Raw genomic sequence first — 41,473 nt, 5'->3', positions numbered from 1 at the left:
GCACTTGACCTGCCCTTCGTCCACCTCATCCCCCCCCCCCCCCCCCCCCCCCCCCCCCCCCCCTCCCCTCCCCCCCTCCCCCCCCCCCCCCCCGGGGTCGTCAGGCCAGGAGCGGGCGCAGTTCTCCGACGATGATCTTTCCGTTCTCGTTCTTGGGCAGCTCCGCGACGCCCAAGACCCGTTCGGGGATGTACCACTCCGTCATGCCGCGCCGGGAGAGGAACGCGCGCAACTCCGCCAGGTCGGGGGTCCGGTCCGCGCGGGGGGCGAGAACCGCGCACGCGTGTTCCTGGCCGTCCTCGCCGCTGTATCCGATGATCACGGCCTCGCGCACGTCGGGATGGTGCAGGATCTCCCCCTCCACGTCCGCCACGGGGATCATGTACGGACCTCCGACCCGGCGGCTCGCCCGGCCCTCGAAGCGCACACCGCCCGCGCCGTCGTCGCGGACCAGGTCGCCGGTGTCCATCCACCCCTCGTCGTGTTCCCAGGTCGGCTGCGCGGCGCCGCCGTCCACACCGGGCGACCACACGGCCACGCAGACGGAGGGGCCGCGTACCCAGAGCCGGTGGACGCCGTCCTCCCCCGGGATGTCCCGCAGGGAGATCTCCAGGCCCGCGAGAGGGCGTCCGTCACTGCGGGCGGCGCCGGCCGGCGGTCCTCCTTCCGGAGTGCGGATGCCCATGCCGAGTTCGGTCATCCCCCAGCAGGTGCGCACCGGCACCGAGAAGGCATCGGTGACGTCGGCGACGAGCTTCGGCACCACGGGCGCGCCCCCGCACATCACGAAGCGCAGCGCCGGCACCTCGCGCGGGCCGGCCCGCTGCGCCTCGACCAGCTGCGCCGCGAAAGGCGGTGCGGCGAACACCTGGGTGACGTGCGCCTTCGCCATCAACTCCAGCTGCTGCCCCGCGTTCCAGGTGTCCAGGTACACCCCGGCGCCCTGCGCGAGGATCGGCCCCCAGAGGCAGTACAGGAGTCCGGCGAGCCCCGAGATGGGGTGGGGCGAGCAGAACACCTCACCCTTGTCCCAACCCCGTTCGGCGGAGCCGGCCGCCGCGGCGGTGCCCGCGTAGAGCGTGTTCTCGGTGTGCAGCACGGCCTTGCGCTCGCCCGTGGTGCCGGAGGTGAACATCACCAGGATCACGGCGTCGAGATCCCGCCCGGCGGGCACCTCGATCGGGTGCGGGAGCCGGTCCTCGTGCACGGTGTGCAGGAAGTACGTGGCGAAGTCGACGGTTCCCTCGGGTGCGCTGTCACCGTAGACGACCCGGTGGCGCAGCTCGGGGAGCCTCGGCGCGACCTCTTCGAGGGCCGCCGCGTAGTCGTGGCCGCCCCACGTGTCTGGGACGACGCAGAGGCTCGCCCCGGTCACCCGGAGCAGGCGCTCCACCTCACGGCTGCGCATCGTGGGCAGCAGCGGCACCGCGACGGCCCCCGTCCAGGCGCAGGCCAGGGTGAGCGCCGCGGCCTCCCACCAGCCGGGCAGCTGGAAGGCGACCCGGTCACCGCGGCGGATCCCCAGGGAGAGCAGGGCCGCGCCGAACCGTTCGGCGTGTCCCGCGAGTTCGGCGTAGCTGAGGGTGACCGGGTCGGCCGCGTCCGTGCGGGCGGCGACGACGGCCGGGGCGTTAGGGTGCTCGGCGGCCGTGTCCAGGAGGTCCTGGATGATGGACCGGTCACGCCACCAGCCACGCTCGCGCATGCGCGCGGCGACGTCCTCGGGCGGCCGGGTCCCGAACGGGATCTCCGTGGTACGGGGTGCGCGCCCCGCGGCGGTTAAGGGTGCGACGGAGTCAGTCACGCGTCGCCCCGTCCTGAGGCGCGGAGACGATCTCGGGCGCGGGGTCGACCAGGTCGCGGGGGAACTCCATTCCCCAGCGCACGAGTTCGATGTAGGAGAGGTGCAACGACCCCACGGCCACGACCTGTTCGGTGATGCGGCCGTCGCGGACGCGCACGGTGTGGGCCTCGATGCTCGTCCCGCGCTCACCGGTGGGCTCCTGCCCGAGGAACGGTCCTGTGTTGTGCCAGTGCATCGAGAAGCGGAACGCCACCCGGGTGCCGTCCGCGCTGGCGAACTCGTCGTGCAGGGCCACCCGCACGCCGGGGAAGCCCTGGTGCACGGCCTTGCAGAACTGGATGATGAACGGGACGCCCTTGACCCCCCACTTGAGGGGTGTGTAGAAGACCGCGTCCTCGTCGTAGAGCTCGGTGAGGGTGTCCCAGTCCTGCTCCCCGAGGGCCCTGATGTATCGCTGGATGAGCGTCTCGCCGTTCATTTTCCGCCCCTGCCTTCTCTCACGTCGTGGTGCCTGTATGGGTGTCGTCCGTGCCGATGCGGGCCTCGGCGCGGCCGGCCGGGGACGGGCCCCGTCGGCTCACGCGGACTTCGCTCTCACCCAGTACCGACGCAGCGGCGCCGCGAAGTGTGACAGGAGTGCCGACTCCACCCGTTCTCGAGTTCCGGGTCCCCACCCGTGTCACGGTTTCCGCTCCGGCTGCGTCGGTCCTGTTGAAGCACCTCACACGACTACGAGCGAGAGGCCACGGGATGGTCACGGAAGCACCACACACTCGGCAGCCAAACCCCTGGCTGGTGCTGACGGTGCTCTGCGCGAGCTCCTTCATGACGCTGCTGGACACCACGATCGTCACGATCGCCATTCCCGAGATGGCGGCGGGGCTCGGCGCATCACTGGACGACATCCTCTGGTTCGCCAACGCCTACATGCTGGTCTTCGCGGCGCTGCTGCTCCTCTCCGGACGGCTCGGCGACCGCTTCGGGGCCCAACGGGTCTTCGCCACCGGCCTCGCGGTCTTCACCCTGGCATCGGTGGTGTGCGGCGTCGTGGACACCCCGGGCCAGATGATCGCGGCCCGGGCGGTCCAGGGGCTGGGCGCCGCGGTGATGATGCCGCAGACCCTGGTGCTGATCAGCGCCGTCTTCCCGGCGGAGCGGCGCGGGGCGGCCTTCGGCGTGTGGTCGGCGGTCGCGGGCCTGGCCACGGTCGCCGGTCCCACCATCGGCGGCGCGCTGGTCTCCGGCCTCGACTGGCGCTGGATCTTCTTCATCAACCTCCCGATCGGCGTGGCGGCCCTGATCGGCGCGCTCGTGGTGGTGCCCGACATCCGCAGGGGGCAGCAGTCCTCGCTGGACCTGCCGGGCGCCGTCCTGTCCACGGCGGGCCTCAGCCTGATCGTGTACGGGCTGATCGAGGGCGAGCGTTACGACTGGGGCACCATCGAGTCCTTCCTCAGCATTCCGCTGGTCCTCGCCCTCGGCGTGGCGCTCCTCGGTGTGTTCGCACTGCACCAGCGCTCCCGTCAGGAGCAGCGTCCGCTGGTGCCGTTCGAGCTGTTCCGCAGCCGCGGGTTCACCGTCTCCGCCCTGCTCGGCGCGATGCTGCTGTTCGGTTCCATCGGTGTGCTGCTGCCGCTCACCCTCTACCTGCAGTCCGTGCTCGGGCTCTCCGCGGGTGAGGCCGGTCTCGCGCTCGTACCCGGCCCGCTCGTCTCGATGTTCGTGGCGCCCCTGGCCGGCAACGCGGTCGGCAAGCTCGGCGGGCGCAAGCTCCTGGTCCCCGGACTGCTGATCTTCGGAGCCGGTATCGCCCTCATCGCGGTCATGGCCGAGCCGGACTCCAGCGTGTGGGCCATCATCCCGGGCCAGGTGGTCTTCGGTGTCGGCATGGGTCTGGTCTTCGCGCCCACCAGCACGCTGGCGATGCAGGAGATCCCGCCGCGGCTGACCGGCGTCGCCTCCGGCATGTTCACCACGTTCCGCCAGATCGGCGCGGTCGTCGGAGGCGCCGCGGTCGGTGCCCTGCTCCAGAACCGGCTCGCCGCCGAAGGCGTTCCGGAAGAAGTGCGGCAGCAGGCCGGCCGATTGACGGACTCGATGTACGCCGACGGGCTCACCGACGCGGTGCGCTACGGCCTTTTCCTCACGGTCGCGGTGGCCGTCATCGCTTCCGCACTCGCCCTGCTTCTCCCGCCCGCCCCGCGCCCCGAGCCGGAATTGGCCGCGGAACCGCACGAGGAGGCCGACGTGGCCCGAGCAGAGAACTAGCGGAATTCCTTCCTCGGCGCCCGAACCGAATCCGAACTGTTTCCGGAGAAGAATTCCTCACGCGGAGTACGAGGAATATGAGGGATGCGGGACGCCCCCGCACCGCCGCGCGCCGAGCGCGACGAGAACGGCAAGATTCGGCACGAGTGACGGGAGGCCAGGATTGTAGACTCGGCAGGGCAGTTGGAGATCGAATGCGACGCGCCCTGAACCTGAGTGCACGTGGAACGGAGAGTCATGGCCGAGGCGACAGCCGTCTCCGAGCGATCCGGCACCTCGGATCCCTTCGAGCGGTACCGGCAGCTGCTGTTCGGCATCTCGTACCGCATGCTCGGTACCGTCGCCGACGCCGAGGACGTCGTCCAGGAGACCTGGCTGCGGTGGCAGCGCGTCGACCGGGACGTCGTGGCCGATCCACGCGGCTACCTGGTGCGGGCCGTCACCCGCACCTCCATCGACGAGATGCGCCGCAGCCGGGCCCGACGTGAGGAGTACGTGGGGCCCTGGCTGCCCGAACCGCTGCTGGTCTCGTCCGACGTCGCGGTGGAGTCCTCGCTGCTCGGCGAGTCGGTCAGCATGGCGGTCCTGGTGATGATGGAGACGCTGTCGCCGCTGGAGCGCGTGGTGTTCGTGCTGCACGAGGTGTTCGGATTCAGCTTTCCCGAGGTCGCCGAGGCCGTCGACCGCACCGAACAGGCCGTACGACAGCTGGGCAGCCGAGCCCGGCGCCATGTGCGGCTGCGGGACCGGCGGTTCGAGTCGGACCGTCAGCGGGTCCGCGAGATCACCGAGCGCTTCGTCGCCGCCTGCCTCGGCGGCGACGTGGAGGCGCTCATGACGGTGCTGGCCCCCGACGTGACCATGTGGGCGGACGGCAACGGCCACGCGGAGACGCCGCGCGTCCCGCTGCACGGAGCCACCACGGTCGCCGAGTACTTCGCATCCACCGCGGGCAGCTATCCGCCCGGGCTCGTGATCCGGATGGACGTGCAGCTCGACGGCACGCCCGCCGCCGTACTGGCCACGCCGGCAGGCGTGTTCGCCGTGGTCACCGCGGACGTCGAGCTGGTCGGCGACCGCCCCCGGATCACCGCGGTGCGCGCCATGCGCAACCCCGCGAAGCTCGGCCGGGTCCCGGCCCCGCGCTGAACCCCGCCCCCTCCCGAGTGGCCGGCCGCCGGCCGGTCACTCCGCCATGGTGTCCAGCGCGTCGTGGTGCTGTCGGCCCAGCACCCACTTCGCCACATGGAGGCGCGAGGGCACGTCGAGCCGGCGCATGACCTCGCGGACGTGGTTCACCACGGTCCACTCCGACAGCCGCAGCTTCTGTGATATCTGGCGGTTGGTCATCCCCTGGCTCACCAGCCTGGCCACCTCGTACTGGCGGGCCGTGAGCTGCGCCGGACGGGGCGCCGCGGACGCGGACCCGGCGGGCGGCGGGCCGAAGGCGAGCGCCTCGCCGGCGGCCGCGACGGCGGAGAGCACCCGCCCCTCCCGCCACGCGGACGCGTACTCGGAGCCGGACAGCAGGCGGCGCGCGTCGGGCAGGGCGGCTGATGTGCCATGGCCGACCAGCGGCGGATGCGCCCCGGTCGACTCCCGCAGGGCGGACGCGGCCGCCAGCAGCCGGGCCACCCGGTGCCCCTGGTGCGGCAGGCGGCGCCACAGGTGCACCGCATGCCCCTCCAGCACCGTGGGCAGCACCATGTGCTCCCCGATGGACCGCAGCCGGTACAGGCCCTCCCACAACAGCCGCTCCGACAGCGCCTGATCACCCCGGGAATCGGCCATCACGCCGCGCATGCCGAGGACCATCCCCTCGCCGCGAACGTCCCGCGCCCGCATGAACAGGGCGTTCGCCGTGTCCAGCAGGTCCGCGGTGAGCTTGGCGTCGGTGGGCAGGCTCCCGATCGCCAGCGGCAGGGCTGCGTTGGCCACCGCGACGGTCGCCCGCTCGTGGCCCGCCACGCGGATCAGCTGCACCGCGGCCCTGCGGATCGCCTCGGGCCCCGCGGGCTGGTGGGTGAAGGCGAGCCAGGCCAGCGCCGCCCGCTCGTGGGCGGTGTCGCCCTGCTCCCGGAAGACGCAGGCCGCGCGCCAGAAGCAGTCCGCCGCAAGGCGCACGCTGCCGCGCGCCAGGGCCACCTCGCCCCGCGCCAATTCGGACCGCGCGGCGAGCTCCGCGTGTCCGGCAGCGGCGCCGAACACCTCCGCCGCCTTGGCCAGCCACTGTTCGCCGAGGTCGAGATGGCCGCGCACCAGCCAGAAGCGGTGCAGGGCGAGGGTGGCGCGCGCCGCGTCCAACCGGCGCCCGCTCGCCTCCAGATGGGCCAGCGCGGCCAGGAGGTCCTCGTGCAGCGGGGTCAGCCGCTGGAGCCACTGCGCCTGCTGCGGCCCCGTCAGATAGGGCTCCGCCTCCAGGGCGAGCAGCAGGAAGTGCTCCGCGTGCCGTCGCTGGGCCTCCGGCAGCCCGCCCGTGGCCGACAGCCGCTCCAGGCAGAACTCGCGGACGGTGTTGAACATCGTGAACCGCGGCTCCCCGCCGCCCGGCGTCACCCGCAGCAGGTGGTGGCCGACCAGCGCTTCCACCGCCTGTTCCGTGCGGTGCGTGGGAAGGTCCCAGAACTCTTCGGCGGTGGGGAGGTTCGTTCCGGCCGTGAAGACGGAGAGCCGGGTGAGCAGCGCGCGCTGCTCCTCGTCGAGGAGCCGGAAGCTGTGCTCGGTGATCGAGCGGACGCTGCGGTGCAGCGGCGAGCGCGTGGCGTGGTAGCCGCCGAGCACCGGCCGGCCTTCCCGGAGCCGAGTCAGCAGACTGTCCACCCCGCAGAGCCGCAGCTTCTCGGCCACCAGCTCGATGGCCAGCGGAAGTCCGTCCATGCGGGTGCAGATCTCCGCCACCGCCCGGGCGTTCTGCGCGGTCAGCGCGAACGAAGGATCGATCTCCCGGGCACGGTCGACGAACAGCTCCACCGCCGCGTAGTCCTGGAGTTCGAGGACGTCCTGCCGGTACGGCGAGGGCGGGGTCGGCAGCGGCGGCACGGGGACGAAACGCTCCCCGTACAGGCGCAAGGGCCGGCGGCTGGTGGCGAGGACACGCAGTCCGGGCACATGGCTCAGCAGGGCGTCGACCGAGGCGGCCGTGGCGTCGGCGGCCTGCTCGCAACCGTCGAGCACCAACAGGCACGGCTCGTCGGGCAGCAGGGCGGCCAGCGTCTCGGCGAGGCCGTCGCGGCCGGTGCTGCCGTGCAGGTCCAGATAGGCGACCCGGGCGACCCGGGCGTCGGCCACGGCCGCGCAGGCCAGCCGGCTCTTTCCGACGCCGCCGGGGCCGGTCAGGGTGATGAGCCGGTGCGTCTCCTCGCCGAGCAGGGCGGAGAGGGTGAGGACCTCCAGGTCGCGTCCCACGAGCGTGTCGTGGTGGCCGGGGACGCGGGACGGCAGATCGATGATCAGCTGTGGGCACAGTTCGCCGGTGCCGAGCGCTCCGGCGGTCATGGGGATATCACGATCTTGAATGGTGCGAATTGTTTGTATTCAGGTAACTGAAGCCTTGCATTCCGCATAACACTACCCCCGTAGTCCACGATGCGTGGACCTCTGGAGAAAGCATACGGACCGCATATCCCCCGGGGAACCTTCTTTTCACATTCTTGGGCCTATTCTCGCCGCCGTTCCAGATCATGAGACGAGCGACCGATGTGGATATTTCTATTCCGCTCCTTTTTTCTCAGGACCACCTGACAGATCACCCCGAAGACCAGGCCCCAGAAAGCCGCCCCGAGTCCCCACAAGGTGAGACCGGAAGCGGTGGTGAGAAAGGCGACGAGCGCGGCGGTCCTGTGGTCCACCTCGGCGAACGCACCCGAGACGCTCCCGCCCAGGGCACCCAGCAGGGCGACGCCCGCGGCCGCCGCGATCAACTCCTTGGGCAGCGCGGCGAACAGCCCGGCGACGGTCGCCCCGCACAGGCCGACCGCGACGTAGAGCACCCCGCAGCTCAGTCCGGCCACATACCGGCGGGCCCGGTCCTCGTGGGCGTCCGGTCCCGCACAGATCGCCGCCGTGATCGCGCCGAGGTTGAGCGCGTGCGCCCCGAACGGCGCGAAGACGACCGACGCCACCCCCGTGTCCCGGACCAGCGGCCCCGAGCGCACCGCGTACCCGGCCTCCCTGAGCGCGCCCACCCCCGGCGCGTTCTGCGCCGACATGGTGACCAGGAACAGCGGCAGCGTCAGGCTCACCAGCGCCTCGCCGGGCCACGCGGGCGCGGTGAACACCGGTGTGGCGAGGGACAGTTGGGCGCCGCCGAGGGAAAGCGTGCCGGTGGCGCCCGCCACCGCGACGGCCGCGGCGAGCGGCGCCGCGATGGCATACCGGGGCGCCACCCGCTGACAGACGACGTACCCGGCGAGCATCACCCCGGCCACGGCGGGACCGCTCTCCAGCGCCCGGAAGGCGTCCAGACCGAACCGCAGCAGGATCCCGGCCAGTACGGCGGAGACGACGGCGGCCGGAATGCGCCGCATCAGCGCGTCGAACCAGCCCGTCACCCCCACCAGTACGGTGAGCGCGCCGGCCGCCAGATACGCCCCGATCGCCGTCGCGTACGGCACCTCGTCCAGCTGGGTGACCAGCAGCGCGGCGCCCGGTGTCGACCAGGCCGCCACGATCGGGACGCGGTGGCGCAGGCTCAGCACGAACCCGGTCACGCCACTGCCCACCGCGACCGCCCAGATCCACGACGAGAGTTGGGCCTCGTCCAGACCGCCTGCGTGCGCGGCCTGGACCACGATGGTCAGGGGCCCCGCGAAGGAGACCACGACCGCGACGGCCCCCGCGACGACCGCGGACACGGACACGTCCTGCCACATCCGCCGCGCGCGGCCGCCGAGGGCCTGTGCCATCAGAGGATCTCGACGTTGGCCGCGGGCCGCAGCCGCCGCTGGCAGTCCAGGACGTGCTGGGCGCCGCGCAGCACCACGTCGTAGTCGAAGTCGTCGTGGTCGGTGAGCAGGACCACCGCGTCCGCGGCGGCCACTTCCTCCTCGGTGAGCTCCACCCTGCGCACCCGGGCGTCCAGCGGCACGGACTCCCGTACGTGCGGGTCCACCGCGTGCACCTGTGCGCCGGTGCGCAGCAGCAGTTCGGCGACCTTCACGGCCGGCGACTCGCGGGCGTCACCGGTGTTGCGCTTGTAGGCGAGGCCCAGCAGCAGCACGCGGGAGCCGTTGGCCGGACGCTGGAGCTGGTTGAGCGCTTCGACGAGGCGCTGCACCACGTAGTGCGGCATCTGGCTGTTGACGTCGTTGGCCAGGTCGACGAAGCGGAAGCGGCGGCCCAGCTCACGCTCCACCCGCCAGGAGAGATAGCGGGGGTCGACCGGCAGGCAGTGGCCGCCCACCCCGGGGCCCGGGGTGAACGGCATGAAGCCGAACGGCTTGGAGGAGGCCGCGTCGATCGCCTCCCAGACGTCCACCCCGAGTTCGCGCGCGATCACCGCCATCTCGTTGACCAGCGCGATGTTGACGTGCCGATAGGTGTTCTCCAGGAGTTTGGTCAGCTCGGCGGTCTTCGTGTCGCGCACCGGCACGGTCCGCTCGACCACCGTGTCGTAGAACTCCGCGGTGCGGCGCAGGGACTCCGCGTCCACGCCCGACACGATCTTGGGGGTGGTCTCCAGGGTCCAGCGGCGGTTTCCGGGGTCGATGCGCTCGGGGCTGTAGCCGAGGTGGAAGTCGGTGCCGGGGCACAGGCCGCTCTCCTTCTGCAGCAACGCCCCGAAGACGTCCTCGGTGGTGCCCGGATAGGTGGTGGACTCCAGCACGACCAGCGCGCCCGGCCGCAGATGCTTGCCCAGTGTCAGCGCGGCCTCCTCGATGCAGGTCAGATCGGGTACGTCGTCCAGGAGGGGCGTGGGCACGGTGACCACGGCCACCTCGAAGTCGTCGAGCGCCCCGACGTCGGTCGTGGGTCGGTAGGCCCCGGACTCCAGCGCCTTGGCGAGCCGCCGCTCGTCCACGTCCTCCACGTAGGAGTCGCCCGACCGCAGCCGCTCGATCCGGCCGCCGTCCACGTCGTAGCCCACGACCGTGTGGCCCGCCTCCACCGCCCGTACGGCCAGCGGCAGGCCCACATACCCTTGGCCGACCACCACCACACGACGGCCCGCGCTCCGCGGGACGGCGTCGTTCTTCGTTGGGGACATCGTGTGCCCTTTCAGCCGTTGTGCACGAGCGCCAGGTTCGCCGCGACCAGCAGGACGACGCCCCAGCGGTGGATGGTGACGCCTTGTTTGCGGGCCGAGAGCACCTCACCCGCGACGAGCCCGGCGTGTGCCTGCCGCGCGCGCAGCGCCACCACGGGCAGCAGGAACGCGCAGAACCACCACGGCACCGCGCCGACCGCCGCGGTGACGGCGATCGCGCCGGTCTCGGCGAGCGAGAGCCCGGCGATGAAGCCCCGGTAGACGCCCGGGGGCACGCTCGTGGCCAGGTTGCGGCGGCCGGCCACCCGGTCGCCGTCCACGTCGTTGATGTTGGAGTAGACCGAGACCATGAGGCTCCACAGCCCGAACAGGAAGCACGCGAGCCAGGCCGCACCCGTCATCTCCCCGTTCAGCAGGGCGAAGGGAATCAGCACGCACAGGCCGGTGCTCAGCCAGATGACCGCCTCCTGGCCGCCCCGGTAGCTGAGCTTGAGGCCGTAGGAGTACTGCACGCTGATGACCGCGGAGAAGGCCGCCGCGGCCAGGGCCCACCAGGGCCGGTGCGGTGCGACCAGCACGGTGAGCGTCCACAGGACGCTGCCCCCGACGGCGCAGCCCCAGCCGAAGCGCAGCGCCTGGCGCAGGGTGAGCAGGCCGTCCAGCAGCGGCTTGCGGTCCCGGGCCCGCAGCGACTCCCGCGGGTCGTAGTTGCGGGCGTCGCTGCCGTCGCGCACTCCGGTGACGTCGTCCAGTGCGACGGTGGCCGCCACGATCCCCACCCAGCCGACGTCGAACAGCACCAGGACCCACCAGGTGCGCGGTTCGTCCCACGCGGCGGTGGGCAGCAGCGCCAGGACCACGAACACGCACAGGTAGTAGTCAAAGAACGAGAGCTTCGCCAACTTCGCGTAGGCACCGGCCCGTTCCCGCACGCCGGGGCGCGGTGGCGCGGTGGTCGTCGCCGTCATCGTCCCGGCTCCGCCCCGCCCTTGCGGCCGACCGTGCTGATCAGCACCTGGCTCAGCCAGTGGTGGGCCGGGTCGGCCATCTCGGCCAGGGCCGCGTCGATCCGGGCGTCGTCCAGGAGTCCGGCGCCCACGATGCGTGGTCGCATGAACTCCAGCCACAGCATGTAGTGCCTGGCCTGGTCGGAGCCGCCGCGCACCATCACGACGCGGCCCTCCGCCGTCGCCTCCAGGCCCGCTGACAGGGCCAGTTGGAGATCGACGTGGCCGCCGCGCGGATCATGGCCCGACTCGCGCATCAGGCCGTACCCGGCGGCCCGGACGTCCTGGAGGAAGTCCTCCGAGGGGGAGGTGCGGAACAGCGTGGAGGAGTCGGTGTCCTCGAGGAACAGCACCCCGCCGGGCCGCAGCGCGCGCACCATGCGGTCCACGGCGGCGGCCCGGTCGGGCAGATGCTGGAGCACCATGCGGGAGTGCACGAGGTCGAACGCCGCCTCGGGCAGGTCCTCCTCCCGCAGATCGTGCCGTACGGCATCCACCTGCGGCAGCGACGCGAGCGAGGCGAGCCGGTCGGTCTGGAGGTCGGTGGCGAGGACCCGCCCTTCGGGGCCCACGCGGTCGGCGAGCCAGCGCGCCACGGAACCGGAGCCGGCGCCGATCTCCAGGCAGTGCCAGCCGGGACCCACGCCCAGCGCGGCGAGCCGCTCCAGGGTGCCGGGATCCCAGATCGCCTCGTTGGTCCGCAGCCGCTCGGTCTCCTTCTCCCAGACCGGGTCGAAGACGTACTCCTGCTGTGCCGGTGGGCTCGTCATGTAAGTCTCCATGGGCTGCTCCCGCGTGCTCATGCGTAGAACTCGCAGACCGTGTCGGCGATGAATTCGACCTCGGCGTCGCTCAGATGGGGCCAGATCGGGATGGCCAGGTTGCGCGCGGAGGCCAGTTCGGCGTTGGGCCAGGAGCCGTCCGGTGCGGCCCACGGCGCGAAGGCGGGCTGCCGGGGAAGCGGCACCGGGTAGTAGATGTGGCTGCCTATCTGGCGTTCCGTCAGATAGGACCGCAGGTCCTCCCTGCGGTCGACGAGCAGCGAGTAGACGTAGTAGCAGCGGCCGTTGCGGCCCGCCGGCGGCGCCTGCACGCCACGGTCGCGCAGCGGCTCGAAGCGTTCGGTGTAGTAGTCGGCGATCCGCGCGCGGCGCTCCAGGCGGTCCGCGAAGCCGGGCAGCCGGTGCAGCTGGAAGGCGGCGAGCACCTCGTCGAAGCGGTTGTTCTGGCCGATCCTGTGGTGCAGGAAGCGGTGCACGCCGTCCTGCCCGTGGTTGCGCAACATCCTCACGTTCCGGGCGAGTTCGTCGTCGTCGGTGAGGACCACGCCACCCTCGCCCGCCGTACCGAACGCCTTGACCTGGAAGAACGAGAACACCCCGAGGTCGCCCCACCGTCCGGCGGGCCGTCCGTCGAGGACGGCGCCCTGGGCGACCGCCGCGTCCTCGATCAGTGCGACACCGTGCTCGCGGGCGATCGCCCCCAGCTGCTCCATGTCCGCCATGATCGAGAAGACATGGGCCGGCATCAGCGCCTTCGTGCGCTCGGTGATCAGCGACTTGGTGGCGTCGGGGTCCAGGACCATCGTCCACGGGTCGACGTCGGCGAAGACCGGGGTGGCCCCCGTGTTCGCCACCGAACTGGCCACCGGCTGACAGCAGAAGGCCGGCACGATCACTTCGTCGCCCGGACCGATGTCCAGCGCCCGCACGGACAGTTCGAGGCCTCCGGTGCCGCTGGAGCAGGCGATGACGTGCTCGGCTCCGGTCATCTCGCGCAGCGCTTCCTCCAGTTCGGCGGTGCGCTCGCCGAGGATGAACCGCTGGCCGGGGCCCGTGCCCAGCTCGTGCACGGCCGAAAGGAGGGCCTCCCGGTCCTCCTCGAAGAGATCGGGGGGAAAGAAGGGCAGAGTCTTCATGATGCGGCCCCCGTGTAGAAGTGGCGGACGGCCTCGCAGACCCGGTGCACGTCGTCGAGGGCGAGGTCGGGGTGGAAGGGAAGCGCGACCGTGCGCTCGCAGGCCGCCTCCGCGTTCGGGAAGTCGCCCCGGCGGTGGCCGAGTTCGGCGAAGCAGGGCTGGAGGTGGAGCGGGATCGGGTAGAAGACCTCGGTGCCGATGCCCTCCCGGGTGAGGTGCTCGACCAGGGCGTCGCGCCGCTCCACCTCGATCACGTACACGTAGAAGACCGGGTCGGCCGATACGCCCCGGTCGACCACCGTGGGCACCCGCAGGACGCCGGGCATGTCGCGCAGCTGCTCGGTGTACGCGGCCGCCAGCTCCTTGCGGCGCTCGATCGCCGCGTCGAGCCGGGGCAACTTGCCGAGCAGCACGGATGCCTGGATGTCGTCCATCTTGCTGTTGGTGCCCGAGGCGCCGGACAGGTTGGAGATGCCGGCGATGTGGTCCACGGTGCGGCCCATCCGGCCGTGGTGGCGCAGGATCGCCACCTGCTCCGCGATCTCCGGGTCGTCCGTCAGGACGGCTCCCGCGTCGCCCAGCGCGCCCAGGGTCTTGGTGGGGAAGAACGACAGCACTCCCGCGTCGCCCAGCAGTCCGGCGTGGACGCCGTCGCGGCGCATGCCGATCGCTTCCGCGCTGTCCTCCACCACCTTCACGCCGTGACGCTGCGCCAGGGCACCGAGCGCGCCCATGTCGGCGAGCTGCCAGAACAGGTGCACCGGCATGATCGCCTTGGTGCCCGGGGTGATGACCGCCTCGACGGAGCGCGGATCCAGCGAGTAGCTCTCCGGTTCGATGTCGGCGAACACCGGCTTGGCGCGGGCCAGAGCCACCGAGGTGGCCGTGGCGGCGAAGCTGAAGGCCGGCACGACGACCTCGTCACCGGGGACGACTCCGCAGGCGCGCAGCAGCAGGACGAGGGCGTCCGTCCCGCTGTTCACGGCCACCACGTGCCGCGCTCCCGTGTATGCGGCGAGCGCCTTTTCCAATTCTGCGACCTGTCGGCCGTGGGAGTACTTTCCCCGGTCGAACATCTCGTTGAGGTGGCGATTTATGTCCGGCCAACAGTCGTTGAAGGTGTCGGCCTGGGTGAAGAACGGAACCGGCTTTCCGATTTCTCGTTCCGTGATTCGATCGGTGCTCCTGGCAGGGGAGATCACACAGTCCTCCGTGTAGCAGGACGGAGATATGGATGAGCGAAGCTAAGCGGGTCGATTTCTGTGCGGCAATGACAAACCCTTGCCGGGACCGGGGGCGAGGGACCGGCAAGTATCAGTCATGCCGGGTCGGCGAAGGTATCGAACTCCCAGCTCAGGGAGGGTCGATCAAGGTCGACAACCGGCCCTGACAACGGGCCTCGGGGGGCCGTCGCTTGACAGGGAACCCCGCCTCACAGCAGCTTTTCCGGAGTACCGCCGCGTTGCCGCATCACACGTGCCGGAGTCCGATGAGCGGGTGACAGAGGATGTGCTCTCTTTGAAATTTCTTGGTGATTCCACAGGACCAAAGAAGTCGGCGGTGCCTCATGTGAAGACTGTGGTTCCTGCCGGGCACGGAGAAATCGTGGGCGCCCGCACCGAAGACATCGCGGGCGGTCCGCCCGCCCGAACGAAAGGCACCGCATGAGCGACGACGGCGTCCTGACCCGGTCGCTCGAAGCCGTCCAGGAGCGCATCGACACCGTCCTCACGCAGGAGAGCGCGCGCTGGACCGCGGTGGATCCGCGCTGCGCCGCGTTCGTCGACAGCGTCACCGCCATCACCGCCGCCAAAGGCAAGCTGCTGCGCCCCCGCTTCTGTCTCATCGGCCACCTCGCCGCAGGCGGCGCACCGGGGCACGACAAGGCCGTCGACGCGGCCGCCGCCCTCGAACTCCTGCACACCTTCGCCCTGTTGCGCGACGACGTCCTGGACGACTCGTCGCTGCGCAGGGGCGCCGTCACCGCACACGAACGGCACGCCAAGGAGCACCGGGCGCGGCTGCTGCGCGGCGAGCCCCGCCGCTACGGGGAGGGCATCGCCAACCTCGCCGCCGACCTCGCGCACGTCTACGCCGACCGGCTCGCCCACGCCCTGCCCGCGGCGGCCCGGGCCGTGTGGGACGAGACCCGGGTCGAGGTCACCGTCGGCCAGTACCTCGACATCGCCGTCGCCGCCGAGGGCGTGGCCGACCCGGAGCTCTCCCGCTGGATCGCGGTCTGCAAGTCCGGCCGGTACACCATCCAGCGTCCCCTCCAACTCGGCGCCGCCCTCGCGGGCCGCCCCGATCTCGCCGCCGTCTTCGAGCGGTACGGCCTGCCGCTCGGCGAGGCGTTCCAGCTCCGGGACGACCTCATCGACGCCTTCGGCGACGCCGAGGACACCGGCAAGCCCGCCGGCCTCGACCTCGACCGATTCAAGATGAGCTACCTCCTCAGCCTCGCCGTACGCCGGGACGACCGGATCCGCGAACTCGCCGCCACCCCCGCCGGCCCCGACGGCGCCGCCAGAATGCGCGAGCTGCTCGTCTCGACCGGAGTCGCCGACGAGGTCGAACAGCGCATCGCACACCTCGTCGACCAGGCACGCGAGGCGGTGGCCGACGCGCCCCTGGTGCCCCGCTGGCGCACCGAACTCCTGGAGCTCACCGCCCGTGTGGCGTACCGGAACCACTGAGGCCGGAAGCCAGTGAGGGCGGAAGCCAGTAAAGGCCGGAACCACTGAGGCACACAGGAACGACCCACCCACACCGCATCCACCGAGCCGAACCGGAACCACCGAAAGGAACCGCACCGGCATGGACCGAACACTGATCATCGGGCTCGGACGGGCGGGTCTCGGGCTGCACTGGGCGGTCCTGCGCAAGCTGCGCGCCGCCGGGCGGCACACGGACCTCTTCGACCCCGCCCCCGTCGTGACGCTCGACCCGCTCGCCCCCGTGGTATCCGCGCGGGCCGAGGGACTGCGCCCCGTCGCCTCGCTCGCCGAGGCCCGCGTCCTGCTGGACCCCGAACACACCGTCGTGCACCTGTGCACCCCGCCGGTAGCCCGCCTCGGCCTGCTCCAGGAACTGGCCGCCGCGGGCTTCCGCCGGATCATCGTGGAGAAGCCCCTGGCGGTCGACCGTCAGTCCGTCCACGAGATCCTCGCCCTCGCCCGCGCCGAGGGGCTGCGCCTGGCGATCGTCGCCCCCTGGCTGGCCAGCTCGCTGACCGCACGGCTGGAGCGCGTCGTCGCTGAGGGCGCTCTCGGAGCGCTGCGCTCCATCGACATACGGCAGAGCAAGCCGCGCATGAGCCGCACGCTGGCCGACGGCGGTCACCCCACCGCGTTCGACGTGGAACCCCCGCACTCGCTCGGGGTCTGCCTGCGGCTCGCAGGCGATGCCGTGCTGGCCGCCGCCGAGCTGTCCGACATGCGCATCGGCGACACCACGATCCCCGGCATGGGCCGCGCCGAACTGGTCTTCCGGCACCAGGAGGCGACCAGCCGGATCGTCTCCGACCTCACCGCCCCGGTCCGCGAGCGCCGCGTCCAGCTGGAGTTCACCGACGGCCGGGCGGTCGCGCACTACCCCAACGCCGAGGACGACCACTACGCCCAGCTGCGGTTCAGCCGCACCGGCCGCCCCGAGACCTGGGAGGTGTTCCCCGACGACGCACTGTCCGCCTACTTCGTCGACACCTACCGCGCCCTGCGTGACGGTGCCGACCTGGAGCCCCAACTGCACCTCGCGTCCCGGGTGGTGGAGCTGCTCTCCGACGCCAAGAGCTCGATCCGGCGGCCCGGCACCACGGACGCCCCCTCCCCCACCGGGCCCGACGGACGGCAGGTGAGCCATGCGGGATGACACAGGGCCCCGGCCCTCCGCCGACGATCCCCGGCCGCTCGCGCCGCCGCCCGGCATTCGTTACGCGGGCATCGGCGACGAGGCCGCCCCCGACCTCGCCGGCCAGATCCGCGCCCACCAGCTCCTCGGCTGGTCGGCGCTGGAGCTGCGCGACATCGGCGGCACCGCCCTCGCCGACCTCGACGACGCCGCGTTCGACCGGGTCGTCACGGCCCTGCGCGACGCGCGCCTGGACGTGGTGTGCGTGAACTCCCGCATCGCCAACTGGGCCCGTCCCATCACCGGCGACTTCGAGCTGGACCGCGGCGAGCTGGCACGCCTCGCCCCGAGGTGCGCCGCGCTCGGCACCCGTCACATCCGCGTGATGTCCTACCCGAACGACCCCGGCACGCCGCTCGACGAGCCCGAGTGGGCCCGCCGGACGATCGACCGGATGACGCGTCTGGCCCGCCAGGCCGAGGACGCCGGGCTCATCCTGCTGCACGAGAACTGCGCGGGCTGGGCCGGCGCCGACCCGGCCCGCGCGCTGCGGCTCCTGGCGGAGGTCGACAGTCCGGCACTGCGGCTGCTGTTCGACACCGGCAACGGCGTGGCGTACGGCTACGAGGCGTACGACCTGCTCACCGAGCTCGTCCCGTGGGTCGACCACGTGCAGATCAAGGACGCGCGGTCCGAGGCGGGCGAGGCGGTCTACACCCTGCCGGGCGAGGGGAGTTGCCGGGTCGCGGACTGTCTGCGGCTCCTGCTCGACCACGGCTACACCGGCACCTGGGCCATCGAACCCCACCGCGCGGTCCGGCCCCACGAGGGCCGTACCGACGCGGGCAGGGACGGCGTCGCCGAGTTCGTGCGGTACGGCCGCGCCCTGGAGTCCCTGGCAGGACGGCTGCCCGCACCCGCCGCCCGCGACCGGGAGGCCGTCCGATGACGAGACTGACCCGAGCCGAGCACGACCTGCTGCTGCACCTCCTCGAACTCCCCACCGTGGGGCCGCTGGAGGGCGGGAGCGGGCCCCGCCTGCGGGACGCCCAGCGGGCCTACGCGGACGCCGCGCGCCCCCTGGGCTTCGAGGTCGTCCACCACGCCGCCGCCGAGGCGGCCGAGCTGACGGACGACCAGGTGCCGCTCGGCGTGCGCCGGGCCGTCGAGGACGACCCGGGCTTCCTGGCCGTACAGCCCTCCCTGGTCCTCGCGCTCGGCCCCGAACTGCCGCAGGCGGACACGGTGATGTTCAACGTGCACCTCGACACCGTCGCGGGTGCCGAACCCGTCGGGTTCGACGGGACGCGGTTCACCGGGCGCGGCGCGATCGATGCCAAGGGCCCCGCCGTGGCCCTGCTGGCCGGGGTGCGCGCGGCGCTCGAAGCCGCCCCCGACCGGCTCGCGGGCACCCGCGTTCTGATCCAGGCGGTGTCCGGCGAAGAGGGTGGCGCCATGGGCGTGTTCGGCACCCGCCCGCTGCTGCGGCGCGGCTGGTACGGCCGGCTCAACGTGTTCTGCGAGCCCACCGGGATGCGGCTCCTCGCGCGTTCCACGGCCGCGATGACCGCCTGCGTCCGGGTCGACGGCGACGATGCCATCGACGACCGCCCCGCCGCCGGGCACAACGCCACCGTCCTGCTCGGCCACCTCGCACAGCGCCTCGCCACCCGGCTCCCGGAGCACGCGGACGGCGGCCAGGTCTGCGTCGCGGGCCTGCACACCGGACACCACCACAACCGGGTGTACGGGAGCGGCCGGTTGCTGCTCAACTGCTCCTATCCCGACTCCGCCACGGGTCAGGCTCTCGCCGACCGGCTGGAACGTGAAGTGGCGGACGGCATCGTGGAGTTCGCCGAGACCTATCGGACCCACCGGGACCTGGCCCGCACCGCCGCGGACGCCGCCGCCATCACCCGCGTCGAATGGCACAAGCGCGGTCTGCCGGCGCTCCCGCCCGTGGACGACCCCTGGGCCCTCGACCTGCTGGCGCGGGACGGCGACCTTTCCCCGTGGCCCGCCGACGAACCCGCGTTCACCTGCGACGCGATCTGGGCGGCGGGCCTCCCCGGCGCGTACACCGCCGTCCTCGGCCCCGGCGACCTCGACCGCAACCACGCGCACGCGGCCGGGGAGTACGCCGACCTGTCCGATCTCGAAGCCTTCGCCGGGGCGGTGAGCGGCATCCTCGTCCGCTTCGCCGCCCGGCAGCACGCCACCACAGGAGGAATGCGACAGTGAGCCAGTCGACCGATGCCCCGCCGCACGACGGGGCGACCGTCCCGCGCGACGGGGTGACCGTCCCGTACGACGCCCTCGTGGCCTTCACCGCCGAGGTGTTCACCGGCCGCGGCGTACCGCGGGGCCGGGCCCGCACCGCCGCCGAGGCCCTCGTCCACGGCGATCTCACCGGACTCACCTCGCACGGCCTCGCCAACCTCACCCGGCTCTACCTGCCCGCCCTCGACTCGGGCCGCATCGACGCCACCGCGGAACCGGAGAAGATCACCGACACCGGAGCCGCCGTCCTCCTCGACGGACGCCGCTCCCTCGGCCTGTGGGCGGCGACGGAGGCGCTGGAACTGGCCGCCGACCGCGCGGCACAGACCGGGATCGCCCTGGTGACCATGCGCGACGCCACCCACTTCGGCTGCGCAGGACACCACACGGCCAAGATCGCCCGGCGCGGCATGGTGGGCTTCCTGGCCTCCAACTGCGGGCGCCAGCGCATCGCCCGCCCGCCGGGCGGCCGTGCGGCGATGCTCGGCACCAACCCGTTCAGCATCGCGGCGCCCGCCGGCGACCGGCCCCCGTACGTCCTCGACATGAGCACCACCGTGGTGCCGACCGGCAAGGTACGGGCCGCCGCCCGCGCCGGGGAGCCGATACCGGAGGGCTGGCTGGAGGACGCCGAGGGCCGCCCGGTGACCGATCCCCATGCCCTGGACGCCGGCGAGGGCTTTCTGCGCTGGCTCGGCGGTGACCCCGCCACCGGTGCCTTCAAGGGGTACGGGCTCGGTCTGATGGTCGAGGTGCTTGCCGCGCTGGTGCCCGGCGCCGGTCTCGGCCCCGCCCCCGAGGCCCTGACCGGCGACGGCCGGCCCTCCGGACGCGACGACGACATCGGCCTGACCGCCCTCGTCCTGGCGCCCGGCGCGCTGCGCCCCGGGCCGGACTTCGACTCCGAGGCCGACGGCCTCTTCGGAGCGCTCCTCGACTGCCCGCCCCTCGACCCCGCCCGGCCGGTCGGCTACCCCGGACGGCCCGAGGAGCTGACCGCGGCGCACCACAGGGAACACGGCGTCCCGCTGACCGGCGGGTGTCACGCCGAACTGACCGCGCTCGCCGCCGAACAGGGCCTCGCCTTCCCCGAGCCGGTCGCGGCGCCGGACGTCCTGCCCTCGGCGGGTGTCCGATGACGCGCCGCCCGGCGGCGCGGACCCGCGTCGGCCTCATCGGCCTGGGCGTCATCTCCAAGTTCTACGTCGCCGCCTTCGACCGGCTGCCCGGCCTCGATCTCGCCGCCGTGTGCGATCTGCGGCCCGCCGCCCTTGAGCCGTTCCACGACGTCGCCAAGTGCTACACCGGCCACGCCGAACTCCTCGCCGACGCCGGCGTGGACGCGGTCGTCGTGAACGTCCCCAACGACGCGCACGCCACGGTGTGCGCGGACGCCATCGCCGCGGGTGTCGCGGTCTGTGTGGAGAAGCCGCTCGCCATCCGGGTCGAGGACGGCCGCTCGCTCGCCGCACTGGCCCGGGAGAAGGACGTCACCCTCTTCACCTCCTTCCACCGTCGCTACAACTCCCCCGTCCTGCGCCTGCTCGACGAGGTCGCGGCGGCCGGCTCCCCCGTGCATTCACTCACCGTCCGCTACCTCGAACGCATCGAGGAGCACGCGGGCAGCGACCGCTGGTACCTCGACGCCGAGCGCTGCGGCGGTGGCTGTGTGGCCGACAACGGCCCCAACGCCTTCGACCTGGTACGGCTGTTCCTCGGCGACGTCGAACTGGCCGGCTCCGATGTCGTCCGCGACGAGCTGGGCACCGACCGCCGGGCCTCGGTCGACCTGCGCTCGACGGCCGGGGTCACCGCCCGGGTCGAACTCGACTGGGCCTACGACGGCGAGGTCAAGGACGTCACCGTCGAACTCCGCGACGGTACGCGGCTGTTCGCCGACATGCTCGAGGGGCACCCCGAGTTCAAGGGCTCGCTCTGGCACGAGTACGTCGGCGTGCTCACGGACTTCGACACCCGTCTGCGTGGCGGGCAGGACGCCTCCCGCGACGGCCTCGCCGCCCTGGAACTGGTCGACGCCGTCTACCGCGCGGAAGGAGCCGCCCGGTGAACCCGCACGAGGACGGCGGCAAACGCACCGTGGACGCGACGGTCGTGAAGGTGCTGACCCACCGCCGTGACGACCGGGGCATGCGCCTGGAGGAGTTCACCAGCCGCTGCGTGCGCGCCGGCGAGGTCCACGAGCTGGTCACCACCGACCAGCGCGACAGCCCGCCGGAATCCCGCATCGACCGGGTCGGCTTCCTCGGCTTCGCCGAGATGCGCAGCGCCGGGGTGATCGACCGGGGCGACGAAGTGTGGATCGAAGGACGGCTCGCGGGCACCGTGCTCGGCTTCGACTCCTGCCACTTCCCCAACCACTACAACGTGCTGATCGCCGTCGACGACCTGGTGACGGGCCCCGACCTGGGCCTGCGGCCGGAGGCATCGCTGTCCTTCCGTCAAGTCCCGGCGGCGGTCCGCACGTTCGGGACCGCGGCAGCGAGGAGCTGACCTTGCGACCGCTGAACCACCTCAAGAATCCGGACAGCAGAAGGGTGCATTTCGCATGAGCTCCGTCACCTTCGACGTGACCCCTCCGCACGCCCCCGGCACCACCTGGCGGCTCGAAGCGGAACTGTTCCTGCCGCCCGGCGAGGCGCCCGACACCGTACAGCTGCTCCTGCCGGGGCTCACCTACGACCGCCGCTACTGGACCGCGCCGGGCGCCCTCGACTACACCAAGCACGCGATCGGCGAGGGCTACGCCGTCCTCGCCCTCGACCGCCCCGGCACCGGCGCCAGCGAGCACCCGCCGGCCGAACAGGTCACGGTGGAGAGCAACGTCGAGGCCGTGCACCAGATCGTGACCGCCCTGCGCCGGGGCACCCACGGACTGCCCGCCTTCCGCCACGTGGTCGCCGTCGGACACTCGTTGGGCTCGGGCATCGCCCTGATCGAGTCGGCCCGCCACCGCGATCTGGACGCGCTGGTGATCACCGGCCTGCTGCACGCCGTCGGCCCGCTCTACCCCGAGGCGATGCCGGCCCTGTACCCGGCCGCCGCCGACCCGTTGCTCGCCCCGACGAACCCGCCGGAGAACTACCTGACCACCCAGCCCGGCCGACGGGCCGCCCTCTACGAGCACCCGGCCGGCGTGGAACCCGATGTGTCCGCCTGGCACGAGGACACCAAGTCGACGGTGACCGCCGGGGAGGGCTTCACCCTGGACGCCATCTACCAGCCCGAGGTGGCCGCCGAGGTGCGGGCGCCCGTCCTGCTCGTCGTCGGCCAGCAGGACCGCCTCTTCGGCGGCGGGGACGCCTCCACCGAGGACGCCGCGGCCGTCGTCGCGTACGAGGGGAAGTTCTACACCGGTGTCGGTGACCTGGAGGCGTTCGTCGTCCCCGAGGCCGCGCACTCCCTCAACGTCCACCGCACCGCACCGAGTTGGTACGCCGCCGCCCATAAGTGGCTCGACCGCCGGCGCCCCGCACGTGAGCGCTGATCCGAGAGGACCGAGCAGGAGACCGAGGGGAACCGAGGGGAACCGAGGGGAACCGAGGGGAACCAAGGAGAACCGAGGAGAACCGAGGAGAAGGGACAGGACATGACCGACAGCAGCACCCCACCACGGGCCGGCCGCCACGCCGTGGTCCTCGGCGGCAGCCTCGCCGGGCTCTGCGCGGCGGCCGCGCTGGCGCCGCACGTGGACCGGGTCACGCTCGTGGAGCGCGACCGCTACCCGGACGAACCGCGCTGGCGCCGCGGCGTGCCCCAGGCCCGCCACACCCACAACCTGCTCGGCGCGGGCCAGCGCTCCCTCGAACTGCTCTTTCCCGGTCTCCTCGGCGAACTGCGCGACCTGGGCATGGTCGAGGTCCGCATGCCGCAGGACATGCTGCTCATGGTGCCGGGCGGCTGGGTGGACCGCTTCGAGGGCCCGCACCTGGTCCTGTCCGGCTCGCGCGACCTCCTCGACTGGGCCGTCCGCCGCCGGCTGCGGCAATTGCCCGCCGTGGAGATCCTGGAGGAGACGGAGGCCGTCGGCCTGGTCGCCGGAGCGGGCGACACGGTCCGCGGCGTGCTGCTCCGCGACCGGGGCCCCGCGGCGCGCACCGACGGGGGCCAACCCTACGAACAGGCGGCCGACCTGGTCGTGGACACCACGGGCCGCGGCTCCCGGGCCCCTGCCTGGCTGCGGGAGCTCGGCTACGGCACCCCGGAGGAGAGCGTCGTCGACGCGGGCTGCGCCTACTCCACCTGCATCCTGGAACCCGCCCCCGGGCACACCGCCGACTGGAAGTGCATCCTGCTCCAGTCGACACCGGAGGAGCCCCGCTCGGGCATCCTCAACCCCATCGAGAACGGCCGCTGGATGGTCTCCGTGGCCGGTCTCGGCGGCGAGCGCCCGCCGCTCGACCACGCGGGCTTCGTCGACTTCGCCAAAGGCCTGCGCAGCACCGCCCTGTACGACGCGATCCGCGACGCCAAGCCCCTCGGTGACGTGTACGGCTCCGGTCGTACGGAGAACCGCTGGCGCCACTACGAACGGCTGACGCGCTGGCCCGACCGCTTCCTCGTGCTCGGCGACGCCGTCGGCGCCTTCAACCCGGCCTACGGGCAGGGCATCTCCGTCGCCGGCATGAGCGCGCTCGTGCTGCGCCGGGCCCTGGAGGAGGCCGTCGGCACCGGCGCAGGCCGGATCCCGGCCGGTCTGACCGCCCCGCTGCGGGGGCCGATCGCCGACTGCGTGGAGTCCGCGTGGATGCTGTCGGGCAACGCCGACCTGGCGTACCCGGGAGCCTGCGACGGTCCGCTGCCGCTCGCCGCACGGCTCGGCAAGCGCTACACCGACCGGCTCCTGAAGGTGGCGACCACCGACAGGACCGCGGCCATGGCGCTGCTCGACATGACCCACCTGCTGGCCCCGCCCCAGGCCGTGTTCAGGCCGCGGGTGCTGGCCTCGGTGCTGCGCGGCCCGCGGCACACGACGTCCCCGACCGCTTCGCCCCCCGGCCCCCTCGGGGCCGGCCCACCTACCCGAGGAGCGCCCATGACCACCGAGTCCGAACGCATGGTGAACGTCTACCGCAAACGGGCCAAGCGCTACGACCTCACCTCCAACCGCCTCTACCTCATCGGCCAGCGCACGATGGCCTACAAGCACCTGGCGCTGGAGCAGCTCGCCCTGCGTCCCGGGGACACGGTGGTCGACGCGGGCTGCGGCACCGGCCACAACCTGCCCCTGCTCGCCGAGGCCGTGGGCCCGACCGGGCGGGTGATCGGCGTGGACCTCACGGACGCCATGCTGGAGCAGGCGGAGGACCGGGTGCGGCGCGCGGGGCTCTCCCAAGTCTCCCTGGTCCAGGCCGACCTGACGACCTATGAGTATCCGGAGAACGTACGCGGGATCAGTGCCTGCTTCTCGCTGACCCTCATCAGCGAGTACGCGAAGGTGATCGAGCGCGGCTACGAGGCGCTCGCGCCCGGCGGCCGCTGGGTGGTCCTCGACTACCGGCTGCCGCGCTGGTGGCCGCAGCGGCTCATCCCCGCGCTGGGCCCGATGATCGCTCCGTTCGGCGGCGACACCAGCATGGTCCTGCGCCACCCGTGGGAGCCGATCCAGGAGGGCGCCGCCCGCCACCGCGTGCTGACCCGGTACGGCGGCTGGGTGTACGTCGCGGTCGGGGAGGCCGGGAAGGCGGCAGAGCGGTAGGGCGAACCTGTCCGGGGGCGGCGGCACGGTGGCTGGGGCGCGGCGGTCGGCCTTCAGCACGGCGGCGAGGCCGGTGCCGATGACGCCCGCCCGACCGGCGGCGTCGGGGCTCGCGCCGAGGGGCGCGCGGACCGCTCCGGCCGTTGCCGGGCGCCCGGCCTCTTGCGGGCTGGGATCGTCCACGGCCTCCCTGCCCGGTCAGCCGGCCGCCGGATCCAGGCGGCCGGGCGCACGCCCCGCAGCCATGCCGTGCGGGGCGTGCGCCCGGCATGGTTGGCGGTACCGGGGCCACGGACGCCCTCTCCGGACAGCCTCTTCAGTCGGCCTCTTCAGTCGGCTGTCGACGCCCTGCCCGCGGCCTTGCCGTAGCGCCCGGGAGGGACGCCCACGACCCGTTTGAAGTGCCGGGACAGGTGAGCCTGGTCGTAGAAGCCGACCGCCGACGCCACCTCGCTCGGCGGCCTGCCGTCGAGGAGCAGGCGACGGGCGCGGTCGACCCTTCGGGCCATCAGGTACTGGTGCGGGGCGATGCCGAAGGCGGCGCTGAACGCCCGCACGAGGTGGGTGGGATGGGCGTGCACCAGGTGCCCGGCCTCCCCCAGCGTCACGCCGGTGAGCAGCCGTTCGTCGAGGAGCTCCCGCAGGCTGTGCGCCACGCCCCGGCCCGGGTCCCGGCGGCCCGGGGCGAGCCGGGGCCGCAGGTGGCCGCGGAGCCGTTCGCCGACCAGGGCGAGCCGGCTCTCCGCCTCCAGCTCGTCGCCGCGCCGTGCGAGGGCCGCGTGCAGCTGCCCGATGCGCAGGCGCAGCAGCGGGTCGGTGATGTCGGGGTCGTCCACCGCCGGGCCGATCAGGCTGTCGTCGAGCTGCGGGCCGTCCAGGTACAGCACCCGTTTGCGGAATCCGTGCGCGGTGGCGGGCGAGCCGTTGTGCGGCACCTGCGGCGGCAGCAGCGAGACCGTGTCGCTCGGGGTGCCGCGCTCGCGGCGGTCCAGGTCGTAGCGGACGGCGCCGTCGTCGACGATCAGCAGCGTCCACACGTCATGGACGTGCATCGGGTACGCGTGCTCGGTGAAGTGCGCGTGGAAGACCTCGACGACACCCGGGACCTGCGGGCGCCATGCGGAAACCTCCTGCTGGGACGGCATGCAAAGAACGTACAAGACCGTGGGGCACCGCGGTCGGCAGCCTGGGCGCATGACGAACGACACGCCCCCCGCCACCCCCGCCGTCTCCGCCACCCCTGCCGCTCCCGCCCCGCCCGCCCCGCCCGTCCGCTTCGACACCAAGATCGCCGTCGTCCTCCGGGAGGACCTGGCGTCCTGGCAGCGGCTCAACGTGACCGCGTTCCTGGTCAGCGGCATCGGGCCGCAGATCCCCGAGGTGATGGGCGAGCCCTACGCCGACGCCGACGGAACCCCGTACCTGCCGATGTTCCGCCAGCCGGTCCTGGTCTTCGAGGGCACCAAGGAGACGGTCACCGCGGCGCACGGCCGGGCCCTCTCCCGCGGCCTGCCCCGCTCGGTGTTCACCTCCGACCTCTTCGCCACCGGCAACGACCGGGACAACCGCGCGGCGGTACGGGCCGTGCCGGCCGCCGACCTTGATCTGGTCGGGATCGCCGTGTACGGGCCGCGCAACGCGGTCGACAAGGTACTCAAGGGCTCGCGGATGCACCCCTGACCCGACGGGTCGCCGCTCGCGTGCCCGGCGCGTCACCGGGCGCCGGTGAACGCCCGCCGGTAGGAGCGGGGCGGCACGCCCCGGCGCCGCACGAACTGCTCGCGCAGCACGGCCGCGCTCCCGTAGCCGACCCGGCCCGCGATCTCCTCCACCGGCAGGTCCGTGGTCTCCAGGAGCTCCTCGGCCCTCGTCAGCCGCAGACCGCGCAGCCAGGCGTGCGGGGTGGTGCCGGTCGCCGCGGTGAAGCGGCGGGCGAAGGAGCGCCTGCTCATCATGGCGCGCCGGGCCAGTTCGGTGACGGGCAGCGGCTCGTGGAGGTGCTCGCGGGCCCACTCGAGGACCTCGGCGAGGCGCTCGTCCCCGCCGTCCCGCGGCACCGGCGCGGCCAGGTACTGGGCCTGGCCGCCCTCGCGGTGGGCGGGCAGCACCATGTCCCGGGCGACGCCGTTGGCCCGCGCGGCGCCGTGCTCGCGCCGCAGCAGATGGAGGCAGAGGTCGAAGCCCGCGGCCGCTCCCGCGCCGGTGACGACGGTCCCTTCGTCGACGTAGAGCGCCGCGGGATCCACGGTGGTCCGCGGGTGCCGCTCGGCGAGGAGGTCGGCGAACCGCCAGTGGGTGGTCGCCCGGCGGCCCTCCAGCAGCCCGGCGCAGGCGAGGGCGAACGTGCCGACGCAGTGCGCCGCGACGACGGCCCCCCGCTCGTGCGCGGCCTTCAGCGCGGCCAGCACGGCGGGGGCGGGCGGCGTGCGGAACTCGGTGCCGGGCAGGGCGATGACCAGGTCCGCCGCGGCGAGCCGGTCCACCCCGTGCGCGACGGTCAGGGGCACCCCGAAGTCCGTGGGCACGGGGCCGGGCCGCTCCGCGCACAGGGCGAAGTCGAAGCCGGGCAGCGCCGGTCCGTGCGGGCCGAACACCTCGGTGACGATGCCGACGGCGAGCATGCCGACGCCGGCGGGGACGTACGCGGCGACTGTCTGGAAGGGCGGCACCGTCGGAGTGTGCCACACCCGTTGGCACGAATCCTGCGATCGTAGGCAGGAGTGCCACTCGTGAACTGCCGCCCTGGTCACAAAGGATGGGGGCCATGACAGACGCACCGCTCGGCCGCAGCGCGGCATTCAAGGTCCTGACCACCGGCTATGTGGGTTCCACCGGCCCCGGGGTGGCCGCGACCGTCTCCTACGTCTCCGACGCGGGACGGCACGTGATCTTCGATCCCGGCATGGTCGCGACCCCCGACCACATCCTCGCCCCGCTCGCGGAACTGGGCCTGGGCCCCGAGGACATCACCGATGTGGTCCTCAGCCACCACCACCCGGACAACACCATGAACGTGGGCCTGTTCGGCTCCGCCCGGATACACGACCACAAGGTGGAGTACCGGGGCGACCAGTGGACGAACCGGGACGCGGAGGGCCACGAACTCACCCCGTCCCTGCGGCTGATCCGCACGCCGGGCCACAGCACCGAGGACATCACGCTGCTGGCCGGCACCGACGCGGGTGTCGTGGCCTTCGCGGGCGACCTGTGGTGGCACGCGAACGGCCCCGCGGACGATCCGGTGGCGCCGGACCGCGAGGTGCTGCGCGCCTCCCGGCTGCGGGTGCTGGCCGTGGCCGACCTGATCGTGCCCGGCCACGGCAGCCCGTTCCGCGGGGACGACGGCACCCCGCGCTAGGTTCCTGATCCGCAGGTCGGGTCAGGGGCCTGGCGCGGGAGCCCTCAGCGGTCGTTTTCTCCGGGGTCGGACACGGTCGAGCGGGTGGGCGCGGGCCGGTCGGGGACGGGCTCGGCCTTGCTGTCGTGGCCGCTGACGAGCCACGCGCCGATCAGCAGACCCACCACGAGCAGGACCAGGTGGCGGTTCTGCTTCCACCAGGTCGGCGAGTGGGGCTTGGCGATGACGTATTCCACGCGTACGGGCTTCGGCACGGGGTCCTCCTCTCCGGTCTCCCGGTCTTGCTCTCTGATCTCTCGCTCCGGTCGTGCGCCCCGCCGGGAGCGCCGCGGGATGCACGGGTGCGCCGCGCTTTCGGGGGCGGGAGGTTCTCTCCAGTGTGGGACAACCGGCCGCCGCGAATCCACCGGATATCCGCGCCAAGAGCCTTGCGTCCGGGGCCTATTGGGCCACTGCGCCCGGGAGGGCCGCCGCCATCCTGCGGACGCCCTCGGTCAGGATCTCGGGGGAGGTCGCCACGTTCATGCGGACGAACCCGGCCCCTCCGGAGCCGAAGTTCAGCCCTGCGCTCAGGGCGACGCGGCCTGCTCCACGGAGAGCCGGCGCAGCGGGTTGGCGACACGGGACTCAGCGGGGTGGTTCGACGAGTGATCCATGGTGCGAGCGTGGGCAGGATCGCGGGGGTGGAGGCAGGGTCACGCGGGCGTGGGCGGGGCCCGTCGATGATCACCAGCGATCCGGCAAGGCCGGGCAGGGTCGCGCGGGCGGGGCTGCGGCGCTCAGCCGGAGCTCCGCTTCTCCCCCGTCCAGGCCAGCAGGTCCCCCACCGTCCACGTCGTCACCACGCGCTCGGGCGGCACCCCGCACTCCTCGGCCCGCGCGCATCCGATGAGCTGCCAGTCGAGCTGGCCTGGCGCGTGCGCGTCGGTGTCCACCGCGAAGAGCACCCCGGCGTCCACGGCCTTGCGCAGCAGGCGGCGGGGCGGGTCGAGGCGCTCGGGACGGCTGTTGATCTCCACCGCCGTGCCCGCGTCCGCGCAGGCGGCGAACACCTCGTCCGCGTCGAACTGCGACTCCGGCCTGCCGCGCCCGGCGACGAGCCGCCCGGTGCAGTGTCCGAGCACGTCGGCCCGCGGGTCGCGCACGGCGGTGACCAGGCGCCGCGTCATGGCGGCTGCGTCCATGCGGAGTCTGGAGTGCACCGAGACGACCACGACGTCGAGCCGGTCGAGCAGGTCCGGCTCCTGGTCGAGGGTGCCGTCGTCGAGGATGTCGCACTCGATGCCGGTGAGCAGCCGGAAGGGCGCCCACCGCTCGTTGAGGGCGGCCACCACGTCCAGTTGCTCGCGCAGCCGCTCCGGCGACAGGCCGCGCGCCACGGTGAGCCGGGGCGAGTGGTCGGTGAGCACGGCCCACTCGTGGCCGATCTCCCTGGCCGCGCGGCCCATCGCCTCGATCGGGCTGCCGCCGTCGGACCAGTCGGAGTGCAGGTGGCAGTCGCCGCGCAGCAGTGCGCGGAGCTCGGTGCCGCCTTCGGCGAGCGGGGCCGCCGCCTCGACTTCGAGCCGGTCCAGGTATCCCGGCACGGTCCCGGCGAGCGCCTCGCGGACCACACCGGCGGTCTTGGGGCCGATGCCCTTGAGCGACTCCAGGGAGCCGTCACCGGCCCGGCGCACGGTCTCGCCGTCGGCAAGGCCGTCGATCACCTCGGCGGCGGTGCGGAAGGCCCGGACCCGGTAGGTCGGGGCCTGGCTCCGCTCCAGCAGGAAGGCGATCCGTTCCAGCGCGTCCACGGGCTCCATCGGCACCTCCGTCCGCCGTGGGCCGTGCCGTACGCGTGCGGATGCGGGTGCGGTCCGGCGGCGGCCGTCTTCCAGCCTCGCGCAGGCGGCGCACCGCGGCACGTCGAGCCCGCGGATGCCCGGCGTGGAGCGGCCCGGAGCGGGGCGGAGCGGCCCGGAGCGGGGCGGGGCGGGGCGGAGCGGGGCGGGGCGGGGCGGAGCGGCCCGGAGCGGGGCGGGGCGGAGCGGCCCGGAGCGGGGCGGAGCGGGGCGGGGCGGGGCGGGGCTGCTCAGAGCGGCTTGCGGCCCCACGCGGAGATCATCGGGGACGTCGCCAGGTCGAGGCAGCCCGCCGCGATGTTCGCGAGGTGGGTGTCGATCTCGGCATCCGTGGCGTGGCCCCGGGCGACCAGCTGCTCGCGGACCTGGCGCACCGTGGCCGTCTCCAGCGCGTCGCAGGCGGGTCCCGTGACCGGGAAGTAGGCGTCGGCCTCGAGGTCGGTCAGGCCCGCCTCGCGCAGCAGGCGCGGGAGGCGGCGCCCGTAGGAGAGGTCCGCGCCGCGTTCGGCGAGGAGCTTGCGGAAGCCGTGGCGGAGCTTGTTGGCGAGGCGCTGCTCGGGTCCGTGCTCGTCGGGGCAGATGAGGGGCTGGAGGGCCGGGTCGGCGTCCTCGACGAGGAGCCGGCCGCCGGGGCGCAGGGCGTCCGTCATGGCGCGCAGGGCGTGCTCGCGGTCGGCGACGTGGACGAGGACGAGGCGGGCGTGGACCAGGTCGAAGGGTCCCGCGGGCGGCTCGTCGGCGGCGACGTCGTGGCGCAGGACCTCGACCTGCGGCGCGGCTGCCGACGCGGTCCAGGACGTGTCGATGTCGGTGGCGAGGACGTGGCCGGTGGGGCCGACGCGCTCGGCGAGGCCCCGGACGACCGAGGGGCCACCGGCGCCGACCTCCCAGCAGCGCCAGCCTTCCGCGATGCCCAGGGCGTCGAAGTGACGGAAGGTGGAGGCGTCGAAGAGGGAGCCGAGGGCGTCGAAGCGCTCGCCCGCCTCGGACTGCCGGTTGTCCAGGAGATAGCCGTCCTCGCTGTGCTGAGTCATGCGGACGATCATCTCTCGCCGCCGCACGGGAGCGGCGCGGCGGCGACACAGGGACGGCACAGGGGGTGCGACACCCGGCACGCGCGGCAAAGAGATTCCATGGGCCCGTGCCTGGGCGGCAGCGCCCCGCGCCAGAGGCGGGAAGAACACGCCCCGCTCACCCACCGGGTGCACGCGCTGCTCGGCACGGCGCTGTTCGCCCGACGGCCGTTCAGCCGTCCCGTGCACGCGTTCACCGCACCGCTCGGCCATCTGACCCGCCCCTGCGTCGCCCACCGCTCCCGCGGCGCCCCGGCGGCCCTGCGGCAGGGGTGGACCGGCTCCTGGGGCGCGCAGGCCCTAGGGTGCCCGTGTGCCCACATTCAGCATCGGTCAGGCGGCGCGGCTGCTCGGCGTGAGTCCGGAGAGCGTCCGGCGGTGGGGCGACGCGGGTCGCCTCCGGATGGAGCGGGACGGCTCCGGGAACCGACTGGTCGACGGGGTGAGTCTGGCCGGGTTCGCCGAGGAGCGCGCCCGCGGGGCGCACACCGTGCCGGACGAGGTGCTGACGTCGGTGCGCAACTCCTTCGCGGGGATCGTGACCGCGGTGCGGGGCGACGACGTGCTCGTGCAGGTGGAGATCCAGTCGGGCCCGCACCGGGTGGTGTCCGTGGTGAGCCGCGAGGCCGTCGACGAGCTGGGGATCGAGGTGGGGTCCACCGTCACCGCGCGGGTCAAGTCGACGAACGTGCACGTCGACAGGCCCCCGCCCCGCGGCTGACGGCGCTCATCGGCACCGCAGGGCCGCGTACAGGTCGAGCTTGTGGTCGAGGCGGGACAGGTCGCGGCCGGTGAGGGACTCGATGCGCTGGACGCGGTAGTGGACGGTGTTCACGTGCAGGTGCAGGGCCTTGGCGGTGCGGGCCCAGGAGCCGTTGTGCGCGAGGAAGGTCTCCAGGGTGTGCAGGAGCGTGCGCTGCGAGGCGTCGTCCTCGTCGGCCAGCGGGCCGAGGGTCCGGGCGGTGAACGCGGCGCGTACGGCCTCGGGGACACCGGCGAGCAGCGTGCTGAGCGTGGTCATGTCGTCGGTGCGGGTCAGGCGGCTGTGCCGGGGTGCTTCGGCGCGGGCGGCGGTGAGGGCGTAGCGGGCCTGGGTGAGGCCGCGGGCCAGGTCTTCCGCCGCGGGTGCCGGGGCGCCGAGGCCGCCGTGCAGGAGAGTACGCGGCGTGCGGGCGGTCAACAGGGGCCAGATGTCGAGGAGTTGCCCGCCCCGCGGGTCGTCGGCGGGTGCGGTGGCCGAGGTGTGCTGGGTGGCCGAGGTGTGCTGGGTGGCCGAGGTGTGCTGGGTGGCCGAGGTGTGCTGGGCGGGTGCGGAGTGTCGGGCGGGTGCGGTGTCCTGGCCGGGGGCGGTGTGCTGGGCGGGTGCGGTGTCCTGGCCGGGGGCGCCCACGTGGAGCACGGCCGCCACCGTGCCGTCCGGGAGGACCCCCGCGGCGAAGGCCGGCCGCCCCGGCAGGTGGCGCAGGGCCTCCGTCAGGGCGGCGATACCCGGTGCGCGGTGGGTGCCCACGCCTGCGGCGAGCACGTGGAACGGGCCGTCCTCGGGCAGGCCCGAGGCCCGCAACGCGCCGCGCAGGGCGGGGCCGTCGGGCCGGGGTGCGGCCAGGAGCGCGAGGAGGTCCGCGGCCCGCCGCCGGGCGCCCTCCTCCTCGCGCAGCCGCCGCTCCTGGTGCTGGGCGAGGACGTCGGCTATCTCGTGCAGGAGGCGCGGCGGGGCCTCCTCGGGGTGGTGCAGGTACAGGTGCCAGCTGTCGTACGCGGTCGCCTCCGTCTCGATGCGCAGGCTGATGCCGGTGGGCCGGGTCAACTGCCGGACGGCCTGGGCGGGCGTGAGGGGCGGGGCGGAAGGCGTGCGGGCGACGGTGCGTCCGGTGGCCGTCAGGAGGTGGCAGGCCGGGGTGCCGAGGTGGGCGAGTGCGCGGTCGAGCAGGGTGGCCGCGCCCTCGCCCGCCTCCAGCAGGCGGCTCAGTTCGATGCGGACGTTCTCGGGCAGGGCGTGGTGGCCGGAGGGGCGCCGGCTCAGATCGCCCCACTGCCGGAGGTAGACCGCGTCGATGATGGCGCGGAAGTTGGTGTGCGGCGGCACCGCGACCAGCGCGATCCCGTGGGAGCGGCAGGCGTCCACGAGCGCGTCGGGGACCGAGCCGTGGGTCTCCTCACCGGCGAGGAGGGCGACGGCGCCGGCCGTGGCCAGGGCCGCGACGAACCGGTCGACCTTGGCCTGCCCCTGTTCGGGGCTCCACCACACGAGTCCGCTGAGCACGACCTCCCCGGCCCGCAGAAAGCGCGTCGGGTCCTCCAGGTCGGTGGCGGTGATGCCGCTGATCTCCCGGGTCAGCACAGGGCCTTCGCCCCACAGCAGGTTCAGGTCGAGGGCGGTGAGCCGGAGGAGGTCTTCGACGTGCATGGGCGGTGGCTCCTTGGTGCGGGTGTGCCGACCGGGCTGCGGACCCGGCATCTCACATTCACCAGGTGAATGTGGTTGCGAGCATCGTAATTGCGAGGGGAAGTGGCTGGTATCCCTCTTGGTTGATCCTCCAGCGACGGGCCCGGGCCCGTCGGGTTTTCCGTGCCCGCCACCAGTCGTGCGGGCCGGTGCCGCGTTGCTTCACTTGCGGCCTCACCACTGGACACCTCATCACTCGACATCGGCCGGGAACGGCCTGTCCGGTCGTCTCCGCGACCGGCCGCCGGAGGAGGCGCACACCATGGATCTCCACACGGTCACCGCCGTACGGGACGCCCGCGAACGCGTCCCCTGGCGCCCCGGCGACCGCTGGCTGGGCGGCGGCACCTATCTCTTCTCCGAGCCGCAGCCGCAGGTGCGGCGCCTGGTCGACCTGAGCCGGATGGGCTGGGCGCCGGTCACCGAGCTGCCGGACGGCTCCCTGGAAATCGCCGCCACCTGCACCGTCGCCCAGCTCTCGCGCCGCATGCGGCACACGGACCTCCCGGCGGCGCCGCTGTTCGAGCAGTGCTGCCGGGCCTTCCTCGCCTCGTTCAAGATCTGGAACATGGCGACCGTCGGCGGCAACCTCTGCAACGCGCTGCCCGCCGGCCCGATGATCTCGCTGACGGCCGCCCTGGACGGCGTCTGCCTGCTGCTGGCGCAGGACGGTTCGACGCGCCGCGTGCACGTCGCCGACTTCGTGACCGGCGCGGGCCAAAAGGACCTGGGCGAGGGCGAGTTGCTGCGCTCGGTCACGCTGCCCGCACGCGCGCTGGCCCTGCGCACGGCCTTCCGCCAGGCGTCCCTGTACGGCCTCGGCCGCTCCGGCGTCCTGGTCATCGGGGCCGTCGACCCGGGCGACGGCTCCTTCACGCTGACGGTCACGGCGGCGACCGTGCGGCCGTTCCGGCTGTGGTTCCCGCTGCCGCCGCGCGCCGCGGAGCTGCGGACGGCGCTCGCGGGCGCGGTGCCGGACGACGCCTGGTTCGACGACATCCACGGCCTGCCGGCCTGGCGGCGGCACATGGCGTTCCGGCTCGCCGAAGAAGTACGCCGCGAACTCGACGAGGACGAGGAGGCCCCCCGGTGACGTACGGGATCGAGGTCAACCGACAGCACCACGACACCGAGCCGCGCCCCGGGCAGTGCCTGCGGACGTATCTGCGCGAGCGCGGCTGGTTCGGCGTGAAGAAGGGCTGTGACGCCGGGGACTGCGGGGCGTGCACGGTCCATGTGGACGGCGAGCCGGTGCACAGCTGCCTGTATCCGGCGGTACGCGCCGAGGGACGCAGCGTCACGACCGTCGAGGGGCTCGCCTCGCCAAAGGGCGAACTCCACCCGGTGCAGCGGACGTTCCTCGAGGCGCAGGGCTTCCAGTGCGGATTCTGCACCGCCGGGTTCCTGATGACCACGGCGGCCCTGCAGGCCGAGCGCGGCACCGCGCACGACGACGGCAAGCTGGACGACCTGCCCCGCGCCTTCAAGGGAAACCTCTGCCGCTGCACCGGCTACCGCGCCGTCGAGGACGCCGTGCGCGGCACCCGGCACACCGAACTCCCCGGCGCGGGCGAGGCGGTGGGGTCGAGTCCGGGCGCCCCAGCCGGGCCGCAGGTGGTGACCGGCACCGCCCGCTACACCTTCGACATCGACGTCCCCGGGCTGCTGCACATGAAGCTGCTGCGCTCCCCGCACCCGCACGCCCGCATCGAGGACATCGACACCACCGAGGCCCTGCACGTCCCCGGCGTGCACGCCGTGTTCACGCACCGGGACGCACCCGACGTGCTGTACTCATCGGCCCGGCACGAGCGTCCCGCCGAGGATCCCGACGACACCCGCGTCCTGGACAGCGTCGTGCGCCACGTCGGCCAACGCGTCGCCGCCGTGGTCGCCGACAGCGAGCAGGCCGCCGAGGAGGGCTGCCGTCGCATCGCGGTGACCTACGCACAACTCCCGCACGTCCTCGACCCGGAGGCGGCGATGGCGCCGGGCGCGCCCGTCCTGCACGGCGACAAGGGCGCGGAGTCGCGCATCGCGCGCGCCGGGAACAACGTGGCCGGTGAGGTGCACGGCGAGCTCGGTGACGTGGAGGCGGGGTTCGCCGAGGCGGACGTCGTGTACGAGGAGACCTTCCGCACGCAGCGCGTCCAGCACGCGAGTCTGGAGACGCACGGCTGCGTCGCGTACTTCGAGGACAAGGAGGACGGCTCGGGCGAACGTCTCACGGTCCGCTCGTCGACCCAGACCCCGTTCCTGACCCGGCGGGCGCTGTGCGCGCTGTTCGGTCTGCCCGAGGACGAGGTCCGGGTGGTCGCGGGCCGGGTGGGCGGCGGTTTCGGCGGCAAGCAGGAGATGCTGACCGAGGACATCGTGACGCTCGCGGCGCTGCGGCTGCGACGCCCGGTGAAGCTGGAGTACACCCGGGCCGAGCAGTTCTACGGAGCCACCACCCGCCACCCGTTCACGATCACCCTCAAGGCCGGTGCGCGGACCGACGGCACCCTGACGGCCCTGCGGATGCGGGTGGTGTCCAACACGGGCGCGTACGGCAACCACGGTCCCGCGGTGATGTTCCACAGCGTCGGCGAGTCCTTCGCCGTCTACCGCGCCCCGCACAAGAAGGTCGACGCCTACGCGGTCTACACCAACTGCGTCCCGGCGGGCGCCTTCCGCGGCTACGGCCTCGGGCAGGTCACCTTCGCCGTCGAGTCGGCCATGGACGAGCTGGCCCGGCGCCTCGGCCTCGACCCGCTCGTCCTCCGCGAGCGCAACATCATCCGTGCGGGCGAGCCGATGCTGGGACCCACCGGCGAGGAGGAGGACCTGCACATCGCCTCGTACGGGCTCGACCAGTGCCTGTCCGTGGTCCGCAGGGCCGCCGCGGAGGACGCCGACGACGTTCCGGTGCCGGACGGCTGGCTCGTCGGGCAGGGCACGGCCCTCGCGATGATCGCGACAGGACCGCCCGGCGGCCACTACGCCGACGCGACCGTCAGCCTCCTGCCGGACGGTACGTACGACATCGCCGTCGGCACCGCCGAGTTCGGCAACGGCACCACGACCGTGCACCAGCAGATCACCGCGGGCGCCCTGAACACGACGGCGGACCGGCTCGTCGTGCGGCAGTCCGACACCGACGTCGTGCGGCACGACACGGGTGCCTTCGGCTCGGCGGGGACGGTCGTGGCCGGGAAGGCCGTGCTGCTCGCCGCGACCTCGCTGGCCGAGCGCCTCACGACGTTCGTGGCCCGCCACACCGGGGTGGCACGGCACCAATGCGTCCTCGGCGCCGAGGAGTTCGACTGCGCGGGCCGCGTCGTGCCGCTCAAGGAGCTGTACGAGGCCGCGCACGCGGCGGGCGCGGCGGACGAGCTCACCGCGGCAGGGCACTGGGGCGGCACCCCGCGCTCGGTGGCCTTCAACGCCCAGTGGTTCAAGGTCGCCGTCGACCCCGGCACCGGCGAGATGCGCATCCTGCGCAGCGTGCACGCGGCCGACGCGGGCAAGGTCATGAATCCGATGCAGTGCAGGGGCCAGGTCGAGGGCGGGGTGGCGCAGGCGCTCGGCGCCACGCTCTTCGAGACCGTGCGCGTCGACGACCGCGGCGAGGTCACCACGGCGGCCTTCCGCCACTACCGGCTGCCGCAGTACGCCGACGTGCCGCGCACGGAAGTCCACTTCATGGAGACGCGGGACGCGATCGGCCCACTGGGCGCCAAGTCGATGAGCGAGAGCCCCTTCAACCCGGTGGCGCCGGCCTTCGCCAACGCCCTGCGGGACGCGACGGGCCACCGCTTCACGGAGCTGCCGCTGACCCGGGACCGGGTGTGGCTGGCCTTGAGCGACGACTCCCACGGCGGCAACGGGAGCGGCGACAGCAACGGCACCTGCTAGACGGAGTCCCGCACTTGTCCCACATCTGCCATGTTCCACGGCCTGTTCAGTGGGCATCCTCGAAGTCGGAGGAATCGACGGGGAGGGGGCGGGGATGGGGACGAGCCGGCTCGTGGTGGTGGGCGCGGTCGACCGGCCGGTACGGCTGAGCGTCGCCGATCTGCGCCGCCGCTGGACCGCGCGGGAGGCCGTCGTGACCTTCGAGTGCGCGACCAGCGGCGCCCGGCGCCACACCTTCCGGGGCCCGCTGCTGCGCGAGGTGGTCGGCACGGCGGGGCCGGGCTTCGACGCGGCCCGCCGCAAGGACCGCTCCCGTTTCCTTCTGGAGGTCACGGGACAGGACGGGCACGCCACCGTCCTGTCCTGGGCGGAGATCGACGAGGACTTCGGGAACGCGCCCGTACTCCTCGCCACCGAGCTCGACGGACTCGAACTGGACGATCGGGGCAGCCAGTTGGTCGTACCGACCGATTTCTGCGGGGCCCGCTACATCAGCGGGATCACCCGGATAAGGCTCGGCACAGCCGCCTGAGCCCGCCTCCGTCCGCCGGCGTGGGGGCCCGGGCGGGCGCGTGGGATCAGGCCGGTCCGAGGAGTCCCAGGTCCGGTGTGACGCCCGCCAGTTCGCAGCTGGCCGTCCACAGGAGGCCCGCCACGGCGGAGTCGGCCATGTGCGGTCGTACGGCTTCGAGTCGGGGCTCACCGCGCAGCCCGAAGACCCTCGGCCCCCACAACTGCCCTCCCTCGACCCGCTCGTCCAGGACGGCCCGGACGATGGGCCACGCCCCCTGATGCTTGCCCTGGACGAGGAGCCCGGCGGGGAGACCGCGCAGCCGCTCGGCGGCCGTCGTCGCATGCACCATCGGGCGGGCCGGGGTGAGGGAGTCGAGGGCGCCGCCGGGGTGGGCGACCACGCTGAGCACGGTGCTGCCCGCGGTGCGCAGCCGTCGGTCGAGCTCGAAGGCGAAGGTCATCTGCGCCAGCTTCGACCGGCCGTAGGTGCGCCCCGGCCGGTAGTCCCGCACCGACTGCGGATCGTCGAGGTCCAGGCGCTCCGAGCGGGCCGCGAAGCTGCCGACGGTCACGACGCGGGCGGCGGGCGCCGCGGTCAGCACCGGAGCCAGCCACCGGATCAGCGCGAGGTGGCCGAGATGGTTGGTCGCGAACATCAGCTCGTGCCCGTCGCCGGTCTCCTGCCGCGGCGGGTCGTCGAGCGCGATCCCGGCGTTGCAGACCACCGCGTCGAGGCGATCGCACTCGACGCGCTCCGCGGCCGCCTTCAGGGAGGCCCGGTCGGCGAGGTCCAGCCGCACATGCCGCACCCGTGCCCCCGGCACCCGCGAACGGATCGAGGCCAGGGCCGCCTCGGCCCGCTCCGCGCTGCGGCTGCCGATGACGACGTCCGCGCCGGTCGTGGCGAGCTGCTCGGCGACGAAGTACCCGATCCCGGCGTTGCCGCCGGTGACCAGGAAGGTCTTGCCCGCGCGCGGGGGCAGCCGATGGACGTCCCACGACGGGTTCTGGGGTACGGAGGACATGGCTGGGGCTCCCTGCGTTCGGGGACGGCACGCCGTTGCGCGCCGTCGAGACCGTCAGCCTCACAGGCACGACCGACAGCTCACCGACAGATCGCCGTCACCAGGGACGGGCCCGGTGACGGCGATCTGACGCCCAAGGCCTACCTACCCGGCAGGATGACCGCCCGGCCGTTGACGCGGCCCTCGTACAGGTGCTCGTACGCCGTGGGGGCGTCGTCCAGCGCGTACGTCTCCACGTGCACGTCGATCACGCCGGACCGTGCGAGGTCCAGGACCTCGATCAGCTCGGCCCTGCTGCCCCAGTACGGGGAGCGGACCGCGACGTCGTAGGCCGTGGTGCCGAAGCCGACCGACGCCGCTCCCCCGCCGATGCCGACGATGCTGACGTCCCCCTCCACGGCGGCGCACGCGGTCGCCGTCGCGACGGTGGGCGGCGCGCCGACGAAGTCGAACACCGCCTGGGCTCCCAGGCCGCCGGTGAGCTCGCGGACCTTGACGGCCGCCGACGCGTCCGAAAGGACGGCCTCGTGGGCGCCGACCTCGCGGGCGAGCCGCAGCTTCTCCTCGGTGACGTCGAGCGCGACCACGCGGGCCGGGGTCAGCGCGCGCAGCAGCTGGATGGCGACGTGGCCGAGGCCGCCGGTGCCGATGACCACGGCGGTGCTGCCGGGCGTCAGCTTCGGCAGCGAGGTCTTGATCGCGTGGTACGGGGTGAGCCCCGCGTCGGTGAGCGGCACGGCGGTGACCGGGTCGAGGCCGCCCAGCGGGACGAGGTGGCGCGGGTCGTCGACGATCATGTACTCGGCGATGGCGCCGGGTGCGCCGAGCCCGGGCGGGCGGATGCCCAGCTCGGCGGCGCGCGTGCAGTAGTTCTCCTTGCCCTGCGCGCACATCGGACAGGTGCCGCAGCCCCACGGCCCGTAGACGGCCACGGAGTCGCCGAGCGCGAGTCCTGTGACGCCCTCACCCAGTGCGGCGACGGTCCCGGCGCCCTCGTGGCCGAGGGTGAGCGGCAGCGGGAAGCCGAGCGCCTCGGCGGGCCGGCTCATCACGGCGATGTCGGAGTGGCAGACCCCGGCGGCGGTGACCTTCAGGAGCACCTGGCCGGGTCCCGGCTCGGGACGCGGGACGGTGACCACCTCGGGGGCGGCACCGACGGCGCGGTACTGGACGGCCTTCATCTCGGCCGGCAGCGGGGCGGACGCGTGCCGCGCGCCGGAGAGTTCTTGTCCTGACATCTGGGATGCCTCTTCTCTTGCTGCTGCTCTTGCTACTTCTCTTACTGCTGCTTGCTGCTGCTCTTGCTGCTTCTTCTCGCCGGGCCGCGTGGTCTCTCAGCGGGCCGCGTAGCCGCCGTCGACGAGGTGGTAGCTGCCGTTGACGAACGAGGCGCGGTCCGAGAGCAGGAAGAGCGTGAGCTCCGCGACCTCCTCGGCGGTGCCCAGGCGGCCCTGCGGGTGCAGCGCGATCAGCCGGCTGCGCTGGGCCTCGTCGCCCTTGAGGAGCGGGGTGTCGATGAAGCCGGGCGCGACGGCGTTCACGCGGATGCCGCGGGCCGCGTACTCCACGGCGGCGGTCTTGGTCAGGCCGACGACCGCGTGCTTGGCGGCGGAGTAGGCGGCGGAGCCCGCGAAGCCGTTGGTGCCGAGGATGGAGGACATGTTGACGACGGCGCCGCCGCCCGCGGCCAGGAGGTGCGGCAGCTCGTACCGCAGGGAGTAGAAGACCCCGTTGAGGTTGGTGTCGATCACGCGCCGCCAGTCCTCGACCGCGTAGTCGCCGGTGGGGGCGGAGGCCCCGGCGATCCCGGCGTTGTTGACGGCCAGCTGCAGACCGCCGAAGGTCTCGACGGCGAACTCGACGGCCAGGCGCACCGACTCGGGGTCGGTGACGTCGACGCGGACGGCGGCGGCGCGGCCACCGGCCTCGGTGAGGGCCTTGGCGACGTCCTGCGCGCCCTGTTCGTTGTAGTCGGCGACGACGACGGCCGCTCCCGCCGCGGCGAGGCGGCGTGCGACCTCCAGGCCGATGCCGGACGCGGCGCCGGTGACGAGGGCGGTCTTCCCGGTGAACTCCGCCGGCGCGGCTGCCGTCGGGGTGGCTGCGGGGACGGTCGCGGGAGTGGTTGCGGGCGTGGTGCTTGTGCTCATGGCGGTGCCTGGTTTCACGTGGTGGTGGTACGGGGTGCGGGCTCGTCGGCCAGGGCCGCGAACGCCGCGTCGATGAGCTGCGGGAGCGAGGCGGTCGGAGTCCTCGGGGTGGCCGAGGAGACC

At 73.2% G+C, this 41,473-nt stretch carries 36 protein-coding genes and 2 pseudogenes (1 of these 38 only partly in view); 18 read left to right on the top strand and 20 right to left on the bottom strand.

The window, feature by feature from the left end; all coding sequences use genetic code 11:
- Window positions 1-100: 100 nt before the first annotated feature.
- The gene (locus ACZ592_RS00735) at window positions 101-1,705 is read right to left on the bottom strand and encodes an AMP-binding protein (protein WP_471579298.1); all 1,605 of its coding nucleotides are present in this window, start codon (window positions 1,703-1,705) and stop codon (window positions 101-103) included.
- A 91-nt stretch (window positions 1,706-1,796) separates the two neighbouring features.
- A complete protein-coding gene (locus ACZ592_RS00730; protein ID WP_471579297.1) occupies window positions 1,797-2,282 on the bottom strand; it encodes an ester cyclase in 486 nt (161 codons plus the stop codon).
- 317 nt (window positions 2,283-2,599) lie between these two features.
- Between ACZ592_RS00730 and ACZ592_RS00725 the strand changes: the two genes are divergently transcribed.
- Together ACZ592_RS00725 and sigJ are read left to right on the top strand one after the other, a co-directional pair.
- Window positions 2,600-4,072 carry a DHA2 family efflux MFS transporter permease subunit gene (locus ACZ592_RS00725; protein ID WP_471579296.1) on the top strand — a complete coding sequence of 491 codons (1,473 nt, stop codon included), beginning with the start codon at window positions 2,600-2,602 and terminating at the stop codon, window positions 4,070-4,072.
- A gap of 237 nt (window positions 4,073-4,309) precedes the next feature.
- Window positions 4,310-5,221 carry an RNA polymerase sigma factor SigJ gene (sigJ, locus tag ACZ592_RS00720; protein WP_471579295.1) on the top strand — a complete coding sequence of 304 codons (912 nt, stop codon included), beginning with the start codon at window positions 4,310-4,312 and terminating at the stop codon, window positions 5,219-5,221.
- Between the two features lie 36 nt (window positions 5,222-5,257).
- On the opposite strand, the gene ACZ592_RS00715 is transcribed toward sigJ, so the two are convergent.
- The 7 genes from ACZ592_RS00715 to ACZ592_RS00685 all read right to left on the bottom strand — a co-directional run bounded on the left by ACZ592_RS00715 (window position 5,258) and on the right by ACZ592_RS00685 (window position 14,404).
- The gene (locus tag ACZ592_RS00715; protein ID WP_471579294.1) at window positions 5,258-7,567 is read right to left on the bottom strand and encodes an ATP-binding protein; all 2,310 of its coding nucleotides are present in this window, start codon (window positions 7,565-7,567) and stop codon (window positions 5,258-5,260) included.
- A 161-nt stretch (window positions 7,568-7,728) separates the two neighbouring features.
- Window positions 7,729-8,976, bottom strand: a complete 1,248-nt coding sequence (locus ACZ592_RS00710) for a benzoate/H(+) symporter BenE family transporter (RefSeq protein ID WP_471579293.1) — start codon at window positions 8,974-8,976, stop codon at window positions 7,729-7,731.
- The gene (locus ACZ592_RS00705; protein WP_471579292.1) at window positions 8,976-10,277 is read right to left on the bottom strand and encodes a nucleotide sugar dehydrogenase; all 1,302 of its coding nucleotides are present in this window, start codon (window positions 10,275-10,277) and stop codon (window positions 8,976-8,978) included. Before ACZ592_RS00705 ends, ACZ592_RS00710 begins: the two co-directional genes overlap by 1 nt.
- 11 nt (window positions 10,278-10,288) lie before the next feature.
- A complete protein-coding gene (locus tag ACZ592_RS00700) occupies window positions 10,289-11,245 on the bottom strand; it encodes a UbiA family prenyltransferase (protein WP_471579291.1) in 957 nt (318 codons plus the stop codon).
- Window positions 11,242-12,054 (bottom strand): class I SAM-dependent methyltransferase, encoded by an 813-nt coding sequence (locus tag ACZ592_RS00695; RefSeq protein ID WP_471579290.1) that lies wholly within the window; start codon window positions 12,052-12,054, stop codon window positions 11,242-11,244. The genes ACZ592_RS00700 and ACZ592_RS00695 overlap by 4 nt, the downstream gene beginning before the upstream one ends.
- Window positions 12,055-12,083: 29 nt before the next feature.
- Window positions 12,084-13,202, bottom strand: a complete 1,119-nt coding sequence (locus ACZ592_RS00690) for a DegT/DnrJ/EryC1/StrS family aminotransferase (RefSeq protein WP_471579289.1) — start codon at window positions 13,200-13,202, stop codon at window positions 12,084-12,086.
- Window positions 13,199-14,404, bottom strand: a complete 1,206-nt coding sequence (locus ACZ592_RS00685; protein ID WP_471579288.1) for a DegT/DnrJ/EryC1/StrS family aminotransferase — start codon at window positions 14,402-14,404, stop codon at window positions 13,199-13,201. The genes ACZ592_RS00690 and ACZ592_RS00685 overlap by 4 nt, the downstream gene beginning before the upstream one ends.
- 462 nt (window positions 14,405-14,866) lie before the next feature.
- Between ACZ592_RS00685 and ACZ592_RS00680 the strand changes: the two genes are divergently transcribed.
- From ACZ592_RS00680 to ACZ592_RS00640, 9 genes are all read left to right on the top strand, one after another.
- Entirely contained in the window at window positions 14,867-15,898 is a 1,032-nt protein-coding gene (locus ACZ592_RS00680) for a polyprenyl synthetase family protein (protein ID WP_471579287.1), read from the top strand.
- A 121-nt stretch (window positions 15,899-16,019) separates the two neighbouring features.
- Window positions 16,020-17,072, top strand: a complete 1,053-nt coding sequence (locus ACZ592_RS00675) for a Gfo/Idh/MocA family protein (protein WP_471579286.1) — start codon at window positions 16,020-16,022, stop codon at window positions 17,070-17,072.
- Window positions 17,062-18,000, top strand: a complete 939-nt coding sequence (locus ACZ592_RS00670) for a sugar phosphate isomerase/epimerase family protein (RefSeq protein ID WP_471579285.1) — start codon at window positions 17,062-17,064, stop codon at window positions 17,998-18,000. The genes ACZ592_RS00675 and ACZ592_RS00670 overlap by 11 nt, the downstream gene beginning before the upstream one ends.
- Window positions 17,997-19,292 (top strand): M20/M25/M40 family metallo-hydrolase, encoded by a 1,296-nt coding sequence (locus ACZ592_RS00665; protein WP_471579284.1) that lies wholly within the window; start codon window positions 17,997-17,999, stop codon window positions 19,290-19,292. Before ACZ592_RS00670 ends, ACZ592_RS00665 begins: the two co-directional genes overlap by 4 nt.
- Window positions 19,289-20,470 carry an Ldh family oxidoreductase gene (locus tag ACZ592_RS00660; RefSeq protein ID WP_471579283.1) on the top strand — a complete coding sequence of 394 codons (1,182 nt, stop codon included), beginning with the start codon at window positions 19,289-19,291 and terminating at the stop codon, window positions 20,468-20,470. The genes ACZ592_RS00665 and ACZ592_RS00660 overlap by 4 nt, the downstream gene beginning before the upstream one ends.
- Window positions 20,467-21,399: a Gfo/Idh/MocA family protein gene (locus tag ACZ592_RS00655; RefSeq protein WP_471579282.1), complete on the top strand. Its 933-nt coding sequence runs from the start codon at window positions 20,467-20,469 to the stop codon at window positions 21,397-21,399. Before ACZ592_RS00660 ends, ACZ592_RS00655 begins: the two co-directional genes overlap by 4 nt.
- Entirely contained in the window at window positions 21,396-21,842 is a 447-nt protein-coding gene (locus ACZ592_RS00650) for a DUF6917 domain-containing protein (protein ID WP_471579281.1), read from the top strand. Before ACZ592_RS00655 ends, ACZ592_RS00650 begins: the two co-directional genes overlap by 4 nt.
- Window positions 21,843-21,897: 55 nt before the next feature.
- Complete coding sequence (locus ACZ592_RS00645; RefSeq protein ID WP_471579280.1) at window positions 21,898-22,836, top strand: alpha/beta hydrolase; 939 nt, start codon at window positions 21,898-21,900, stop codon at window positions 22,834-22,836.
- 102 nt (window positions 22,837-22,938) lie between these two features.
- Entirely contained in the window at window positions 22,939-25,047 is a 2,109-nt protein-coding gene (locus tag ACZ592_RS00640; protein WP_471579279.1) for a methyltransferase domain-containing protein, read from the top strand.
- Between the two features lie 329 nt (window positions 25,048-25,376).
- Here ACZ592_RS00640 and ACZ592_RS00635 read toward each other — a convergent pair whose 3' ends face one another.
- Window positions 25,377-26,192: a helix-turn-helix transcriptional regulator gene (locus tag ACZ592_RS00635; RefSeq protein WP_471579278.1), complete on the bottom strand. Its 816-nt coding sequence runs from the start codon at window positions 26,190-26,192 to the stop codon at window positions 25,377-25,379.
- A 49-nt stretch (window positions 26,193-26,241) separates the two neighbouring features.
- Between ACZ592_RS00635 and ACZ592_RS00630 the strand changes: the two genes are divergently transcribed.
- Entirely contained in the window at window positions 26,242-26,727 is a 486-nt protein-coding gene (locus ACZ592_RS00630) for a DUF2000 family protein (protein WP_471579277.1), read from the top strand.
- 32 nt (window positions 26,728-26,759) lie between these two features.
- On the opposite strand, the gene ACZ592_RS00625 is transcribed toward ACZ592_RS00630, so the two are convergent.
- Window positions 26,760-27,668, bottom strand: coding sequence for a GlxA family transcriptional regulator (locus tag ACZ592_RS00625; protein WP_471579981.1), 909 nt, complete (start codon window positions 27,666-27,668; stop codon window positions 26,760-26,762).
- A gap of 143 nt (window positions 27,669-27,811) precedes the next feature.
- On the opposite strand from ACZ592_RS00625, the gene ACZ592_RS00620 reads away from it, so the two are divergent.
- Window positions 27,812-28,405, top strand: coding sequence for an MBL fold metallo-hydrolase (locus tag ACZ592_RS00620; protein ID WP_471579276.1), 594 nt, complete (start codon window positions 27,812-27,814; stop codon window positions 28,403-28,405).
- A gap of 44 nt (window positions 28,406-28,449) precedes the next feature.
- On the opposite strand, the gene ACZ592_RS00615 is transcribed toward ACZ592_RS00620, so the two are convergent.
- From ACZ592_RS00615 to ACZ592_RS00600, 4 genes and pseudogenes are all read right to left on the bottom strand, one after another.
- Entirely contained in the window at window positions 28,450-28,659 is a 210-nt protein-coding gene (locus ACZ592_RS00615; RefSeq protein WP_471579275.1) for a hypothetical protein, read from the bottom strand.
- Window positions 28,660-28,846: 187 nt separating this feature from the next.
- Window positions 28,847-28,990 (bottom strand): annotated as a pseudogene (locus ACZ592_RS00610) (pyridoxal phosphate-dependent aminotransferase); the annotation flags it as partial.
- Window positions 28,991-29,184: 194 nt separating this feature from the next.
- Window positions 29,185-30,207 carry a PHP domain-containing protein gene (locus tag ACZ592_RS00605; RefSeq protein ID WP_471579274.1) on the bottom strand — a complete coding sequence of 341 codons (1,023 nt, stop codon included), beginning with the start codon at window positions 30,205-30,207 and terminating at the stop codon, window positions 29,185-29,187.
- A 269-nt stretch (window positions 30,208-30,476) separates the two neighbouring features.
- Complete coding sequence (locus tag ACZ592_RS00600) at window positions 30,477-31,280, bottom strand: methyltransferase domain-containing protein (RefSeq protein WP_471579273.1); 804 nt, start codon at window positions 31,278-31,280, stop codon at window positions 30,477-30,479.
- 99 nt (window positions 31,281-31,379) lie between these two features.
- Between ACZ592_RS00600 and ACZ592_RS00595 the strand changes: the two are divergent.
- Both ACZ592_RS00595 and ACZ592_RS00590 read left to right on the top strand, forming a co-directional pair.
- Window positions 31,380-31,553 (top strand): annotated as a pseudogene (locus ACZ592_RS00595) (respiratory nitrate reductase subunit gamma); the annotation flags it as partial.
- Between the two features lie 79 nt (window positions 31,554-31,632).
- A complete protein-coding gene (locus ACZ592_RS00590) occupies window positions 31,633-32,040 on the top strand; it encodes a TOBE domain-containing protein (RefSeq protein WP_471579272.1) in 408 nt (135 codons plus the stop codon).
- Between the two features lie 6 nt (window positions 32,041-32,046).
- Here ACZ592_RS00590 and ACZ592_RS00585 read toward each other — a convergent pair whose 3' ends face one another.
- Entirely contained in the window at window positions 32,047-33,726 is a 1,680-nt protein-coding gene (locus ACZ592_RS00585; protein WP_471579271.1) for a helix-turn-helix domain-containing protein, read from the bottom strand.
- A 301-nt stretch (window positions 33,727-34,027) separates the two neighbouring features.
- Here ACZ592_RS00585 and ACZ592_RS00580 point away from each other — a divergent pair, with 301 nt between their 5' ends.
- From ACZ592_RS00580 to ACZ592_RS00570, 3 genes are all read left to right on the top strand, one after another.
- Window positions 34,028-34,858 (top strand): FAD binding domain-containing protein, encoded by an 831-nt coding sequence (locus ACZ592_RS00580; RefSeq protein ID WP_471579270.1) that lies wholly within the window; start codon window positions 34,028-34,030, stop codon window positions 34,856-34,858.
- Window positions 34,855-37,662, top strand: a complete 2,808-nt coding sequence (locus ACZ592_RS00575) for a molybdopterin-dependent oxidoreductase (RefSeq protein WP_471579269.1) — start codon at window positions 34,855-34,857, stop codon at window positions 37,660-37,662. Before ACZ592_RS00580 ends, ACZ592_RS00575 begins: the two co-directional genes overlap by 4 nt.
- 94 nt (window positions 37,663-37,756) lie before the next feature.
- Entirely contained in the window at window positions 37,757-38,194 is a 438-nt protein-coding gene (locus ACZ592_RS00570) for a molybdopterin-dependent oxidoreductase (protein ID WP_471579268.1), read from the top strand.
- A 46-nt stretch (window positions 38,195-38,240) separates the two neighbouring features.
- Here the strand turns inward: ACZ592_RS00570 and ACZ592_RS00565 are convergent, their stop codons facing one another.
- The 4 genes from ACZ592_RS00565 to ACZ592_RS00550 form a co-directional block, all read right to left on the bottom strand.
- Window positions 38,241-39,200: an SDR family NAD(P)-dependent oxidoreductase gene (locus ACZ592_RS00565; protein ID WP_471579267.1), complete on the bottom strand. Its 960-nt coding sequence runs from the start codon at window positions 39,198-39,200 to the stop codon at window positions 38,241-38,243.
- A gap of 140 nt (window positions 39,201-39,340) precedes the next feature.
- Window positions 39,341-40,381: an NAD(P)-dependent alcohol dehydrogenase gene (locus ACZ592_RS00560; RefSeq protein WP_471579980.1), complete on the bottom strand. Its 1,041-nt coding sequence runs from the start codon at window positions 40,379-40,381 to the stop codon at window positions 39,341-39,343.
- 153 nt (window positions 40,382-40,534) lie between these two features.
- On the bottom strand, window positions 40,535-41,350 hold the full coding sequence (locus tag ACZ592_RS00555; RefSeq protein ID WP_471579266.1) for an SDR family NAD(P)-dependent oxidoreductase: 816 nt from the start codon (window positions 41,348-41,350) through the stop codon (window positions 40,535-40,537).
- 14 nt (window positions 41,351-41,364) lie between these two features.
- Window positions 41,365-41,473 carry the final stretch of a TetR family transcriptional regulator gene (locus tag ACZ592_RS00550; RefSeq protein ID WP_471579265.1) on the bottom strand. The gene runs 584 nt beyond the window's last position, so 109 of the gene's 693 nt are visible here — the last part of the coding sequence; its start codon lies off the right edge, out of view — the gene reads right to left on this strand; it ends in the stop codon at window positions 41,365-41,367.

The sequence above is a fragment of the Streptomyces sp. NPDC040622 genome, from assembly GCF_055593965.1.
Note: the sequence above shows the minus strand (reverse complement) of the source record. Positions and strands in the feature narration are given on the sequence as shown.

Excerpts from the sequence above, each read along its gene's own strand:
- ACZ592_RS00735 (WP_471579298.1), bottom strand. The coding sequence starts at position 1,705 with ATGCGCGAGCGTGGCTGGTGGCGTGACCGGTCCATCATCCAGGACCTC.
- ACZ592_RS00730 (WP_471579297.1), bottom strand. The coding sequence starts at position 2,282 with ATGAACGGCGAGACGCTCATCCAGCGATACATCAGGGCCCTCGGGGAG.
- sigJ (WP_471579295.1), top strand. The coding sequence starts at position 4,310 with ATGGCCGAGGCGACAGCCGTCTCCGAGCGATCCGGCACCTCGGATCCC.
- ACZ592_RS00715 (WP_471579294.1), bottom strand. The coding sequence starts at position 7,567 with ATGACCGCCGGAGCGCTCGGCACCGGCGAACTGTGCCCACAGCTGATC.
- ACZ592_RS00710 (WP_471579293.1), bottom strand. The coding sequence starts at position 8,976 with ATGGCACAGGCCCTCGGCGGCCGCGCGCGGCGGATGTGGCAGGACGTG.
- ACZ592_RS00705 (WP_471579292.1), bottom strand. The coding sequence starts at position 10,277 with ATGTCCCCAACGAAGAACGACGCCGTCCCGCGGAGCGCGGGCCGTCGT.
- ACZ592_RS00700 (WP_471579291.1), bottom strand. The coding sequence starts at position 11,245 with ATGACGGCGACGACCACCGCGCCACCGCGCCCCGGCGTGCGGGAACGG.
- ACZ592_RS00695 (WP_471579290.1), bottom strand. The coding sequence starts at position 12,054 with ATGACGAGCCCACCGGCACAGCAGGAGTACGTCTTCGACCCGGTCTGG.
- ACZ592_RS00690 (WP_471579289.1), bottom strand. The coding sequence starts at position 13,202 with ATGAAGACTCTGCCCTTCTTTCCCCCCGATCTCTTCGAGGAGGACCGG.
- ACZ592_RS00680 (WP_471579287.1), top strand. The coding sequence starts at position 14,867 with ATGAGCGACGACGGCGTCCTGACCCGGTCGCTCGAAGCCGTCCAGGAG.
- ACZ592_RS00675 (WP_471579286.1), top strand. The coding sequence starts at position 16,020 with ATGGACCGAACACTGATCATCGGGCTCGGACGGGCGGGTCTCGGGCTG.
- ACZ592_RS00670 (WP_471579285.1), top strand. The coding sequence starts at position 17,062 with ATGCGGGATGACACAGGGCCCCGGCCCTCCGCCGACGATCCCCGGCCG.
- ACZ592_RS00665 (WP_471579284.1), top strand. The coding sequence starts at position 17,997 with ATGACGAGACTGACCCGAGCCGAGCACGACCTGCTGCTGCACCTCCTC.
- ACZ592_RS00655 (WP_471579282.1), top strand. The coding sequence starts at position 20,467 with ATGACGCGCCGCCCGGCGGCGCGGACCCGCGTCGGCCTCATCGGCCTG.
- ACZ592_RS00645 (WP_471579280.1), top strand. The coding sequence starts at position 21,898 with ATGAGCTCCGTCACCTTCGACGTGACCCCTCCGCACGCCCCCGGCACC.
- ACZ592_RS00640 (WP_471579279.1), top strand. The coding sequence starts at position 22,939 with ATGACCGACAGCAGCACCCCACCACGGGCCGGCCGCCACGCCGTGGTC.
- ACZ592_RS00635 (WP_471579278.1), bottom strand. The coding sequence starts at position 26,192 with ATGCCGTCCCAGCAGGAGGTTTCCGCATGGCGCCCGCAGGTCCCGGGT.
- ACZ592_RS00630 (WP_471579277.1), top strand. The coding sequence starts at position 26,242 with ATGACGAACGACACGCCCCCCGCCACCCCCGCCGTCTCCGCCACCCCT.
- ACZ592_RS00625 (WP_471579981.1), bottom strand. The coding sequence starts at position 27,668 with ATGCTCGCCGTCGGCATCGTCACCGAGGTGTTCGGCCCGCACGGACCG.
- ACZ592_RS00620 (WP_471579276.1), top strand. The coding sequence starts at position 27,812 with ATGACAGACGCACCGCTCGGCCGCAGCGCGGCATTCAAGGTCCTGACC.
- ACZ592_RS00605 (WP_471579274.1), bottom strand. The coding sequence starts at position 30,207 with ATGGAGCCCGTGGACGCGCTGGAACGGATCGCCTTCCTGCTGGAGCGG.
- ACZ592_RS00600 (WP_471579273.1), bottom strand. The coding sequence starts at position 31,280 with ATGACTCAGCACAGCGAGGACGGCTATCTCCTGGACAACCGGCAGTCC.
- ACZ592_RS00585 (WP_471579271.1), bottom strand. The coding sequence starts at position 33,726 with ATGCACGTCGAAGACCTCCTCCGGCTCACCGCCCTCGACCTGAACCTG.
- ACZ592_RS00580 (WP_471579270.1), top strand. The coding sequence starts at position 34,028 with ATGGATCTCCACACGGTCACCGCCGTACGGGACGCCCGCGAACGCGTC.
- ACZ592_RS00570 (WP_471579268.1), top strand. The coding sequence starts at position 37,757 with ATGGGGACGAGCCGGCTCGTGGTGGTGGGCGCGGTCGACCGGCCGGTA.
- ACZ592_RS00565 (WP_471579267.1), bottom strand. The coding sequence starts at position 39,200 with ATGTCCTCCGTACCCCAGAACCCGTCGTGGGACGTCCATCGGCTGCCC.
- ACZ592_RS00560 (WP_471579980.1), bottom strand. The coding sequence starts at position 40,381 with ATGAAGGCCGTCCAGTACCGCGCCGTCGGTGCCGCCCCCGAGGTGGTC.
- ACZ592_RS00555 (WP_471579266.1), bottom strand. The coding sequence starts at position 41,350 with ATGAGCACAAGCACCACGCCCGCAACCACTCCCGCGACCGTCCCCGCA.